Below are 55,124 nucleotides of genomic sequence, written 5' to 3'. Positions count from 1 at the left end.
GTATCCGGCGGTACGCGAGCACATCGACGGCGGCGACCGGATCGCGGACAAGGAGATCGCGGACCACGGCCAGGTCGAGAAGCTCCTCAAGCAGCTGGAGAAGACGGACACCGACGACCCGAAGATGAGCCCGCTGCTGCAGCAGCTCATGGACGAGGTCTCCGCCCACGTCCGGGACGAGGAGGACAACCTCTTCCCGATGCTGCGCCAGTCCTGCTCTCCTGAGGCGCTGAACGACCTCGGGGACAAGATCCGTCGGGCCAAGTCCCTCGCCCCGACCCGCCCGCACCCCTCCGCGCCGAACACCCCGCCCGCCAACAAGCTCCTCGCGCCCGGCGCCGGGCTGGTGGACCGGGCTCGCGACCTCATCTCCGGCCGCGGCAAGTCCTGACCCCGGTAGGGGCTGGTTCCGGCCCGGGCGCCCGGGTTCCTGGTCGGGAACCCGGGCGCCCAGCGTGTTGTGACGTGGCTCATTCCCTCTGCGGGTCCCGCTGCCTACGCTGATGTGTCACGAGCGGGGCAGCGCGGCTCCGCGACACAGCTCGCAGGACCGGTCTGCCGGACACAGGCGAGCACGTTCCCGAGGGACCGACCGCCGTGACCGATCTGACACCTGTCATAGCCGCCTCCACCCGCTGGCTTCTCGCCGCCTACCCGGCCCCCGGCGGCGCGCTCAGCCGCGCGCTGGCCGAGGCCCAAGCCCGGCAGGCCATCACGCTCGCCGCCACCCTGCGTTACCCCACCAGCCTCGACGTGCAGCTGCTGCACCTGCTCGCACCCAGCGGATCCCACCGGCTGGACCGGCTCACCGGCTGTGAGCCGCAGCCCGACGACAGCGCCTGGCGGAGCTGGATCGACGAAACCGTCGTCAGCTGGGCTGCCTGCCTCCTGGCCGACCCCACCCTGGCCACCCACGCCGCCCGCCAGGCCCTCGCCGTGAGCGAGCACCGCACCGCCGAGGGCCTGCGCCGGCTGACCGCCCCAGGGAAGCGGGACACCGAGGCCGCGCCTCTGCTGCGCCATCCCGACCTGCTTGAGAACATCGCCAGCCTCCACCGGCCCCAGCTCAGGGAAATGCTCAGCCTCGACAGCGCGGAACTGCCCTGATCTCAGCGCCGAGGAGCCTGTCGCTCGGCCCGGGCGCCGACAAGCTGCCGACGGGCCACGGAGAGCGGCCCGCGAAAGCATTCGTGAAACAGCCGAGTTGTACGTGGATGCCAATGGCGGTTACGACGTCAAGCAGGCTGTACGGGGTCGGCAACATCTCACCCGCCGCGGACCACCGCGGAAGACGGGTGCAGGAGCAGCGCGATGTCGACGGCGGAGATGGCCTGCGCGGCGATCCCCGGCAGACCGGCGTTGGACACGGGCAACCGCATCGGACTTGGTCGGGCCGGGAGCGCGTCGCCCGTTGGTCCGCTCGGCTCAGCGAGGCGCACGCGGACCACGAGGTCGTCAGGGTCGACGTCCTGGCGGCGAAGCCCGGCCAGCTCTTCCGGGCGCATGGGACCGTAGGCGCCGAGGTAGACCTGAGCCGCCAGCAAATCCCGATCGCGTTGGCGAGGGCGTCGACATGGACGACGCTGCGATGCGTCTCTCAGAGGCGGACTCCTTGCCCCCACGCCCAGGGTTCTACACCACTCTTACCGACCCGAACCTGCCAGAGAAAGCTCCGGCAAGGCTCACCGCCGCCGGACCACAGTTCGGTCGGGTGCTGAGGGTGGTCCGGGAATGCGGTGGTGAGGGGGAAGAGGACAACGCTGCCCACCGCAAAGTCCGCGCTCGCGTGGAGCACGCCTTCTCCCGGATGAAGAACTACAACATCCTGCGTGACCGCCGGCAGCACGGCGACGGCCTCCTCCACGCTGTCCAAGCCGTCGCCCGCATGCACAACCTCGCCCTCACCGCGTGATCGCCCCGGTCAACCACCCGCTTCGGCCTGCCTGATCACGGCCTTGTGCAACACGCTTTAGGACCACATCCCGATGACACACAGTCACTTGATCTCTAAGCTCGCTTCCGCCCAAGTCCATGGACGTAGTCGCTGGTTCACGCTGGGCCCGCCCCAATCAGGAGGTACAGCAATGCCGGCTGACGCAGTGCGGGCCATCTCCCCGACCGTCAGCTTGCCCTGGGGCAGGCCGTAGCGGTCGGCCGAAGGAGGCGATCATCCGATCGGTCACGGTGTCGCAGGGCAGCCCGATCCTGCCTCCCGGCCGCGGCGACGCGCTCCAAGCTGTGGCGCGCGATCCGCCTGTTGGTGGTCGTCTCGCGCAACGGGTGCGGTCCGTTGGCGTCTTCCCAGTCGGCGTAGCGGTCCACGGTGGTGGGTGTCAGTGGTTCGGCACGTGGTGCTCGGCCTCACCGCGCCGCTTGAACTCGTGGAGCACGTCGGAGGGGAAGCGTACTGATCCCCCTGCGCCTCAAGGCGTACTCAACTGTCCACCCCGGCCTCCCACTTGCGCTGGCGCAACACGTAGTCGCTGAAGAGGTGCCGGCTCCGGTCGAGCAGTTCGCCCACCTCCGCGTCGCAGCGCCGCACGTCCGCCGACGGATGCCAGCGCTGCACGGATTGCCCCGCCCAGGTGCGCAGCTTGGCATCTTGGTCCTCCAACAGACCGACCGCGGCCCGTAGCCCCACGATGCCGCCGCGCGCGTCGAGCAGCCGGAATGCGCCGATGCGGACGTGCCGTGGACGTTCGGAGCTGGTGCGCTCCAGTAGCCAGTCGGCGGGCAGTTCCTTTGCCGAGGGCAGCAGAGCGACGGCCGTCTCGCGGACGACACCGGCGGCAGGGTCGTCGAGGAGCGGCCGCAACTGCTTCGCATCTACGCAGTCCAGTGTCCGCAGACCTGCCACCGCCCGCGCCCGCACCCGGGCGGCCGGGTGCGCGAGCAGCGGCCACAGCAGCCCGGCATCCGCGCGGTTCCCGCACTCGGCCAGCCCGATGACCGCACCGGGCATCAACTCGGGGGCGTCCGGTGCCGTGCACCGCTCCCGATACCAGGCCACTGGATCACCTCCCTGCTGGCGTACGACATACCGGGCGCAAGCGCGCACGAGCGCGGAGCGGTCGCTGAGAAACGGCTCCGCCTGCTCTGACCGCCCCGCCCGCCGCAGCCCGGTGACGCCGGCCGAGCGGGTACGCGGGTTGCGCGCGGACAGCAGTGGAAGCAGCACATCCCCGTACGCCTCCTCATCCCCCAGAGTCGTGAGCGCCGCTGTGGCGCACAGGTCCTGGACCACGGTGTCCTCGTCCCGGGCGGCTGCGCGAGCCAGCTCAGCGGGACGGAGCAGCCGGCTCTCGACGGCCAGCCGATACGCGAATCGCCGGACGATGCGGTCGGGGTCAGCGAAGAGAGCAACGAGCTGGCCGTGGGATGCCCGGCGCAGGATCTGACCGAGCACATCGACGCCGAAGGCACCTCTGTCGCGGCGGCCGACGCGGAGGATGAGCGGCGCGAGGTCGGGGGCAGAGTCCGCATCCAGGGCCTCGCACAGCAGCTGCCGGGCGTGCTCGCGCACTGGGGCGGCCCAATCGGCGCAGCGGATCGCGACCAACGGCAGCAGAGCGGGGTATCGGGCCGCCTGGCGCACCGCCTCCTGACGGATCCGCCCGTTGCGGTGGCAGAGGGCGAGTGCGAGCCGAGACTCGCCGAGCTGAGTCAGGTCGGCGGGCAGCGGGGCGGATTGTTCCCACTCCGGCAGGAACTGCGGGCGATACCAGGCCACTTCACGCGCTCCTGCGTCCAGGGCGAGCCAGTCACTGGGGTCGGCGACATCAAGCGTGCTCCGAAGCGGCGCACCTCCCGCGAGCCGCATCGCTGCCGCTGTCCCGTCCTCGATGTCCTCAAGCATTCCCGCCCCCTCCAGCAGCCGTACCGGGTGATCGTAGGGTGCGGGGTTGGCGCAGGGCGCGCGAAATATGGCCCGTGACCGCCGACAAAGCGCTCAGTCAGCCGGAGACGAGGCGCTTGCCGGCCCCAGCACCGGCCCAACAAGCGTCCCCAGAGCCCCGGCCGACAAGCCACGCGCACCCTCGAACGGCTCATCAGACCACCGGCGGCCCTGCCTCGATGCGGTGCAGTACGGGAGCCAGGCGGTCCAGGTCGGGGCCGGTCTGGACCTGTCGTTCGTCCCACCAGGTGGCGCCGGCGTCGTGCAGCGGACCGATCACATCCTTGGCCTTGGCCGCGTCCGGGGGTGTGGCACCGCCGAGCACGAACTCGAAGGGGCGTTCGGACCCGGCCGTCCGGTGTTTGCGCACATAGCCGACCAGATCCCGTACCTCTGCCACATCCGGCACATGACCATGCCGGGCCGTCTCGAAGAGCGGCACCGCGCCGTCCCACCGCGCTGCCCGTCGCATGGGCATGCGACGCGGCCAGAACCCTCCGATCCACACCGAGGGGCCGGGCCGCTGCACGGTGGCGGGCAGCAGTGTCACGTCCCGGACCTCGTAGTGCCGGCCGTGGTGGTTCACCGGCTCGCCGGACCAGAAGCGCCTCAACAGCTCCAGTCCCTCGTCCAACCGCTCGGCGAGGAGACGTGGCTCGGCGGCGTCGCCGAAGCTACGGTATTCGTCCTCGATCGGACCGCCCAGACCTGCTGCAAAGATCACCCGGCCGCCGCTGAGGTGGTCCAAGGTGGCCACCTGGCGGGCGAGTTGCTGCGGACGGTAACGGGGAACCGGCGTCAGCAGGGTGCCCAGTCGGATCCGGGAGGTCGCCAGCGCGGCCGCGGTCAGCAGCATCCAGGGGTCTCCGAAGGGGCGCCCCTGGTGTTGTCGATGCAGTACGTGGTCCCAGACGAAGAGCCCGTCCCAGCCGGCCTGTTCGGCGGCAGCCGCCACGGTCGCCACGTTACGAGGGTCCGCGAAGCCACCGAAGTTGGGGATGTTGATGGAGAAGCGCATCCCAGCAGGATGCGCAGCTGACCGCGAAGAGGCAATCGGATTCCCAACGAGCTCGTGCATGGTTGGCGGCGAAGTGCGATGAGCTCTTGATCGCCGATCACGGTGGCGTAATGGGGAACGTGAACCGTGCGGCAATCATCAGCGACCGGCGGATCACGGATCTGTCGGCCGATGTGATCGCTGAACTCGTGTCCGGAGTAGGCCCGTTGCGGCAGGAACGGCACCAGGCCTGCTTGTGTCGGCCGCGGAAGCGAGCCGTGGGCGCCGGTGCGAAGCGGCTGGTGTTCGTCGACCGGCTCCTGGCCACGCTCGTCCATCCGGCAAGAGACCCGGCGCCTCCCAAACTCCTGCTCGATAAAGCCATCAGCGAGGACGGTCAGACGTTGGGGACCTGCAGCTCGTCCCAACTGGTCTTGCCGGGGATGCCGTTGGCATCGTCACCTTCGAAGCCGAGCTTCCGCTGCCAGGCAGCGAAGGACTTCACATCGCCCGGGCCCCATACGTCGGCGTCGGCGCTCGACTGGTACCGGTTGCAGCCTTCGGCGACGAGCCGAGCGTGCATTGCGGCGATGATCGGCGATTTCCGTCCGGTATGGAAGAACGACGCACCAGGGAACGGCTCGGTGTCCGGCCCGGGGACGGGGTGCGAATCCTTGAAGTGGTCGTACGCCTCCTGAGCCGCCGCGAGGACCTTGTCGTAGATCCCTTCCATGTACGGGCCGGCGCAGTCGGTCGAGGACCAGTGGTGGTGGTAGAAGAGATTGCTCTTGCTGGGGCGTTCGCCGATCACCTTGGCGAAGTGCCAGCCAGCGAGACGTGCAGCGTTCTTCCAGGTGGCCTCGGCGACCGTCCAGCCGGGCGCGAGCGTTTCGTTCGCCATTTCGATGCTGATCGAGCTCTGGTTGCCAGCCCTGTTGCCGACGGCCCAGGCGTACTCGTTCACCTTGACGTACTGGGCGACGGCACCGGCGGCGTCCACGTCGAAGTGGGCCGAAGCTGGACGCGTCTTCCAGACGTTGAGCAAACCCTGGTGCGAAAACCGGCCGGCGTTGTGGTGCAGCGTGACCGACGTCTTCCTGTAGGGCGTGTGGGTGACGTGGCGCGTCGCACTCAGCTCGTCGATGAGGTTCGAGACGGTACGGTCGTATGCGATGGTTGCAGTCACTTGGGTGCCTCCGCGTCGTTCTCGACGCCGTCCTCGGCGAAGGCGACGAAGTCGCTCTCCGGAAGGTCATCGAGGTTGTCGGTGCCGGGGCCATCGCCGGTGCCTGTCTTCTCGAGAGCCGCCTTTACGTCCTCGTCGTCGAAGTTCTTGGGGACCTGCAGCGCGTCCCAACTGGTCTTGCCGGGGACGCCATTGGCATCGTCACCTTCGAAGCCGAGCTTCCGCTGCCAGGCGGCGAAGGACTTCACATCGCCCGGGCCCCATACGTCGGCGCCGGCGCTCGACTGGTACCGGTTGCAGCCTTCGGCGACGAGCCGATGATGCATTGCGGCGATGACCGGCGATTTCCGTCCGGTATGGAAGAACGACGCACCAGGGAACGGCTCGAAGTTGGTGGGGCCGGCGGGCCCGCCATCCATGTACTGCTTGTAGGCCCCGCTCACGAACGTGGACCATTGTTTCCAGTTGTGTGCGAACTTGATGGCCTTTGCCGTCTTGGCGTTGTAGAGCGGGTCCTTGAGCTTTCCCTCAATCCTGAGCGTGTCCGGTGGGGAGAACTGCCCTGGATGCTTGAGGGAGCGTATCTGGAAGAGGCCGATGGACGGCCCCCACTTGTGGTCGACCAGACCCTGGTCTCCGACGGCGCCTGGGTCGCCTTTGGACTCTGCCATGGCGACGGCCGCCGCGATTTTGATGTCATTGCCGGTGAACCCTGCCTGTGTGGCGAGGGCGCGCAGCTCGGTCAGGCTCATTCTCATTTTCCGACACCCCTCTAACTTGCTGATCAGAAGCCATGCCCACATGGCGCATCAAGGTGCTGGATCGAGGAACGGGAATTGGCCGGAATTCTCGATCCGGGAGGAGATATTGCCGAAATGTGATAAGTGTGCCTGTGGGTAAGGGATGACCCTAATTGACACGCATGCACATCAGGAGATCACGGATCCTCTTAGCCGCGCCTTCGTCATGCGAGGCGGCTTGCGAAGCGTGAAAGATCACTTATTGCCAGCATATGACAACGTCAGGGATCGGGCAAACAGAGCGCTAACGAGCTCATGCACAATAGACGGTGAGACGCCGGGGACTTCGGTGGGGCTCGGTGTTCACATTTGCCGTGCCGATGCCAGGCCGACGGTCTGCTGATGAGACAGCAGGCCTAGCGCGTTCTTCTTGAACTCACGGTGCGGGGGTGCCGGCGAAGCCGCTGGTGGGCAGGATGGCGTCTTGGTACTCATCAGTGCTCGCGAGGTAGAGGGCGAAGCCCCAGGTACTGGCGGATCCGCCGTAGCGCAGACGCATCTGTTCGCCGTCATTCAATCGAGTCGTCTGACAGCGAACCCAGTCGTTCAGGCTTCCTTGTCAGCGAACCTGGTCGCTCTTCGGCCCGATGCCTTTGATCCTGGTCGGAGTTCCCTCCGGGGCGAACGAGTCGTGGAAGGTGAAGGCGTGCGGCGCGGAGCCGTGGTCGTGGAGGTGCTCCAGCCTGGAAACCCCGTCCCGCCAGGTGGGTATCACGCCGTCGGAGAGCCACCAGAACACGTAATTTGGGTGTCCTGTCCTTTCGAACCAGTCGTAACGCCTGTTCAGCGCCTCACGGTGCAGACCGGTGTAGACCGCGTCGAAGGCGGGGCGCAGGTCGGTCCAGAGTGAGAGGGTCGCGGCCAGGGCGGTGGTTTCCACCGTATGGCCCTTGCCGTACCAGGTCGGTACGGCGAACTCTCCCCATGCACCCCAGTCCGCCTCGAAGAGCGCGCCCCGGTCACCGTCTGCCGCTTCAGCATGCGCGAGGTACCCGGGGTGCTGGCTGATCTTCCGGTAGACGGCCTCACCAATGTCGTAGAACTCGCGCGTGAGAGGTGCGGGATCGGCGAGAAGTGACTTCAAGACGCCGAATGTGTACAGAGCAAGATGGGGCATGCGTCTCTCCCTGGTTGGGGGCGCCTGGTGTGGACCCGGTTCGGTGGCTTACGCATAGGGGCGAGGATTCGTGGGGCGTGACCAACTCATCCCGTCGCGGGTGGCTCAGCCTGAAGGAACTCCTGTGCGACCGTGGGCGATCGCCGAAGACCAGGTGAAGGTAGCTGCCTCTGCGGGCCATGTCGAAGTTGCGGTTTCCCTGTCCAAGTGGCCTCTTGCACCAAAGTCGAGACACTCGTCCGTGTCCAGGCAGAAGGTTCCATACGGGTTGGCATTCGGCCAGAACAGGACGGTCAGCCCGCACCGGTCCTCGTCGGTGAGGTTCTGACCTGGGATGCCTACGCCTGGGCGGACCGTGTAGGTGGTCGGTTTCTCACTCAGCCGTAGGCAGCCGTCTCTAGGATGTGCATCAGGGAAGTCCACCGATCGTCCCGGAGGCGTCATGCCCTTGCAGATGAAGTTGAGCGCGATAACCCTCGACTGCCCGGATCCGCTGGCTTTGGCGGCGTTCTATCAGCAGGCCACCGGTCTGGAACTCCATCCCAAGTCGAATGCTGACTTCGCCGGTCTCGACTGTGCGGACGCAGTCTTCATCGGCTTTCAACGGGTCGAGGGCTACAGGGCTCCCCGCTGGCCTGAACAGACCGTTCCTCAGCAGCTACACATGTGCTTCAAGGTCGAGCAGGACTTGGACGACGTCGCGGCCCGGCTGCTGGAGTTGGGTGCGGGCACACCAGATCATCAGCCTCACGGGGCCAGGGCGCGTGTTCTCACCGATCCGATCGGGCACCCCTTTTGCATCGTCGAGAAGGGTGATTGAGGAGTTCACAACGACAGTGGGCTCCAGCCATGCATGCCTACGAGCTCGTAACACGATCTTGTTGAACGGCCCTGTTCGTTCGTGTCCGGTGTGACGATTCGACCGTTCGGGATGGTGTGACTCCCCGGCCGTGGATGGTGGACGATGACCTGTGGCGCTGATCGAGCCGCTACTGCCGCCCTGGCCCGAGAAGGCTTCTGGCCCGCGGCCGGTGCCGGACCGGCTGTGCCTGCAGGACATCCCGTACGTACTGCACAACGACATCGCCTGACAACTACTGCCCCTGGAGCTAGGGTCCGGCTCGGGCCAGACCTGCTGGCGGCGGCTGGAGCGGTGGCCTCCGCGGCCGTGCGAGCCATCATCGGGGCCCCGGTCACGCAAACGCCGTGACCGGAGCCCCAGGATCAGCTACCGCGAAAGGCGCCAACCACCACTAGTTCCGGTACCGGAACACGATCCGGCCGCGCGTCAGGTCGTACGGCGGGAGCTCCACCAGCACCCGGTCTTCCAGCATGATCTTGATGTAGTTCTTGCGGATCTTCCCGCTGATGTGCGCGAGCACCTGGTGGCCGTTCTCGAGCTCCACGGTGAACATGGCGCTGCGCAGGCACTCGACGACCTTGCCCTCGACTTCGATGACGTTCTTGTTCTTCGTCATCGCACCAGCTCCAGGTTGCTGCTCATCGGCCGGGCACCGATGCCCTCGAACAGCGCCGAGGCTGCTTGGTTGGACTCGTGCACTTCGGTCCAGGCCGCGGCGAACCCGGAGCGGTGCAGCGTCCCGAGCGTGTGGGCCAGCAGCGCCCGCGCGATGCCGCGGCGCTGCTCGCCGGCCCGGACCGCGACCAGCCCGATGCGCGGCCGGTTCACCGTCACCACCCGGATCAGACCCAGGTAGCGGTCCGGCGCCGCGGCCACCGCGTACTTCGACGGGTCGACGATGGTGTCGCCTTCGGGGCGGGGAATTACCTCCGCGGGCATCGACTGCCACCCGACGGTCGCCTCGACTTCATCACGGATCGCGCGGTCCACCGCCCGCAGCAGACTCTCGTCCGCCTGACCGGCGGGCACGATCGTCACGCCCGAAGGCGGCAGGACTGCATCGAGCCCTGTGACCCGCGGGTCGGTCGGCACGACGTACTCCCACTCGCGGCGCCGGATCGTGAAACCGGCCCGCCGCCAGCCGGCCGTCAGCTCGACGTCGGCTTCGTCGACCACCGTGTACAGCGGCGCTGGCAGTTCCGTCAGCATCGCCTTGGCGAGCCGGTCGAAGATAGCGTCGTGCCAGGCGTCGATGCTGACGAACAAGCGTCCGTCGGGCCGGTGCTCCGCATGCCCGCGGCCGACCACCAAGTCGTCATCCAGTGCATGCCATTGCCTGTCCGCGACGCGCGTGATCAACACCGCGTTCTCGCTCAGGCCAGATGTGAAAGGCTTCGTGTTCATCGGAGTCTCCTTCCAGGAGTGCCTCGGTCTCAGGCGCTCCTGGCGACACCGAACGTCAGCCGCCGGACCGTGACGGGTTGAGGGAGCACCCATGGGTAACTGTGTTCACGGGTCTCACCTCCATACGACGACTTCACGGTCCACCACGACAGTAGCGGCGTGGCACCGCGTCGCTCAATTCCTTTTCCTATAGGTGGGCGGGTCAGGGTGTTCCGTTAGCGAACGCCGACGGCGACGCCCGGCGCGGGGAAACGGACCGAGGTCAGCGCTGTTCCGCAGGAGTGTTCCGGGCCAGGTTCCGATGACGGCTCCTTGCAGCTCGTCTTCGAACGGATCTTGACCAGCGCAGGAACGAGGCGAGCGCCGCCCCCTCGTTTCTTCAGTTCCTCGGTGGTGCCGGAAGCCGGTGGCGACCGGGTCGCCGCTCACCCATCCCCAACGGCTGTGGGAGAGGCCCGCGTAGCGGCCGGAGACAACCTCCCCGTACGCCCAGCACTGGCCCCCTGCTGTGACGCCCCAGCCGGTCACCCTGCCATGGTCGTCACGAGGCAAGAGCCAGGCGTGGAGGCTGGCCCGGCCTTCCGCCGAGCCCGCCCGGGACTTGCTTCGATGTCACCACCTGTCGTTTGTCTCCCACCAGCCGGGGGAACGCTCGGGTAGCTCCTGCGCGCCTTCGCCAAGATCGTCAAACCGGAGAAGATGGCCTGGATGTTCGACCACCACATCGACTGGGACGACGCCCGCGTCGCGTGACCGGCCGCGCTTGCGCCGTGCGCGCGGTGGTGTGCGGTGCGGCGCGCCGACGCCGTACGGTGTCGGCGCGAGCCGGCCGGTCAGGGCGTCGTACGGTCGATGTGACCGAGACCGCCGACGGAGTCCGCGCCCTGCGCAACGTCAATGCCCCCCGACGTCCGCGATTTGTTCGGTGCGTCCGCGAAGATCTGCACACCGCGTTCGGACAGCGGGCGCCAGGACGCCGACGCATCTACCGGAACGAACATCCCCATACGCGCGAGAAAGTCCGCCGTTTCCCGCCCTCGGTCGGCGCGGCCCGAAGCCGACCGGCAACCTGAGCGAGCGGTATTGCTCCCGGCGCAGCGGCGCTGGGTCTGAGGGGGTCAGGTGACGGTGGGCCAGGCCTGCAGCAGGGCGGCGATCTTCCCGGCGGTGCAGGCGGGGTCGAGGAGCAGGTCCTTGAGGGCGACGGCGTCCTCGCGGGCGGGCTTGACGGGAATTCCGGCGGCTTCCAGGTACATGACGCCGGTAGCGGCGGCAACGGCCAGGTTGGACCGCTCCAGCCAGCGGCACCGGCCCAGGGTGTGGATCAGGGCGGCGGCTTTGGCGTAGGGGCCGTCGTAGACGGGCTGCTCGAACAGCTCGGCCCGGTGGCGGGCGACCGCGGAGACGGGGACGCCGTAGTCGTCGGGGGCCGGATCGTTCACCCCGGCAGCCTCGGCGACCTGCAGGATCCAGGGAACGTCGATGTGCAGATCCATCAGGCCGCACGCGCTCCTCGAGGCGTCTGCTGGGCTTGTTCAGCCTCGTCGAAGACCGCCTGGTGTTCGGCCAGGAAGCGGGCGGCCGCGTCCACGGCTCGTGCGCGCAGGCCGCTGGCATCGTCCTGGACCAGCCTGGCGAGGTAGTCCCCAATGCTCAGTCCGAGGTCTGCGGCGCGCCTCTTCGCGAGTTCCGCGACGTCCTGATCCACGCGCGCACCCAGCTGTGTCTTCGCCATACCAGCATGGTAACAGCCGTTACCGCGATGTGGGAGGCGAAAGCAGGGAGCGGCGTCTGACACTGTCTGGCGCGTCGACGTTGTCGAAAATCAGCAGCCAGCGCACGTGGAGACAGCTCGTCGAAGACGAGCGCAGACCTCTCTCCGCTCCGGAAGTCCGGCGGACGATCCCCACGCGCGCGGGACGACACGGTGAACGCGCCACCACCCAAGCTCGGACGATCCCCGCGGGTACGAGGACGACGGCAACGGCGCTGCTCGACACTCTGGACTCGATCGAGCCCGCGGAACTGACCGTCGTCTCCACCGGAACCGCCAACCTGCCTGCGGTCGTGCTCTATCGTCGGCGGAAATTCATACCTGTCGGCGAGCGCCAGGTCGCGCCCAGCGTCACGATCATGCTGCTGGAACGCAAGAACGCATCAGCATCTAAGCCCATGCATAACTCTTGACGATTGCTCGTGAACTGCCAGTCCTCGATGATCTCTCTCCGTACTTTCTCGGGCGGTTCCTGCATGATCAAAGCTCCTTCTACGAGGCGCCGGCATGGACGTGGATCCTGCGGGGCTTGCTCAGGTGAGGAACGCGCAGTTTGAGCAGACGGGCGAGCCTGATGCGTTCTTCAGGGGTGGCCCAGGTCTGGCGACGGTCGAGGAGCCGTTCGGTGGTGGTGTTGAAAGCTGCCCCGATCTGCCGGGTGCGGGTGATGGCGCTGAGGTAGGAGTCCAGGTTCGCGTTTCCGGGGGTGCTGGTGGGATCCGTCGCCGTGCCTCCACTGGGAGTGGTGCCAAGGAAGGCTGCACCAAAGCTGGGCAGCGGGACACCACCGCCCTTCTCGTCCTGCACAAACTGCGCGCCGCAGTGCCCTCGAGCGCGCTGATCGTCGTGGAGCAGCAAGGGGCGTACCAGCTGCCGACGGCTGGTCAGACGCCCCCGGCCATTCAACCGATGCCGCCGCCGGAGCCTGACGCATAAAGCCGTTTCGATCGAGCAGCCACATCAGGACCTCAAGCAACGCGGTCAGAGGATGCTGCTGTGCAAGGCGCGGCGGTCGCCGGTCATCGCGTAGCGGCGGGCGGCAAGGTCGTGCTCGAGGTCCTCGCCGATCTGCTCGCACAGCGGCGCCAGGGCGTCGGCGACGGCGGTGTCGGACAAGTAGGCCGGGCGACTTCGACGTTAACGCCAGCCGGGATCATCGACGGGGCCGGGTGCCCGACGGACGCCACCCTGCACAGGTCACCGCGCACTGTGCCCTCCGCGGCCATCTGCTCGCGCCGCGGCCTGACCAGCAAACTGCATCTGGCCGTCGAGCAGAGCCAGAGACCGATGTCGATCGTCATCACGTCCGAACAGCACGGAGACTCCCCGCAGTTCGAGCCCATCCTCAAGGCGATCCGCGTGCCTCGCATCGGGCCGGCAGGCCGAACTTATCGGCCCGGACCGATGCGAGGCCAAGCTGCGGCGTTACGGCTCCCGTCACAGCGGCCAGGGACGGAAGACGGATTGCGGGTCGTAGCGCTCCTTGATCTCGTGCAGGCGCCGGGTGGTGTCCTCGGGGAATGCCAGTCGCGTGGTGGCCGGGGTTGGGCGTGTCTCGAAATTGGCGTACGCGCCGCTGAGCGAAGGGGCCAGTTGCGCCCAGGCGCGGTCGAGATGGCCAGTGTCAGTGCGGTGGAAGACTGTGCCGATGATGAGCTCGGGCTGCGTCCGGTTGGCGAACGCGGTCCTGTCGGCAGGGATATCGGCCATGGCGCCGCCAAGCGACCGGATCTGCATCATGATTCCCGACGCGGCCGCCGTCAGCACTGCGTTTTCGACATCCTCTGTGACGCGGTCGACCATGCCGTTGTGGGTGACCGCCTGTTGCTGGCCGACGTTCGGATGTTCCTGGGCACGAGGAAGTCCGGGCGGTAAGGGTGATCCTGGATGCCGATCAGGTCGAACCCCGCAGTCTCCGCTGCCCGGGCGGCGGCCACGATCTGTTCCGGCGGGCGACCCACCGGGTCCAGGTTCAGACCGAACCGGGGTGGCCCAATACGTGCAGACAATGCATACCTCCTAGCTGGGCTCCCAGTGTCGAAACGGGGGCGGCATGTTCGCACACCACAGGTAGGAGAGTTACTATTTGGAAGTGCCTCCTGAGCCCAAGAACGAAGACTTCGCCCGTATCGACGACGAGGCGTGCCGCAAGTTCATCGCCGGGATCGAACTGGCCGGCAAGCGATGGAGTGCCAGCATCCTCCTCGCGGCCGCCCGCGGAGCTGAGCGTTACAGCGAGTATCACCGGATGATTGAGGGGATCTCTCAGCGGCTGCTCGCGCAACGGCTCCGGGAGCTGACCGAGCATGAGCTGCTCCAGCGGGACGTCATACCGACCACCCCGGTGCAGGTGCGCTATACCCTCTCGGGCAGGGGCAGGGAGCTCCTTGCCAGCCTGGTGCCACTCATTCGATGGGGCCAGAAATGGGACCCGGAACCGCCTGCGAGGCGGAAGTCTGCGACGGCGGAGCCCGGCGCTGCCCGCTCAACGTCCGCTCAGGATCCCGGCTGAGGGGTTTTATGGCCTCCAGATTGCTTGTCCGGCACCCTGCTCGGCCCTGGCCATGAACGCCATCTGCGCGTACAGAGTGGCCCCATCCTCGTGAGCTCGAACTGGCCGCGCCGACCACCCAGTACGAGCATTGTTCCCGGATCGCGGCCTCGTGGAAGTGCAGCATCCCGGTGCGTGCAGAGACCATTTGATGCTGAGGGCTTCTCACCGTGAAGGAGTCCGCAGCACTTTTCGGTCCCCAAATTGGTGGCGTGGCCGGAGACGTCCTGACGCGGCCGATGCCCGACGCGTGCCATTCTGTTTCTGCAGAGACTCACCACCGCCCGCTCTCGGCACGCTCGACGCCGAAGGAGCGGCCGGGCTCAGCCTGTGTGCCGTCGCGGCACGGTGGTTGTCCACCGACGGGCCGGTGCACCGACCGAGCGACACCCACATCGGCGCGGTGACGGGCTGTGCAGGAGAGCGGGGCCAGTCGATCCCCCATCCCGGTCCGTCGCCATCTGTCAACAAGGAAAGGCGCGTACCCTTGTCCGAGATCCCCGATGAGCTGCGGTATACCTCCGAACATCTATGGGCCCGGGCCCAGGAGGGCGATCCCGTTATCGTCCGGGTCGGCATCACTGACTACGCCCAGGACCAACTCGGCGACGTCATCTCGGTGACTCTGCCGGCGGTCGGCACCGTTGTGGGGGCCGGTGAAACCTGCGCGGACGTCGAGTCGACCAAGAGTGTGTCCGACATCGACGCGCCAGTCCCGGGCACCATCTCCGCCACCAATACTGCCCTGGAGGAGGCTCCGGAGACCATCAACACCAGCCCCTATGGTGAGGGCTGGCTCTTCGAGATCAGCCTCGACCCGCGATCGGGCTCCGCCGCCCTCGAAAGGCTGCTGGACGCCGCCGGCTACTCCCGGCTGACCGGCGGCTGAGCACGATTGAGGTGTTGATCCGGCCATCCCGGAAAAGGAAGCCTTCTGCCCGAGGTTGCCGGATCCGCGGCTCCCCCGCTGTGTGGGTCAACGGTCCGGATGGGGCCGTCCCAGCTCGTAGGGGGCCAGGACATCAGCGATCGTCCGGTTCCGTGGTGTGGGGATCCCGAACTGGCGGCCAAGGCTGACGACACTGCCGCTGAGCCAGGGCAGTTCCAGGCGGTTTCCCTGCGTCAGATCGTTGTGCATCGAGGAGGTCATCGCGGCCGGCAGGGTGTCACAGAACGCCAGCCTCTCGTCGGCGAACTCCGGATCGAGCCTCACCCCGGCGGCACGGCCCACATGCACGGCCTCCGCCATCACGTCGCGCAGCAGTTCCCGTGAGTGAACGTCGGAGCGGATCACGCCGATGGGCTGACGTACGGCGGTGGTCATGGCCGAAAGCCCCACCAGGAAGACGAACTTCTCCCAGATGACCCGTTCGATGTCCGAGCTGAGTTCTGCCTCGATGCCGGAGGAGACGCACGCGTCGAGGAAGGCGTCGGCATGAGAGGTGTCCACGTCGCCGTAGGGGCCGAACACCATCTTCTGCAGTGTGCCGCGGTGGGAGACGATGCCCGGCTCCTCGATGGCGGCGGAGATGTAGCAGGCACCGCCCCACACCGCCTGCGCCGGCAGGTGCCGGCGCAGGACAGCGTCTTTGCGGACACCGTTCTGCAGGGAGATGACGCGCGTCCGTTCGTCCATGACATCGCGCAGCTGGGCCGCGACGTCCTCGGTGTCCCACAGTTTCACGGCGACGAGCACGATATCGGCGGGTTCGAGTTCCGCGATGGTCGCAACTACCGATGTCGCCGGGACCTTGAGGTCGCCGAGCGGACTGCGTACCAGCAGTCCGCGTTCCCGTATGGCCTCCAGATGGCGGCCCCGGGCGACGAAGGTGACCTCGTGGCCCGCTGCGGCAAGCCGGGCGCCGAAGTAGCCCCCGACGCCGCCTGCCCCCACGACGGCTATGCGCATGACGTGTTCCTTTCCCCTGCGGGTCATGGTGTGAATCGTGCCGGGGTCCTGGCAGGACCGTTCGTTACTCGCCTACTGGCGCAGCAGCGCTCCTTGCCGTCGACCTGCTGCAGGTTTCAGGAGCGCGTACCAGAGTTGTCGCAGGGATCAACGCGGCAACGACGCCCGCTGCGCAGACAAAGAGGACGGCGGCTGGCACCCAGCCCTTCACAGCGGTCACGAGGTAGGGGGCCCCGAATCCGAGGTACGTCAGGCAGTAGAACACTGCTGCAGCACCGGCGAGTTCGTGCGGCGCTGCAAGCGCCTCCACGCGGCTCAGCCCCGCCACCATCAGCATGCCGTAGCACGCGCCGAAAGCGATCGCCGCGGGGATGAGGACGACCGGGTCGTCCAGCCGGATGGCTGCGGCACCGAGCAGGAATCCCCCGACACCGGCCGCCAGCCCCGCATGGCGGCTCACATGGTGGCTGTGTATCGCCATCCGCCTCGCGAACGGCTGGACCGCGACACCGCTGGCCAGCGTCAGGCCGGCGATTCCGCCGCTGGCCGCGACGCTCGGACCGTGCGGCGGCACCAAACCCGGGAGAACGGCGAAACTCGTGGTCGCGGCTGCGAACACCAGCGGAGCCGTGGGCGCGACCTGGTAGCGGAATCCTTTGTGCCTGAAGATCATCCCCAGCCGCGGCGATCCGGCTTCATCGTCGCGGGATGCCCCTACGGCGCCGCCAGGCGCGTGCCACACCACCGCAGCCACGCCGGCCGTCAGGCCGATGTGGACCAGGTATGGCAGCACCTTGGGCGCCGCCAGCCACTGGGCCAGGGCCCCCGCCGCCAGGGGACCGCCCCCGAAGCCCGCCGACAGGGCGACTGCGGCCCGTCGGGCCCCGGCGCCGGGCCCGTCGTCCACCGACAGGTCCTTGACCCAGGCCGTTCCAGGTCCGAACCCGGCACCCGATGCAACGCCGGCCAGCAGCCGCCCGATCGCCAGGGCCCAGCCCCGGTCCCCTCCGGCCAGGAGGATCAGTGAAGCGGCGGCGGACACGACGAGGACCACCCGAATCGTTCTGAGCCGTCCGTATCGCCGGGCGACCGGCACGGCCAGCAGCAGCGTCGGGATGAGGCCGATCGCATAGGCCGCGAACGCCATGGTGACCACGGACTCCGAGACCGCTCCCCCGCGCCGGTAGACCAGCAGAAGCGGGGAGAACTGGTTGGCCCCCCAGCCCACGACGAACATCGCCAAGGCGACGCGCATCCACGGTTTCATCTCTGCGCCCCTTAGTAACCTTTTCCAGGGTTACTATAACCGCATGACCGAAAGAGTAAAGGACGGCCGCCGCACCCGGGTCACGGCACAACTCCGCGAACTGCGCTTCGACGCCGGATCCTTGTCGCTGAACCTCATCGCCACCACCGGGCGCCGTCCGAGTACGCCGATCGAGCGCATGGGCGACATCGACCGGCTCAGGGCCTGGTGCAAGGAGACGGGGCTCACCGTTCACCCGGATGAAGACTTGGTGGGGCTGCTCGACGCCCTCCACGAACTGCGGGCCTGCGCGTACGACGTCACGGCTGGATACCTCCATCGCCGCGCCCCCCAAGAGGATTCGGTGCGGCTCCTCAACCAACTGGCCCGGGTGAATCCGCCGGCCCCCCAGCTCGAGGCGGACGCCGATAGTCTTCCTGCCACAGCGGGCAGTCCAGGCCTATCGGCTCCCGCACTGCTCTCGCTGATCGCCCGGGACCTGATCACGCTGATCTCGGATCCGAAGCAACGACAGCAACTGCGCGAATGCGACTCCGAAATCTGCAGGATGATCTACCTCGACGCGGCCCAGGGAAGGCCCCGGAAATGGTGCTCGATGCAGCGCTGCGGAAACAGCACCAAGGCGGCCAGGCACCGCCGCCACCGCGAGAAGACCGGTGACCTCCCCATGGCCTGACCGGCAGTCAGCCCGTCACGGCGGAGCCGACGGTCGCGCCGGGACGAGGGTCTCCAAAGACACTCACCAGCACTCACCGCAGTTCATATCCGGCGCCATCACAACCGCGTGGCCCCTGTACACCTGGGTGTCCGTGCGGAACCCGCCGGTGCATCGACAACATCTTCAACACATCGCTCGGCGCCGAGGACGCCGCCGCCAACCACCAGCGGACGTACGACCTCCCGCACGACCTCGTCAGTTATCGCAACCCTCCGGCGTTGTCCTGGGCGAGTTACCCGCGCCGGCCTTGCCGGTTGCAACGGCGGCTCGGACCGGTCAGGCCTCCGGGGACTTTATGACGGCGGGATTGTGCGGCGAGAAGCTGAGCAGGTCACCGCGCAGAGGGATCTGCCCGCCGCGGATCCGGCGGGGCGTGAACCGGACGCGTCGGCCGGTGCCTCCCTCGTCCTGGCAGGTGGAGGTGTCGAGCCACTCGACCTTCGCCTCGCCCGAGAGCTGCAGGGTGCGGCCCGTGGTGAAGTCGATGAACAACAGTGCCGTGGCCGGGTCGACGGTAATGTTACCCAGGCTGTTGAAGAGGTTGTTCCCCGCGTAGTCGGGCCACCAGATCTCTCCGTCATCGACCCTGACGAATCCCGGCTGGCCGCCCTTGTGCGACGCATCAGCACCTCGCGTGGGATGGGTCGTGCCGAGGAAGAAGGTGTCGGCGTTGCTGATCAGCTCGATGTCTGCGTCCCCGAGCGCTCCTGTGTCAGGGTTGCTCTGCACCTGCCGGTGCCCGGGGTTGGCCGTGCACGCGGACATCCGCGCCGTCGTCAGGTGGCGCTGCTGGATGTACGAAGGACAGTTCCCGAAGGCCTGATCGGCATGGACGGTCAGCAAGTCGGCCGAGCGGCTGGTCAGTTTCCCGTTGACACGGATCCTACGGCGGATGCCGAAATCGATCGCGAGCAGTCCGATGTGCTGAGGGACAGGCACACTGTGCAACGGGTCGTCTGTGGCGGGCGCAGCGTGCACCGTCAGGGTGGTGCCGCCGGCGACCAGGAAACCGGGCTCTGCGGAAATGGGCGAGATCCACCGTGCACCGTGATGGTCCCGTGCGGTGAGAACCGCGAACGAGCGCCCCGCCAGCACGGTGCTCAACCCCCCGGTGAGATGCGGAGGCTGAAGCATGCCCTGAAGCCGGTCAGCCTCGTCGACGACGCCGGCCAGGCGCTGGATGATGCGCTCACCCTGGTGGAAACCTTCAGTATTCATGGGGCGTTCCTGTCAGTCGCCGCTGTCACAAGGAAGTAGGGGGTTGTGGCCGGCCATGGGAGCCCGCCTGTGGACGGCCGGCCTCGATGACGGTCGGATCTACGCCAACCCGTGGGCGGACAGCCATTTTTGGGCGACGCTGTCCGGGTCGGCGCCGCCGGCCACCTGCGCGTCGAGCTCGCTCAGTGCGGTGGTGGTGAGCCTGGCCGAGACGGCGTTGCAGGCATCGGCCATGGGCTGGGTCAGGACATCGCGCTTGAACAGCGGCACGATGTTCTGAGCGGCGAAAAGGTGGTGCGGGTCCTTGAGGGACAGGAAGCCGTAGCGGGGGATGGCCGGGTCGGTGGAGAAGATGTCCGCGGCGTCGACGGTGCCGTTGCGCAGTGCCGTCTGGGTGATCGTTCCGGTCGGTGCGAGCGCAACGAACTGCTTGAAGGTGACGCCGTACACCTTCTTCAGGCCCGGTACGCCGTAGGGGACGGTCAAAAGGGGCTGGGGGGCTCCGAGTCTGAGCCGGCCTGCGACGCGCTGCAGGTCCTCGATGCTGCTGAGGTGGTACTTGTCGGCGGTGGCCTTGGTGACGGTGATGGTGTCGGCGTCCTGAGCGGGTGCGTAGTCGGTGACCGCGAGTCCCTGCGGCTGAGCGCTGCGCCGCAGCTGGGCGTAGATGTCCTGCGGGCTGGTGGCCTTCTGCCGGGGGGAAAGGTAGTTGAGGATGGCTCCGGTGTATTCGGGGATCGCGCCGATGGAGCCCTCCTTGAGGGCGCTCATGTAGGCGGCCCGCTCGCCGATGTTGGCGTGGATCTGCACGGCGACTCCGCGGGCCTTCATCGCGTCGGCGTAGAGGTGGGCCAGCAGCTCGGACTCGGGGAAGGCGGCCGATCCCACGGTGACCTTCCCGGGGGCAGCCGGGAGGGAATGTTCCCCCGCCTGGGAGGCGCCGCTGGTGGCCTGAGGCGGGGCGCTGGTCCGGGAGGAGGAGCCGGGGGCGCCGCATGCGCCGGCGGCGAGGGCCGTGGCCGCGATGAGTACTGCGGGCAGGATGCGTCTCATGTGAGTTCCTTCGACGGGGTGGGGTTGCTGGTGTGCGGGGTGGGGATACGCCCTCGGGCGCGGTGCGGCCGGGTGCGCGGTGTCGGTTGAGCGCCGGTGGGGGCGAGTCCGGGTGAGGTGGCCTTGCGCTGTGCCAGTGCGAGGAGGGCGTCGGCGGCGATGGCGAGAACGGCGACGGTGATGCCGGCGGCGAGCATGGCCGGGTAGCCGTAGCGGGGGTCTGCGAGGTCTTGCTGACCGTCGACGATCAGCCGTCCCAGTCCGCCGACGAGCGGCGCGTAGGCGGCGACAGTGAGGGTGGCGATGACCTGGAGGGTGGCGCTGCGGACGCCGGAGATGATCAGCGGCGCCCCGGCGGGCAGCTCGACCTTGAGCACGACCTGCAGGGGGGTCATGCCGCAGCCGCGGGCGGCGTCGCGGACGACGGGGTCGAGTGCCTGGATGCCGGCGTAGGTGCTGGTGAGGATCTGCGGTATGGCCAGCAGGACCAGCACCATGGCCGCGGGGATGAAGTAGGGGACGCTGCCGGGTGCGAGGGTGCCGGGCACGCCGCCCTGGATGTGGATGTGCGGGGACACGACCACGACCAGGAGGATGAGCAGTCCCAGGGCCGGTATGGCCCGCAGTGCGTTGGCCAGCCCGGCCACCAGGAAGGTGCCGCGGCCTGTGTGGCCGATCATGAGGCCTGCGGGGATGGCGATCAGGGCAGCCACGGTGACCACGATGACGGTGTAGATGACGTGCTGGCGGGCATCGGCCGCCAGTCCGCCGGGGCCCCACCAGTTCAGGGGGTCGTTGAACCAGATCAGGACGCGGCTCGGGCTGGGCAGGCCGTTGTCGAGGGCGAGGTTCATCGGGTCACCGCCCGCCAGGGGGTCAGCAGCCGGAGGGCGGCCACGATGGCCAGATCGAACAGGAGGGCGATGGCGGTGAAGGATATGAGGCCCAGCACGATGGGCGGGAGCGATCCCGTGTTGTTGCCGGCGAGGAAGAGCTGTCCGAGCTGAGCGGTTCCGATCACGGAGGCAACCGAGATGAGGCTGACGTTGGAGACGGCTGCGACCCTGAGCCCGGCGCCGATGACGGGCAGCGCCAGCGGCAGTTGGACGGACAGCAGGCGCTGCCCGGTGGTGTGGCCCATGGCGGTGGCCGTCGACAGCATCGGCGCGGGTACGGAGTCCAGTCCGTCCAGGACGCTGCGCACCAGGAGAGTGAAGGTGTAGAGGGTCAGGGCGCTCACCACGTTGAGGGGGGAGAGGATCTTCGTTCCCAGGATCTCGGGGATCACGAGGAACATGACCAGGGAGGGGATCGTGTACAGAACGCCCAGTCCCGAGGTCACCAGGGTGCGCACGGCTGGGTGGCGGTAAGCGAGCCATCCGCAGGGCAGTGCGAGGGTCAGGCCGATCGCGACGGGAAGCGTGGCCAGCCACCCAGTGGTCTGGGCCCACCCGAGGATCTGGTCCTGATGGGCGGTGAAGTAGGTCCGGATCTGGTTCATGGTCGTGCCTTGGGTCCGTCCGTGCCGGCTGCGGCGGCCGGTGGGAGTTCGGCTGCGTGCAAGCGGGCAGCCCGGGTTTCGATGCGGGCCAGGACCTCGGTGGCGGTGATGGTTCCGGCCAGCTGCCCGTTGTCGTGGACGATCGCTCCGCGGCCGCTGGGTGAGGACAGGGCCGCGTCCAGGGCCTCGCGCAACGTGCCGTGGGCGGTGGCGAGCGTGCCGCCCAGGTTGAGGAGTTCCGCGGTGACGGTCCCGCTGGCCTGGCAGCCTTTCAGAGCTGCTGTTGCCAGCCATCCTTGGGGGGCATCGAGGTGGTCGAGGACCAGGACCCAGCCGTCCGTGGCCCGTTCGCGGGCCAGGGTGAGGCAATCGCCGATGTGGACGGTTTCCTCATGGGCCAGCGGGAGGGGGCCGGCGTCGGCGAAAGCCAGCGCACGGTAGCCGCGGTCGCGGCCGAGGAACGAGGCGACGAAGGGGTTCTTGGGCCTCGACAGCAGGTCGGCGGGGGCGCCGACCTGGGCGAGTGTTCCGCCGGCTGCCAGGACGGCGATCTTGTCTCCCAGTTTGATCGCCTCGTCGATGTCGTGGGTGACGAAGATGACCGTCTTGCCGAGATCGTGCTGCAGGCGCAGGAACTCGTTCTGCAGTTGGTCGCGGATCACCGGATCGAGGGCGCTGAAGGGTTCGTCCATGAGCATCACCGGCGGGTCGGCGGCCAGGGCCCGGGCCACGCCGACACGCTGCTGCTGACCGCCGGACAGCTGGCTGGGATAGCGGTCGGCGAGGTTGGCCTCAAGCCCGACCAGCTCGAGCAACTCGGCGGCACGGGCGCGGGCTTGGCGGCGAGTGTGGCCGGTGAGAACGGGCACGGTGGCGATGTTGTCCAGGACGGTCTTGTGGGGGAACAGGCCTGCCTGCTGGATGACGTAGCCGATGCCGCGGCGCAGTTCGTGCGGGGGGATGGCAGCGGTGTCGCGGCCCCCCAGCCATACCCGCCCGGAGGTGGGCTCCACCATGCGGTTGACCATGCGCAGCGAGGTGGTCTTGCCGCAGCCGGAAGGGCCGACCAGCGCGGTTATCTCACCCGAAGCCGCCTGCAGGGATAGTTCTTGGTCACCGAATCGAACCGGATCATCGTGCATCTCCTCGCGGCCGGGCCGCGTCGCGGGAACGGTATGAGGGTGGGGGCGTGGTGGTGCCGGACTGTGGCGTGTCAGCGGGGGCGGGGCAGGCCGGTGTGCTCGCCGCTCGTGGTCGGGTGATGGGTCGGACGAGGGGCTGTCCGCCGTCGGCGGTCAGGCAGACGGATACCGCGCGCGGTGTTGGCCGTGGACGGCCCGGCTCGGCCCCGCCCTGCTCCCCGAGTGCGTCCAACGTCGTCGGCGAGGTCGCCCCTGGCGAGGAAGGGGGCCGGTCTGCCGTAGCTCTGCGCAGGGCGGCCCGGTCACTAATAGACAGGGGCCTTGACGCTGCACGGCTTTGACATGCGACTTTTGCTGCGCGAGGCAAGGTTCCTCGCATGCCATGACGTCAGGCGCCGTGGCGCGAGGCGCTGTGGCTGCGAGCTCGGCGTATGAGTGGTGCTGGGGATCAGCGCGCCTTGACCTCGTCGACGTCGAGACCGCGGTCGATGCCGTGGGAGATGACCTTCTGCCCGGGCTCGAGTTCGAGGCGCTTGCCGTCGAGGTAGACCTCGACCTGGTCGGGCTCGAAGGACACCATGTCGTTGATCCGTCCGACCTCGGTGTAGGCGTTGCCGTAGGACCAGGCGGCGCGGTGGGCGTCGCCGATGTCGTAGTAGTCGCACAGGCCCTTGTAGGGGCAGAAGGTCTGTCCTTCGACGGGGCGCAACTGGGTCTCGTCGATGTCGGCGCGCGGGACGTACCAGCGCGGGGCGAAGCCGGATTCGTAGAGCACGGCGGGGTGTTCGGAGCGGGCGATCACGCTGTCGCCGAGGCGGACTTCCAAGGTGCGGGAGGTGTTGCGGATGTCGATGCGGTGATACGGGTCCGCGGCGTGTCCCAGGATGCGTTCGTCCTCCTCGTAGAAGGCGTCCATCGCCCGCCACGCGAAGGCGATACGGCCCTGGAGTTCGGTGGCGTGACCGGGCAGAGCGGTGAATTCCCAGGCGGCGCGTTCGGCGGTTCGCTCACCCGCGCGCACGCCGTACCAGGCGGTGTCTCCGAGATCCTTGTGCTGAGTGGTCTTTCCGCTCGCGACCAGAACATGCTCGTCGACGTCCTCACGTGGGAAGTAGGCGACCGGGTAGCGGCCCGGCTCGTGTATCAGGATGACGTTCTCGCTGTCGGCGATCCACGTGTCGTTGAACTTCACGCGCATGCGGCGGCGGAGCCGCTCGGCGAACAGCAGACGCTCGGGCAGGGGTTGGGGGGTGAGGAAGCGTCCGATCGCGCCGGCGGAGAGAGGGCCTTGCTGCCAGGACAGTCCCATGATGAGTTCCCTTCCGGGTGCGGGGTGCGGCGTGGAGCCTGCGCCTCGAGGGGTGTGGGTGGGTGGTGGTCGGCGCCGGTCAAGGCGTGCAGGAGCAGCGGGAGACGGCTGCTTCGGGCCGGCGGAAGCAGATCCAGACGACCTTGCCGTCGTGGTCGGCGTCGTCGGTCTGCACTCCCCAGTCGTCGCAGAGCTCCCGGACGATGTGTATGCCTCGCCCTTCTTCAGCGCTCATGGAGAGGGCCGGGGTGCGGACGACGGCGCGGCGGGCGCTGTCGTGGACCTCGAGGTGGAGGCAGTGGGGGTGGCTGATGAGCCGGACCAGGTAGTCACGGCCATCGAGGCTCCCGTGTTGGACGGCGTTGCCGGCCAGTTCCGACAGGCAGGCTCGGATGTCGTCTCGGCGTCCGCACCCTCCCCAGGAGTCAAGGGCCTGCATCGCGAAGGCGCGGGCGCTGCGCACGGTCTGAGGGCTGGAGCTGAAGGCCCGCTGGGCAACGTGTGGCATGACGGATCCTTTGCCGGCTGCGGCAGGAGGGGCTGGTGGGCCGTCGCCGCAGCCGCCTCGGCCCTAAGCGCGTCAGTCGAGGACGCGGCCGAGGAAATCGCGGATGTGCTCGGTGATGGTCTCGAGGTGACTCTCCAGGGCGAAGTGCCCGGACTCGAGCAGGTGGATCTCGGCATTGGGCAGGTCCTGGCCGAACGCCTCCGCGCCCGCGGGGCCGAAGATCTCGTCATTGGCGCCCCAGACCGCCAGCAGCGGGACCTGGGAGTCGCGGAAGTACTGGTGGACCGGCGGGTAGAGGTCCACGTTGGTGGGGTAGTCGCGGAAGAGCTTGAGCTGGATCTCGTCGTTGCCGGGCCGGTCCAGCAGCGCCTGGTCGTGGACCCAGTTGTCGGGGCTGACCAGGCTGGGGTCGGCGACACCGTTCACGTACTGCCATCGGGTGATCTCGGGGGTCAGGGCGCCGCGCATGGGCGCCTCGGTGTCCGTACCCGGGGCCTTGGCGTAGGCGAAGACGCCGTCCCAGAAAGGCTTGACGAAGCCCTCGTCGTAGGCGTTGCCGTTCTGGGTGATGATCGCGGTGATGCGGTCCGGGGCCTGGAGGGCGAGCCGCCAGCCGATGGGGGCGCCGTAGTCCTGCACGTACATCGCGAACCGGTCGATGCCCAGCTGCTGGAGCAGGCCGGAGGTGACCTCGGTGAGGGCGTCGAAGGTGTAGGGGAAGTCCTGCACGGCGGGCATCGCGGACTGACCGAAGCCGATGTGGTCGGGGGCGATGACGTGGTAACGGTCGGCGAGCGCCGGGATCAGGTTCCGGAACATGTGCGAGCTGGTCGGGAAGCCGTGCAGGAGGAGAACGACGGGCGCCTTCGGGTCTCCGGCCTCCCGGTAGAAGACCTCGAGTCCGTTGACGGTGGCGGTGCGGTGGTGAACTACGGGAGCCATCTCTCTAACCTCTCTACTGACGCTTACCGGTTACATACCCAGTCGAGCACACGCACTCTAACCTGTCAAGTTATTTTTATCGGTTAGATTGAGAAGGCGCACCCGGACAGGCGCTCATGGCCGGCCATGAAACTGAATCCACAGGTGGGGTCAGGGCATGACCTAGATCCAGCCTCCGCCCGTGGACGGCCAGGAGCCAGCGCAGCCCGCCGTGAGCACGCTCAGACGACCGACGTCGAACTGTCGATCTCGTGCAACACCGGGATCATGTCCGACGGCCTTCTTGGACAGGCGTGACCGACAGGCCTGACGTGTCCGGGCGTCGGCCTGGTGCCACCTGCTGCGGCTGTGCGTTCGAGGCCGTACGGGCGCAAGAGACGGTGCGGCCCTTGAGCCCGGTGACGATGCACCACCAGGCGCAGGACGCAGAACTGCTCCTTGGGCAGCGGCAGCAGGCGGGAGCGCTCGGATGCTGCACGCGCGGCATCAAGGGCCTGCATGAGTGCGTCGGCATCGTGGGCGCCGTGGTGGCGCTGGCCGTTGAAGAAAAACGTGGGCGTGCCGGAGACCCCGTTGCGGTCGGCGGAGATGATGTCACGCTCGACCCGGTCCGCGTGGGTGCGGCGGCGCAGGTCCCGGTGGAACCGGCGCACGTCCAGGCCGAGGTCGGCGGAGTAACCGAGCAGGTCGCTCATCTCCAGCCGGTCCTGACGCTGCAGCAGCAGGGTGTGCATGCGCCAGAAGGCCCCCTGGGCCGCTGCGGCCTCCGCAGCCTCGGCCGCAAGACGCGCGTGCGGGTGGACATCGCTCAGCGGCAGGTGGCGCCACACGTAGCGCACGTCGGGACGCGAGAGCAGCAGATCGCGCGTGATCGGATCCGCCTCACCGCAGTAGGGGCATTCGTAGTCGCCGTACTCCACGACGGTGACCACAGCGTCCTCGGGCCCTCGGACGTGGTCGTGAGCGGGGTCGATGCCGCCGACCAGATCAAGCAGCGGCGGCGTGGAGCCGAGCAGGGCACGGTTACGAGCGGCCTGCGGCAGCAGAGCGGTGGTGCGGTAGACGGCCCAGCTCAGCAGAGCGGAGGCGGCGGCCGCGACCAGGATGCCGATCTTGGCCTCCTCAAGGAGCCTGCCGGAGAAGGCAAGGTTCGCGATCAGCAGGGAGACGGTGAAGCCGATGCCCGCGATGGTGCCGCTGCCGGCGACGGCGGCCCAGCCGACGGGCGGCCGCAACTGGCCGCGGCTCAGACGCGCAACAGCCCACGAGGTGACGACGATGGAGATCGGCTTTCCGACGACGTAGGCGAGGAAGACGCCGAGGGTGACGGGAGAGCCGCCGGCCCCCTTCAGCAGGCCGGCGTTCATGGCGATGCCACCGTTGGCCAGGGCGAAGAGGGGGACGACCCCGTACGCCGTCCACGCGTGGTAGCGGTGCTGCAGCCGCGCGTTGTCCGACAGGGCGGAGACCAGGCCCACAGCGGCGGAGTGGGCGCGGTGCGGGCTGGGCTGCTCACGGAACAGCCGGACCAGACCGGTGGCGCGTTCCAGGTCGATGCGCAAGGGGGCGTAGGCGGAGGTGACCAGGCCGATCGCCAGGCCCGCGACTACCGGGTCGACGCCGCTGCCCATGAGACCAGCCCACATGGTGGTGCCCAGTGCAACGACGAGGCCGCCCCGGCGGCGCACGGGCAGGGTGCGGCCGGCGAGGATGGCCGCGAAGGAAGCACCGGCAATGGCGAGGGGGACCGGCCGGATGTCGTGACTGTAGAAGGTGGCGATCACAAGGAGCGCGACCAGGTCGTCGACGACGAACAGGGTGAGCAGGAAGGTGCGGATCCTGCCCGGCAGGCGCCGGGACATGACGCTGAAGACGCCGAGCGCCAGGGCGCTGTCGGTGGACATGGCGACCCCCCAGCCATGGGCACTGGGGCCGGTGTGGTTGACCGCAAGGTAGATCGCCACCGGAATGGCCATCGCCATCATCCCGGCACCGACGGGCAGGAGAAGGCGGCGACGTTCCCGCAGCTCCCCCAGATCGAGTTCGGTGCGGGCCTCCAGACCGACCAGCAGAAAGAAGAAGGTCATCAGTCCGCTGTTGATCCAGGTACGCAGATCCAGACCCAGCCGAATGCCGCCCAGGCCGACGCTCAGCTGCGCCTCCCATGCCGCCCGGTACAAGGCCGGGAACCCGTTGGACCAGGTCAGGGCGGCCAGCAGAGCGGCCAGCAGGACTACGGCGCCGCCCGACTCACCGGCCAGCAGGGCCTTGACACGGTCGGCGGCCCGCCTCGTGCGTGAGACTGGAGGGCTTGCCGCCGTGACGACCTCCTGGTCAAAGGCCGTCACCATACGCAGTCGCTCGCGCTGTTGCATTGCGGGGACGTCGGCGATGCCCTGGCACGCGGTCACGGTCCTGTCCTTCCTGTCGCGGCGGCTGGCCGCCCGGGGGGGGTACATTTCAACCGACGAAGACCAACCATCTAAATAAATTTCTCTGGTTAGAGTGACTCTCCTTCGTGTAACCTGTCAAGCGAAGTGAATCGGTTAGGAGGTGGCATGGTGAGCGATCGAGAACGGCAGGACGCACTGCTGGAACTCCTCAACAGCGCGCCGGTGGTCAACGGCGCCGTCCAGGACCAGCTGGCAGATCCGGAAGCGGCCGGTTCGTGGCAGCAGGCCCACGGCGGCAGCGGCACCGCACAGGAGCAGGAGCACCTCGTGCAGGCCCGTGATGCCCTGCAGGAGGTGGTCCGCGGGAGCCGGCCGGCCACCTCGCTGGTCCCGCTCCTGAAGGACGTCACTTCCCACCCCCGCCTCTCCCCCGCGGGCGTGTCCTGGGACCTGGACGCCCCCACGGATCGCCGATTGGCGGTGGAAGCGGTGCTGACCTGGGGTGCGCTGCAGGAGACGATGCCCGGCAGACTGCGCCCCTGCGCCAACCCCGAGTGCCGGCGGTTCCTCCTGGACCGCAGCAAGAGCAACAAGGGCCGCTGGTGCTCGATGGCCCTGTGCGGCAACCGCATGAAGGCCAGGCGTCACTACCAGCGCACCCGCGAAGGAGCCGCCGAGTAGCTCCTGAGCCCCCAGAGCAGGTGGCGGGGCTCAGCCTCGAGCAGCAGGACCTTCCCCCGACCGGTCCCTGGCTGCGGTATCGACCGTGGGCAGTCCCCGCCGCCGCAGGTCAGCGATAAATCTGCGCACCAGCGCATCAGAAGGAACCATGGTGATCGCGAGAATGTCGCGGTGCACCCGCGGTTCCAGACGCCGCACCACGGCCGAGGGCCGCCCCGCCAGTGCGGACACCGGCACAATGGTCACCCCCATGCCCGCCCCCGCCAACTGGGCAGCGGTACGGGGGCTGCGTGTGCGCAGCACGACGGTCAGGGAGGTCTGCCGAGCCGCGACGAACTGGTCGATCCACACCCCCATCCCGTTCTCCGGGTCGTAGTGCACGAACGGCACCCTCGCGAGATCCGGCACCGGTATGGATTCCCGGTCCGCGAAAGGGTGGCCGGGCGAGGTGACGACCACCATCTCCTCGCGGCCCAGCGCCTCCATGTGAGCGGAGGTGGCCGTCGGCTCGGGCCCCGCGACCAGGTCCGCGCCATCGGCCATCAGGTGCTCGACCATGCGGTCCGCGCTGGTGAACTCCAACAGGTCCAGCCGGACATCGGGCCAGCGCGTCCGCCACCGCCGTAGCACCGAAACGAGCAGCCAGGCCGTCATCGTCTCCGCACACGCGATCCGCAGGCGCCCCCCCGAGCCCTTCCCCGACACGCCGTCCCGCCTGGACCGCACGCGATGCGGCCGCCAGGGCCACACGCGCCTCTTCGGCGACGGCCCGGCCCGCCGCCGTGACCCGGACGCCCCGGGCGAGCCGCTCCACCACCGGAGTGCCCAGCTCCCTCTCCAGCGCCGTGATCTGGTGCGACAGCGCCGGCTGCGACATGTGCAGTACTGCCGCGGCCTTCGTCACCGATCCTTCGTCGACCAGCGCCACAGGCACTCCAGCGACCGCAATGTGGCCATGCGTCATCCTCATCATCACGCGAGCGCGCCCGGCCGCGTCGCCGGACCAGAATGCGTGGGCAGCGGCCCCGGAACATCGGAAAGCGAACAGAAAGCCCGGTACCGCGGGCGCCCACCTCAGGCGGAACGAAAACCGCGTTCCTGCAACGTCCACACGTTGCCGTCGGGGTCGGTGAACTCCGCAAAGCTGGCATAGTCCCGCCGCTCCGGGTCGATGCCGGGCTCGAAGCCTCCCTCCCACGTCTCGACCGGCGCCTTGTGGCGGATCTCCCCCACGTCGACGCCGCGTCCCGCCAGCTCTGCGCACGCAGCCTGGAGATCGGCAACCACCAGGTACAGGCCCTTCACCGAACCAGGCCGCGCATCGGTGATGCCCACCCCGATCTGCACTGAGCAGGCGGAGCCGGGAGGCGTCAGCTGCACGACCCGGAAATCAGGCCTGGGCCCGTAGTCCACGTCGAGGTGGAAACCTAGCCGCTCTTGATAGAAGGACAATGAACGGTCGACATCACTCACGGGCAGGATGACGACCTCGAGCTGGTACTCCATGTGATCATTCTGGTCAGCGCGGCGCCGCCCCGCCACCCGCGCAATCATGCGTGATCTGAATGATCAGACACGGAAAAACGAATGACCAGTCCAGATCCCCCCGCCCTCGAGCATTCGGAAAATCTCGGCCGATGCCTCAAAGGGCTCATGATCGATGAATAGCGGGCGGCGCAGACCGAGAACTAGGATCGGGCCAAGTGCACACTTCACAGGGCCATGAGGGGCTGCCCCGGCCGGCCACCCCGCAGGAGGTCCGCAATGGCGACGCTGCTGTCCGTCAACGTAGGGATGCCCAAGGACGTCACCTGGCAGGGAAGGACCGTCCGTACCGGAGTGTGGAAGTCCTCTGTGCACGGGCCCCGGATGGTGCGGCAGCTGAACATCGACGGCGACGGCCAAGGCGACCTGGCCGGGCACGGCGGTGAGATGCGCGCCGTCCTCGTCTACCAGCTGCAGTCCTACCAGTACTGGGAAGAGCAGCTCGGTCGCGACGACCTGACCTTCGGGATCTTCGGGGAGAACTTCACCGTCGACGGCCTGCCGGACAGCGAGGTGTGCATCGGCGACCGTTACCGCATCGGCGAGGCCGAATTCGAGGTCACCCAGCCCCGCGTCACCTGCTACCGCGTCGGCATGCGCCTGGGCGAACCCACCATGGCCTCCCTCCTGGTCTCGCACCACCGCCCCGGCTTCTACCTGCGCGTCATCACCGAGGGGCACGTCCAGGCCGGCGACGAGATCACTCTCACCCGCAAGGGCCCCGAACAACTCAGCGTCGCCGACACCGACGCGCTGCTCTACCTTCCCCACCGCGACCCCGAAAAGCTGCGCAAAGCACTCAACATCTCCGCCCTCAGCCCCGGATGGCAGCAGTCCTTCCGTGAACTCGCCGCCGCTCAGCAGCCCGCTCAGGAACCGGGATGGCCAGGCGAACGTGCCAGCGCCCAGCAGCCCAGGGAGGCATCGGGGTGGCCGGGCTTCAAGACCATGCGCGTCGCCCGCATCGTCCCCGAGACCCCTACCGTGTCCTCGATCTACCTCGATACGATCGACGGCACGCCCCTGCCGCAGGCCCGCCCGGGCCAGTACCTCTCCATCCGCCTGGATGTCGGCGCAGCCGCTCCCGCTGTGCGCAGCTATTCCCTGTCCTCCGCGCCCACATCCGACGCCTATCGCATCAGCGTCAAGCACGAGCCCCACGGCCAGGTGAGCCACTACCTCCACACCAGCCTCCACCCCGGGGACCTCGTGGGCGTCGCAAGCCCCCGCGGTGCCTTCGTACTCAAAGAGAGCGCCGACCCTGTCATCCTCGTCTCCGCGGGGATCGGTGCCACCCCTGTGCTGGCCATGCTCCACCAACTCGCCGCCGTCCAAGACCCACACCCTGTCTGGTGGATCCACACCGCCCACGACCGCGCCCACCATCCCTTCGCCGACGAGGCCCACACCCTTCTGGCGCAACTCCCCCACGCTCACGAGTACGTCTACTACACAGCCGAAGCCCCGCATCCTGACGAGCCCCACATCACACAGGGCCGCCCCACCGCCGCCTCTCTCGTTGCCATGGGCATCCCCACCCACGCCGACGCCTACCTCTGCGGGCCACCCGCCTTCATGAACGATTTCAGCGGCTACCTGCGCGACCACGGCCTCGAGTCCGGCCGCATCCACACCGAAGCGTTCAGCGCCCTTCCCGCCATCAACCCCGGCGTCACGGCCACGGCCGTGGTCCGGCCGCACCAACCACCCGGCCCCGTCGGCGCGGGCCCACTCATCACCTTTGCCCGCAGCGGCATCACTACTCCCTGGTCACCCGCCCAGGCCTCCTCCCTCCTCGATCTCGCCGAAGCGTGCGACATCCCCACCCGATGGTCCTGCCGCACAGGCGTATGCCACACCTGCATCACCCACCTCGTCGCAGGCGACATCACCTACACCACCCAACCCCTCGAACCCCCAGAGCCCGGCACCATCCTCATCTGCTGCAGCGAGCCCACCACCGAAGTCGTCCTCGACCTCTAGCCGTATTGACCTGAAGCGTTGTTCACACGGCTGATCGGTGGGTGGCCGCCGAATGCGGTGTGGCAGCGGTGGTGGTTATGGGTGTGCAGGAAGTCTGCCAGGGCAGCAGTGCGTTCGTCGTTACGGGTGTAGGGCCGCAAGTAGGCCCACTCGTCGAGCAGGGTGCGGTTGAAGCGCAGGTCGGCAAGCGCCTGCCGCATGAACGGCCAGCCGGGCATTACGGTGGGACACGAAGACCTCCGCGCGGTGCAGTCCTAGACAGCTCCACCACACCGGAGGTCTTCGCCATGATCAAGCCCCACGACTGTCAACAACGCTCATGATCAATACAGAGGTGACAGCAGGTCAGATGGGGCTCACATGAGGAGCCCTGACGATGCATTTCATCCATCTGCCGTACACCGAGGGCTCACCGAACGCCGCGGCCTCAGCCCGTAGAACGGCTGCAGGGCAGACACCAAGCCCATCAGTCGCCGATGCGGGCGACAACTTTGCCGAGCAACCGGCCAGCGGCCATGTCTTGCAGGCTTTGGCCGATCTCGTTGAAGCCGACGACCGTAGCGGGGATGTCGAAGCGGCCGGCTGACATCAGGTCAAGAACGTCAACGATGTCCTGTTTGGTGCCGCCCCACGATCCGACGAAGTGCACCCGCTGGGAGACGAACAGCATCGACGGGATCGTGAACTGTGCGGCGCCGAGCCCGACCAGTACGACGCGGCCGCCGAACTTGATGGACTGGACCGCGCCAAGGATGGTTTCCTGCATACCAGCGAAGTCGAATATCACATCCAACTCGAGGGCCTTGAGGTCGTTGACGTCGGTGAACACCTCCTTGACACCGAGGGACAGCGCCTGCGCGTGGACGTTGTCGTTGATCTCGGCCGCGTAGACCTCGCCGCCGGCCAGCACGGCCAGCCACGCGCCGGCCATGCCGATACCGCCGAGGCCAATGATGCCCACGCGGGTGCCGCGAGTGACTTTGCCGGAGGCGTGCACGGCGTGGTACGCCGTCATGCCGGCATCGCTGGCCACGGCTGCCTGCTCGAAGCTCACCCCGTCCGGGATCCTGATCAGGCCAGCAGCAGGGATGAGGGTCTTGTCGGCGTATCCGCCGTCGCGCTCCACGCCGGGATACGGGTGGGCTTGGATCGGGTAGGCGGTGACCCGGTCACCGATCGAAAAGCCGGTGACGCCGGCACCGACGGCTGATATGACGCCGGCATTTTCGTGGCCGAGCACGATCGGCAGATGGTCCAAGGTTTCGGTGATAGTACCGTTCCAGAACCCAACGTCCGAGTGACACATTCCTGCCGCACGCAAGTCCAATCGGACTTCGCCGCGATCCGGCTCGGGCACCGGAGACTCAACTCGTACCAGAGGCTTGTTGACCTCGATGAACCGCCAGGCTCGCATAGATATCGATCCCTCTCGTTGATACGGCAGCCAGCGTCCGCTGCGAGGCCGGGGCCCCTCTCCGCAAAATCTGCGATACCTATCTGCGGACGCCTTACTACCGAGGTGCTGTAATCCGAGGATTTATTTTTGATTGACTTCGAGTCAATTATTTAGTCGGGAAATCCGTCCGGAGCGACCGCAGCTCTCACTCATTGACGTTCTCTCCTGGAGACCTGCCCACCGCGGCGCCGGAGTGTGATCGAAGCGCCCAAATCCGCCAAATTAAAGACTCTCGAGGAAATAGGGGCCCCTACGCCGGCCGCTTCACGCTTGCCCCGCACCGGTCCAACGAGCTCGCAGCCTCGCACGGTCGATCGCGTGGCCCGCCAGATACACCGCGTGGATTTTGAGCGTGTTGGCGATATCGTCCAGCGGATTCGCGTCGAGCACGAGCAGGTCGGCTCGCTTCCCGGCTTCCAGCGTGCCGCGGTCGACCAGACCGAGCACTTCGGCGGGAGTCTGCGTGGCCGCCTGGATGGCCTGCTGCGCCGATAGTCCCGCCTGGACCATGGCATGGACCTCACGGTGCTCGGCGATGCCGAAGAATTGCGCGAGCAGCCCGGTGTCGGCAGAGAGCACGATGCGGATGCCGTTGGCGGCGTAGCGGCGCAGGCCTTCCTCCTGCAGGGGGTAGAACTCCTCAAACCAGGCATGCGTGCTGGCTGGGAAGGAGTCGATCTCGGCGCGTATTGCGGCGCGTGCGGACTTGGTCACTGTCTCGGCGAGCTCCGGGCTGTCCAGCCAGGCAAGCTCCTTGAGCATGATGGCCTTCTGACCGCCCATCGAGGTGAAGGCGAAGACGTTCTTCTCCTTCATCATCGCGATCAGCTCGTCGTCGGGCCCTGGGTCGCGGACCATGTGCGCAAGGCCGTCCACTCCCGCGCGCACGACACTCTTGGCGTCCTCGAGCCCGAAGATGTGCGCGATGGTGATATGCCCCAGCTGGTGCGCCTTCTCGATGATCGCGCCGTACACATCGGGGGCCAGCTTGCTTTTCGTTCCCGTTCGGTCGTCGACCCAGAACTTCACCGTGTCGGGCTTCTTCGCAGAGATTGCCCGAACGGCGGCGCGCGCCTGTTCGGGTGTACTTACCTCATGGACGACGTCGGTTGCGAAGTAGGGGCCGCCGTTCGTGGAGCCGGGCGTCGGCGCCACGAGCCCGCTGCCCGCGGTCAGAAGGAGGGCGAGAGCGTGTTCGGTCAGTACGCCTGCCCTCTGTTCGTTGCGGATGGTGATCTCGGTATCGTCGCGGTCGGTGCCGAGCGACTGGAAGACGGACACGCCGTAGTAGGCAAGCCGCCTTAGGTGGTCGAGGACGTTCTCCCGGGAGTAGTTCTCCTTGGATGTGACGCCGTCCCGGAGATAACCGATGTGCCCGTGCGGATTGATGAGCGTTGGCATGACTGTCTTGCCAGTCAGGTCCACGGCTTCGGCGGACGCGGGAACATCGATCGAGGCGGCCGGTCCGACCGCAGTGATGCGCCCGGCACTGACCAGGATCGCAGCGTTCTCGATCGTGGTACTGCCATCGCCGACCAGGACGCGAGCGCCTTGGAAGACGACAGTGCCGGAGTTGCGGGAGGAAGTAGGCATGGCAAACCCTTATTCATTGGTCGGGGCGGCGAGCGGGGCAGGTACGCGCTCGGGCCCCCTTCGCTGATGGTGTTGCAGGAGGTTCTTGGCCTGCGGGTTGTGGTGCGGGCGGACGGGGGCGCAGTAGCTACCGCAGTTGGGTATGCGCGACGTCTCGCGTCCACGATCGTCTTGAGGTCGGGGGCTACCTGGAAGTGCTCCTCCCCCTCTGAGCACCCCGCCCCGAAGAGCAGGTGCAAGCGAGCCGGCCCGGGATGTCCGACGGTGCGCCGGCCGTGACGACCGCACGCCAAGCCACGGCCCATGAGCCGCTCCTGACCGTCCAGTTGGCATCGGGGGTCGTCTGGCAGTCGAGCTGGAGACCCAGGCCTGCCCGGGCCACGGCGACGTCGGAGGATTCCGGTGTGACGCGTGGGCAAGCCGTAGCCCTTCGCCATGCTGCGAGCCGCGGCCGGCGTCAACGGTCTCGGGGATCGTGCCGAGAACGGCGTCGACGAGCCGGACCGAGCGGTCGGCCAACGGCGCTACAGCGCGGATCGCCCGCCCATGCCGCCGCCCTGGGGAGGCCTCACGAAGTTGAAGCCACTCCACCCGTGACCGACGGTCAGTCGAGCAGCCCGTAGGTCTTCGCGGCCTCGCGGGCAGGCTCGATGCCGAGAAATACATCGAAGTCCTGCCACTGCGGGAGCTGTTCTTCGAGACTCGTGGTCGACTCCTCGCGGGCGAGGACTTCCAGCGCGTGACGCATGCCCTGCGCGGCCGCAAGGTGGGAGAGCGCGTAGTACATGACCACGGCGGCACCCTGCGCCGCGTGGTCCGCAGCGCTGTGCCCGGGGAGATCGCCGCTGAAGACCGGTACACGGGCCTCCGCCTTGAGCCGGGCGTGGTTGTCGCTGTCGAGTTCACCGGCGACGAACAAGCCGTCGGCGCCTGCTTCCTGGTAGGCGAGAACGCGGTCCACTGCCGCAGCCGGGCCCTCGCCGGCGGCTGCGTCGGTACGGCCGATGATCATGAAGTCGTCGCTGGCTCGGGCGTCGACCGCTGCCTTGATCTTGTCGGCAGCCTGTTCCACAGGCAGTACGCGGGGGCTCGCGGTGATGTGCTTGCCGAAAACGTGGTCCTCGATGTGAGTGGCCGCCGCCCCGGCGCGCTCCAGTGTCTGGACGGCGCGGGCAACGTGCAGCGGGTTGCCCCAGCCGCCCTCGCCGTCCACGATGAGCGGCACCCCGACAGCGGGAGCGAGGCGACGTACCTGGTCCGCCATGTCCTCGAGCCCGATGTGTCCGATGTCGGGCACGCCGTACTTCGTCGCCCCCGTGGCATAGCTACCGATGTAGGCCGCCTTGAAACCCAGCTCCCGGACGAGGAGGGCGGAAATCCCGTCGTAGACGATGGGGGCGATGAGGGGATGATTTTCCTTGATCAGCTGCTTGAGTGTGCGTGTCACTGCGGTGTCCTTTCACTGTGTCTCTCCGGAGGGGCTCGCTGCAGGCGCAGTCCGGAGAGTTGGGGGTGACACCCCCAAATGGAACGATCTTCGTCGTGGGTTCCTGTGCTGGCCGCCGGACCCAGTGCCGGCACCCGGTGGCGTCCGGCCTCACGGACACCGTCCGATAAAATCGACAGGTGACCTCTCATCCGGCGCCCCGGGCCCCTCGCGCTCCCTCCAAGCGGGAACTGATCCTCGCCGCGGCGACGCACGCCTTCGCTACCCAGCCGTACGACGAGGTCAACGTCAACGAGATCGCCCGGAGTGCGGATGTCGCCCACGGGCTGGTCTTCTACTACTTCGGCGACAAGCGCGGCCTCTACATCGAGGTGATCAGCAACCTGCTGGTGGAACTCGACCGCTTCGTTGCCGCGCAACCGCACGAGCGCAGCGGAGAACAGATCATCAGAGGCGCGCTGGCCCGGTACCTGGAGTTCATCGCCAAGTACCCGGTGACCATGCTGGCCCTGCTGCGAACGGGGCTGCACGAGCCTGATCTGCGGGCCGTGTATTCCGACGCCCGCGAGGTAGGCCTCGCCCTGATCCTCTCCGGGCTCAACCTCGACTGCGATACGGCCGCCCCCCGGCTGCGGATGGCGCTGCGCGGTTGGATGGGCTACACCGACGCGATGGCAGCCGACTGGCTGGCCAACGACCAGGACCTCCCGATAGACGAGTGTGTCGACCTGTCTTTCGACGCACTCGTCTCCGCTTTGCACAGTGCAGAGGGACACAGTCCCGAACCGAGGGGGACGGCCCTCCATTTCGCTGCTGCACCGTAGATACTGCGGTGCTTCCAGCGCGGTTGCGGGAGCGGTGGCCATCCGCCGGGGCGTCGGGTGCCCCGGCGGGCGGGCGGTCACCCACTGAAGGTGCCGCGGCTTGGTGCCGGGCGGTCGATGCGCAGCAGGGCTACGCCTTGTGCTCGGGACGTCAGCTGCGGGGAGTTCAGTCCTCGCTCTTGGCAGCGAGCGTCGCGAAGCGGGACTCCTCGGCGGCCGCCTGCCCTTCCGCGGACACCTCCATCAACTTGAAGGGGGCCGTGAAGCGGTACTGGAGCGTGCGGTCGTCCTCGTTGAAGGCCCGGGCGTAGGTGCAGTACTCCAGCGGAAGGCCGTTGACCGGGTCGAAGAAGTAGATCGACTTGCACCAGTCGTGGTCGACGACCTGGGTGACCTTGACGCCCTTGGCGACTAGGTCCTCGCGGATCTTCTCGAGGTTCTCGAGTGTCTCGGCGTCGAACGCGAGGTGGTAGAAGGCGTTGGGGACGCCGAGTCCCTCGTTGATACCGGTGTCCCAGTCGGGGATCTGGGGGACCTCGGTGGGCTCCAGGAAGGAGAGCAGCTCACCCTTTCCGGTCTCGAGGAAGAGGTGCCGCATCTGGCCGCCCTCGGTGAAGCCGAACGCGTCGTTTCGGACGGTGGTGAACCCCAGGACGTCCTCATAGAAGGCCTTGGTGCCCTCCATGTCCTTCGTGGCGAGGCCAACGTGGTGGAAAGCCATGACGCTGTTCCTTTCTCCTTGCCTGACGCGTCTGCCTGTTCGACGCGTCTCTTGTGGTTGTGCATGTTCGCGTTGCGACGCCACGTGGCACGCGCCGTCGCAACGTGGTCATTTGGTCGGGTAGCGCTCGTTCAGCCAGGCCAGAACCGCCTCGACGGCCCGAGTGCTGCCCGACTGCCCCTCCCCGCGCCGGTCGCCGCCAAGCTGCAGCAGGGCCTTGTCCGTTGCACCGCACTGGCGGTGGATCTCCTGGACGTCGGCGGGGAAAGCTGTGTGGTCCTCGGTGTTGTGGAGGACGAAGGTCGGCACGGTGACGTGCGCGATGGCCTCGGCCAACGAAGCCCGTGATGACAACCCCGACCAGGTGGACAGCCATGCCTCCGCCGTGACGCGGTGAGCGAGGTGGCCGCGCTGGTAGTTCTGCAGGTCAGGCCGGGGACCCAACGGCGATCCGACGGGTCCGGGGACCGGCTGGAGGGACGGGTCGCAGCTCACGGGGTCGGCGTCGGTGCGCGCGACCGCCATGTGGGTGCCGATCGCTGCACGGCGTTCCAGGCCGATCTGTTCGACGCGCGGTAGCTTCCTGAACCAGCCCGCGTGCACTGCCTCGGCAAGCCGGCGGCTCTCGTTGATCTGCCGGCGTGCCAGACCGTCCAGCCGGGCGACGCGCTCGCGTTGGGCCGCCCGGTATTCGTTGAGGAAGGCCGGACTGTAGTGGCTGGGCTCCGGCGGCTGCCTGAACCCGTTGGCGGGGTTGTACATGTCGAGGGCCGGGTCAGATGACAGCGGCTTCGTCTCGTCCTTGACGGAAGGGTCGATCAGGTTCATCAGCCGCCTGCCGTCGCCGAGATGAGGGGCCGTAAGGAGCAGGCCGCCGGCAGGTGGCAGGTCGAGGGCGTTGAGGTCGTAAGGAGTGCCACCGGGGGTGTGGGTCGGCCTGTCGGGTGGCGGAGTCTGCGCCATCGCCTGGTAGTAGCCGGCGTGGCTTCCCCCACTGCCGTTGCCGAGCAGTACGACATGTTCGTACCCGGCTCTCCGCAGTACGCGGATCCCCTCGGCGGTGTCCGCGAGCGCAGCCTCGAGTACGCAGTCCTCCCAGTTGTCCGCGTAGCGGCTTGCCCCGACGAGCACGGCGTAGCCCGATGCCAGTAGAAACGGCACCAGCCGGGACGGGTCGCCTCTGCGCGGGTGCACGCTGAAGAGCGCGCTCCGCTCGCCTCCCAGACTGTAAAGGGCCGCGCGAGAGACTGCGCCGTCCTCAGCGACCATGCGGATCACACGCCGGAGCGGAACCGTCGGGAGTCGTGCGGTCTCACCGCGGCAGGCCGCCGAGGAAGAGACGACCCGACTCTCGGGATGTTCGTCGAATTCGTCAGGGAAGGCCAAATCGGCGTACGACACGAATTGGGTCGCCAATAGGGAGACCATGATTCTCGTGCACTCCTCTCGGCTTCTCACAGGAGGGATAGCGATCCGGAAATTGAACGGTAGGACCGAGTGGTCGGGTGCACCGGCGGCGCCCGGCTTCCGGGCGGGCCGGCCGGCCCCGGCAGTGGCCCGGGCTCGCCCTGCCCCCGCGGCGGGGCCCACGGCCGATGTGGCCTCCCAGGGCCACGTGACCAGCATGTAGCGCATGACCTGCGGAATCGTCGGCCGACAGAGACGCTGGGGCGATCGTCGACATGGCCTTCAACTGGCGGCCCACGGTCACGTGCACGCGACATTCTCGCCTCCCTCACGAGCTCCGCTTCGTTGCGAGCGCCGCTACGGAAGGGATGGTAAGCACAGCCTTGACTCCAAATCAATAATTATTTTTGTTGACTAGGAGTCAAACAATACCCACGGATCCGTCCATCGCGATCACAGCACGCACCGTCGACGACGCATCGACAGACCACCGACCGCGATCAAGTGGCGCCGGCAGCGCAGGGGGGAGCCCCCGAGCTCCTCCCCCGGCCACCGGGCCTGCTGGCGCTGCACGATGCAGAGCCGAACCCCGTCGGGGTGGCCGTGCTTCGACAAGGGTCTGCCTGCACCCGTCCCGCGCGCCGCGGCACCAGCCACCGACGCCGTAGCGGCCATCCACTCCAGTTCCGTCGGCACTACCGACACCACCGAGCACGGGCACGCCTTTTCCCGACCAACGCGGCAACGCAGGCCGCTGGTGGGTGACTTAGCGATCAATCAGCCGGGCAGGGCGGGCCCTCCGAAGTCCGCCCGTTCCAGCCCCTGCGCGATGCCCGAGAGCAGCGCGACCACGTCGCCCCAGGCCCGCGCCGCTTTGATCCGAACCGGCGGCACGAACAACGTCATCCGGCACTGACATCGGCTTCCGCCAACCAGCCACCACGGATTCGTTCTGACGTCAGGCCAGCCACACCCATGTCGACGAGGAAGCAGCCCGCACGCCCTACCGGCCAGCCAGCCCGGGCCGGCACATGGCGCCCTCTCTGCAACTCGACGCACCCACCAGGCTTTCGCAGGCATGCGGGCATCGGCACCTTCTCGACACTGCCCTCAACTCAGCTTACGAAAAGTAAGTAACGCACCCCCTGTTTGTGCATCGCCCATGAAGATCGGAAGCTCACAGGGTGCTCGGCTACGAGGATCCCCCAGCTTTGGGTAGCTGAGTACGAATTGTCAGCCGGTGCGCTCATAGCGCTGTCCGGGCATCCCCATCTGCTTATCTGGAGCCCCTCATGGCCACCCTTCTCCACATCGACTCGTCCGTGTTCCCCGGCGACGCCTCCGCCTCCCGCGCCGTCACCGACGCTTTCCGCAAGGCCTGGCAGGAGCAGCACCCCCAGGGGACGGTCGTCTACCGCGACCTCGCCGCGCACCCCGTCCCGCATATCACCGCCGTGGCCCACACCGCCGGTTTCGTCGATCCGGGTGCGCATACCCAGGAGCAGGCGGCCGCCTTCGCCGAGCGCGTGAAGCTCATCGAGGAGCTGGAGTCGGCGGACGCCGTGCTGATCGGCGCACCGATGTACAACCTCTCAATCCCTTCGACCCTCAAGGCATGGCTGGACAATGTGATCCTGGCCGACCGCACTATCGCGACCGAGGACTCGAAGATCACGGGCACCCCGGTCACCGTCGTCGCCAGCCGCGGCGGCTCCTACGCGCCGGGTACCCCGCGCGAGGGCTACGAGTACGTACAGAACTACCTGCAGGCGGTCCTCGCCGACACCCTCGGCCTGGACCTCGACTTCATCGTCCCGGAGCTGACCATGGCCCCCCACAACCCGGCCATGGCCGAACTGGTCCCGCTCTTCGAGGCATCCCGCGAGCGCGCCCTGCTGGACGCGACCGTCAAGGGCAAGAAGACAGCGGAGCGCTCCGTGGCCTGACCCGTCCCTCACGGCCTACACCGCTGGCGCGCCGCGACCCTGCCCAGGACTTCCGTGGCGCGCCGGCGGGTCGAGGAGCATCCGCGCCGCCAAGCGGGTGGGCAGGCAAGAACTTCACCTCTTGCACGTTGGCATGTCGGCATCTCACGTAGGCGAGCAGGGTGCCTTCCGGAGCAGACGCGGTGTGTCGCCGTCGCCGCTAACGTGGCCGCCGACGCTCGTAGCGATGAATTGCATGCCGCGACCGTGGCCCGTTGCTGCGCGCCGACCGGGCGATGCACCCCAGGGGCGACCAGGAAGACCGCAGGTCAGCCGAAGCCGTGAACGGCGGAATTCCTCGAGGAGGTTAACACCCTCAAGCGGCAGGCGTCTCCACCAGGCTGTTCCACTCGACGCTCATTCACTCCAAAACCTGTGTCGCATATCAAATGGCAACACCGTGCTGACAGTGCCGGGGAGTTCACCTCGAGGTGCGCGCCTCTGCACGTCCCGGCCGCCCATTTCCCCTGTGGGCGCGTCATTGCCGACAGGCTCACCTCTCGCGCGAGAAGGGGCACAGGAGCACAATGAGATCAGCGCCTGAGACATGTTTTTGTGCAGGAGCCCTTGGATGGACAAGGTTGGCAGCAATTGTCACGGGCAGCGGTCACCTCTTCTCGACGTCGCGGCAGCGGTCGTAGACCGGGAGGGGAGAGTGATCCGCTGGTCGTCGACCGCGGCTGACCTGCTCGGCCGCGCGGCGCAGCAGGTCTGCGGCCGGCCGATCCGGGACCTTGTGGCCGAAGCCCCACCCACGTGCGCAGATGGCGGCGCAGGGCATCTACCCTCCGAGGGTGTCGTGCCGCTTCGCCTCGGATCAGGCGGCACCGTCGATGTGGACTTCCGGGTGCTGCCCCTGAACGGCACCGCCGACGAATACCTGGTCATGGCCGCCCCGGTCGGCACCACAGGCGACTGGGACATCGGTGGCTCATTTTTGCGGGCCCTGCTAGCCCAAGATCAAATGGGCATTGCAATTCACGACGCAGACATGAACGTGGTGCGGACGAACATCAGGTCGGAAATGTTTGAAGGGCCACCTCTTTTTCCAGGAACCCGCCTGAAGGATGTGATTATTGCAGAGGACGCCGAGATGATCGAGCTCCTGTTTCGGGAGGTGATGGAAACCGGGGTTCCATTCATCCGCAAGAGATTGGAAATCCACTCCTCGACGGTTACGGGACATCAGTGGGATCTCTCGGTGTCTGCATTCAGACTGCAGGACATCCACGGCACCCCCTCCGGCATAGCCGTGACCGTCAACGACACCACAGCGCAGCAAAGGATCCGACGACAGATGGATCTGCGGCACGAAGCCGCCCTGCGGATCGGCTCCCGTCTGGACGTTGTCAGCACCGCACAGGAACTGGCCGACGTGCTCGTTCCTGAACTGGGGGATCTCACCGCGGTGGACGTCTCCGACTCAGTACTCGTGGGTGACGAGCCTCGGAACATCATCGAGGGGATGCCCCCGCATCTGGTCCGGATCGCAACTTCATCAGGCTCAGAGGACTGGCCTCAAGGCCTGCCCGGAGCGGGGAAGACGCTGACCGAACCGTTCAGGGGCGCGCATATACACCAGCTCCAGCTGGGCCAGGCCCTGACGCTGGATGGTGAGGCCCTGGCCGATGCCCTCAGGGATCCGCGTGCAACCGAACGGCTCTTGCCCGTACTCGGGCATTCCGTCGCGGTCGCCCCGCTGCTCGCACGCGGTCGGCTGCTCGGCACCGTGTCGGTCTGGCGGACGAAGCGGCCGGATCCTTTGGACGACAGCGAACGGTCTTTGCTGACGGAGATCGCCTCACGGGCCGCTCTGGGTATCGACAACGCGCGGCGCTACACCCGCGAGCACCGCGCGGCGGCTGCATTGCAGGAACGGCTGCTGCCACGCGCCGAGACCGACACCGCCGGCCTGGAAACCGCAGGCATCTACCACCCGGCAGCCAGCGGTGTCGGAATCAGCGGCGACTGGTTCGACGCCATCGCCCTGCCCTCATTGCGGGTCGCCCTCGTCATCGGTGACGTCATCGGTCACGGGCTGTCCGCCACCGCCACCATGGGGCGCCTGCGCACCGCCGTCCAGACCTTCGCCGACCTGGAACTCGACCCAGCAGAGGTCCTCACGCGTGTCGAAGACCTGGTCCAGCGCTTGGCCGCCGAGACTCCCGACGAGCAGCGTGACGCTGTCGGCGCCACCTGCCTGTACGCCGTCTACGACCCGATAGCGGGTACCTGCACGCTGGCCAGTGCCGGACAGCCTCCCCCCGTCGTCGTCGGCCCGGACGGCACCGCGCGACACATCGATATCTCCCCCGGTCCCCCCTTGGGCGTCGGCGGTGTGCCGTTCGAGTCCAGCACAGTGACCCTGCAGGCCGGCAGCGTCCTCGCCCTGTACACCGACGGACTCTTCGGACTGGAGGGATACAACATCGTCCATGGGATGGAGCGACTCACGAACCGTCTTGCAGTCCTGACCGGATCCGACCAGAGCCTGGCCGCCATCGGCCGTGATCTCATTGGCGATCCCACCGACCGACCCTCACGCGACGACGTAGCACTTCTGCTGGCCCGCACCCGGATCATCCCCGAAGAAAACACGGCGAGCTGGCAGTTCCCCGCGGAGCCGGCTTCAGTCGCGGACGCCAGAGAATCTGTCACAAGGCAGCTGGAGCTCTGGGAACTGGATGACTTGGTCCTCAGTACTGAACTGGTCGTCAGCGAACTGGTGACGAACGCCATCCGGTACGCCGGCGGTCCGGTAGGACTGCGGCTCATCCGCGAGAATGTGCTGATCTGCGAAGTCGCCGACCCGAGTAATACCCAGCCACGCCTCCTCAGGGCCGCACCCACTGACGAGGGAGGAAGGGGACTGTTCATCGTGGCCAAATGCACCAGCCGCTGGGGCAGCCGCTACAGCCAGCACGGCAAGACCATCTGGACAGAACAACCCCTCGAAGGACTGCCCGACCAGATGATCCCCCTCTTCGACGTCGCATGACTGTGTCGGACTGAACGGCTGCCCTCGGTCCTTGTCGCCGAGCCAGTCGCGTGCGGCGAACGCGGCAGCCAGCTCGGCCGCTGCCCCGGCCCGGCCCTGGCCGAAGCGATCTCCTCCAGGGTCTAGGTCATGAGGCGGTCAAGTTCGTCGCCTGACGGGCGGCAACTCGGTTGAACGGCACCCTGCCCAGGTCCCGTTCTGCCCAGCCTCGACCAGCTCTCTCGTCCGGAATACCGTTCAGCGCACGGTTACGCCCCGCATTGCGAAGCGCAGCTCCTCGAACAGCTCACGCAGCTCGCTCGGCATGCGGGCAGCCACGTCCGCGCCCACCTCCAGCAGGAGCCGGACGCTGCCCCGGAACTCCTTGTCGCCAGTAGGCTCGCCCAGCATCCTCGCCACCTCGATCAACAGAACGGCGATGGAGGCCTCGACGTCCTCCGGGAGGCTGTCGAGGTAGACGTCGTCCTCGGTGAGCACGAGATCCACGATGCGGCGGGCGACTTCCCTGACGGACTGCGAACCGGTCTCGGACGGCACGGCCACCCCATGTCAGTCGGTGAGTGAGTCTTCCCCAACTTATCGAGAGTGCTTGCTAGTTGGGCTGACAGCGCGGTGTAGATCCTGGTAGGGGGGTGTCGACCAAGAAGAACCGTCTTCACCAGAGGCTTCGTGAGCTTACGCCGAACGCGCCCGCGTCCATCTCACCAACCAGGAAACCGCCGACGTGGTTTTCTCAACGAAATGATCTCGTGAGGTGACTCGGCCCAGGGGATCCCGCGAGTCGCGATGAGTCCTGCGGCGTCCGGCGGTCGTACTGTCGAACCCGTTGCCGAGGAGGATTTGTGATGCGCAGCGTGACCTATTCGATGGGCGTCTCACTTGACGGCTACATCGTCGGGCCGGACGGCGACTTCGGCTGGACGCCGCCCGACGAGGAGGTCTTTCGCCTCGCCACCGACGAGGTGCGAGAAGTCGGCGTCCACCTGTTGGGACGACGGCTGTACGAGACGATGCTGTACTGGTAGACCGCCGACCAGAATCCATCGCTCGACTTCTCGACGCTCGAGTTTGCCGCGATCTGGAAGTCGCTTCCCAAGGTGGTGTTTTCCACCACGTTGTCGGCGCTGCAGGGCAATGCCCGCCTGGCCTCCGGCGGCCTGGCGGAGGAGATCGAGCGGTTGCGAGCCGAGGCGGGAGAGGGTGACATCGCGATCGGCGGCGCGACCCTCGCCGCCGAGGCGGCCGCGTTGGGTCTGATCGACGAGTACCGGGCCAGGGTCTACCCGGTGCTGGTTGGCGGGGGCACTCCGTTCTTCCCCCGGCACGAGCGCCGGGTGGATCTCGAACTCGTCGAGACCCGCACCTTCAGCTCAAGAGTTGTCTACCTCCGCTACCGCGTGGCGCGCTAGCCCGAACGCGCCGACCTGACGGCCGACCGGGCCCGCCGCGGATCGGCCGGCGGTCGACCTCCAGCCTTCGACGCCGAACGCTACAAGGCCCGCAACGTGGTCGAACGCTGCCTCAGCAGGCTCAAACAGTTCCGGGCCATCGCCACACGCTTCGACGAACTGGCCGCCCGCTACCTCGACGGCCCCCGACTTGCCGCACTCATCCTCTGGCTCCGCGAGCCTGCCGGAAGATCCCGTCACCGCCCCCGAGGCTTTCCCGGCCGGGGGCGCCCTCGATCTGCCGGGCCGGCCCATCCCGGTGCACACCCCGGCCACACGGCCGAGCACGCCGTCTACCAGCTGCCCGACGCGGGCGTCGCCATCTCCGGTGACGCCCTGGTGAGCGGCCACGCCACGTCCCGCGTCGAGGGACCGCAACTGCTGCCCCGCATGTTCCACGACAGCCCCGTGCCCGCGCGACCGCCTCAATGGAACTGATCGCCGGCCTCGACGGCGACCTGCTCCTGCCGGGCCACGGGCCGCTGCACCGCGGCTCCGTACGGCAGGCAACCGAGCAGGCACCGGAGCGCGCGGCCTGACGTCCTCGCCCGTCCCGCTCCCCCGGTCCCCGGCGTCGATCGCCTCATACGGGCGGGAACCGCCCGGGGCCGGCCTTCACCGGGCGGCGCACACTCCGGCACACCCGGGCAAAGTCACCCAATCGCACATACGATGGGCGGGAACCGGTGCGGCGACAGGCGACGACACCGTCCCCTGGCTCCTCAGGCTCGGGGTGGAAGAGGTATGGCACAGGCCGCCGACGCAGCGCGAACCGTCATCATGACCGTGGACGACGATCCGGGAGTCTCCCGCGCCGTCGCCCGGGACCTGCGGCGCCGCTACGGCGAGGCGTACCGGATCGTGCGCGCGGAGTCCGGCCCGTCGGCACTGGAGGCACTGGGCGAGCTGACCCTGCGCGGCGACCTGGTGGCCGTGATCCTGGCGGACTACCGGATGCCGCAGATGAACGGCATCGATTTCCTGGAGCAGGCCCTGGACCTGTGCCCGGACGCCCGGCGGGTGCTGCTGACCGCATACGCGGACACGAACGCGGCGATCGACGCGATCAACGTCGTGGACCTCGATCACTACCTGCTCAAGCCCTGGGACCCTCCGGAGGAGAAGCTCTATCCGGTGGTGGACGACCTCCTCCAGGCGTGGCGCACCCGTGACCGCCGGCCCGTGCCCAGCACCAAGGTCGTCGGGCACCGCTGGTCGGCGCGCTCCTCGGAGGTGCGCGAGTTCCTCGCCCGCAACCAGGTGCCGTACCGCTGGTACTCGGTCGACGAGCCGGAAGGACAGCGGCTGCTGGCCGCGGCCGGGCGGGACGGGCAGCGGCTGCCACTGGTGATCACCCCGGACTGCACGGTCCTGGTCGAGCCGGATGCTCCCCAGCTGGCCGCGCACGTAGGCCTGGCGACGACGCCGACGGCGGACTTCTACGACCTCGTCGTCATCGGCGGCGGCCCGGCCGGACTGGGCGCGGCCGTGTACGGGGCGTCGGAGGGGCTTCGGACGGTGCTGGTGGAGCGGTCGGCGACAGGCGGCCAGGCCGGGCAGAGCTCCCGGATCGAGAACTATCTCGGCTTCCCCGACGGCGTCTCCGGCGCCCAGCTCACCGAGCGGGCCCGGCGGCAGGCCGCCAGGTTCGGCGCCGAGATCCTCACCGCGCGCGAGGTGACAGCACTGGAGGTCAACGGGGCGGCACGCGTCGTACGGTTCGCGGACGGCTCGGCCATCGGGGCGCACAGCGTGATCCTGGCGACCGGTGTGCAGTACCGGCAGCTGGCGGCGCCGGGCACCGACGACCTGACCGGCTGCGGGGTGTTCTACGGTTCGGCGCTGACCGAGGCCGCCGCCTGCCAGGGCCACGACGTGTACATCGTCGGCGGCGCCAACTCGGCGGGCCAGGCGGCGATGTACCTGTCCCGGCACGCCAAGTCGGTCACGCTGCTGGTGCGCGGCCCCGACCTGTCCGCGTCGATGTCGTACTACCTGATCCAGCAGATCGAGGAGGCCCCCAACATCTCGGTGCGCCGCCACACGGTCGTCGAGGAGGCGCACGGCTCGGACCATTTGGAGCAGCTGACGCTGCGGCACCGGCTGACCGGGGAGCGGGAACGGGTCGACGCCGAGTGGATGTTCGTGTTCATCGGAGCGGCCCCGCTGACCGACTGGCTGGACGACACGGTGCTGCGCGACGAGCGCGGGTTCATCCTGGCCGGCCCCGACCTGACCGCGGACGGCCGGCCGCCGCCGGGCTGGGAGCTGGACCGGCCGCCGTACCACCTGGAGACCAGCGTTCCCGGCGTGTTCGTGGCGGGCGACGCCCGCGCCGAGTCAGCCAAGCGCGTCGCGTCCGCCGTCGGAGAGGGGGCCATGGCCGTGATGCTCGTCCACCGTTATCTGGAGCAGTCATGAACAGGCCACAGATGCCGTGCAACCCGGAGGAGATCGGCTCGCTGTTCCTGTTCGAGCAGCTCGCGCCGCAACAGCTGGGGCGGTTGTGCTCCGAAGGGCGGGTGGAGCTGTTCGAGCCCGGGCCCGTGTACGCCGAGAGTGACCCCGCCGACTGCTTCTACGTGATGATCGAGGGCACCGTCGTGCTCTCGCGCCGGGTCGGCGACGACGACGTGGAAGTCTCCCGAACCTCGCAGCGCGGGGTGTACGGCGGTGCCGTTCAGGCGTACCTCGGGGACCGGGTACGTCAGGTCTACAACAACTCGATGCGGGTGACGGAGCCGACGCGCTTCTTCGTGCTGCCCGCCGACACGTTCGCCGCCGTCATGCAGGAGTGGTTCCCCATGCCGGTGCATCTGCTGGAGGGGCTGTTCTTCGGTTCCAAGAGCGTGCAGGCGGCCATCGGCCAGCACGAACGGCTCCTGGCGCTCGGCTCGTTGTCGGCCGGTCTCACGCACGAGCTCAACAACCCAGCGGCGGCGGCCGTCCGGGCCACCGCGACGCTGCGGGAAAGGGTGGCCAAGATGCGGCACAAACTGGCCGCCCTCGCCGAAGGCCCCTTCTCCCGCGAGATGCTGGAAGATCTTGTGGAGATCCAGGACCGAACCGCCGAGCGCGTCGCCAAGACGACCGCCCTCGGCCCGCTGGAGACGGCCGACCGGGAGGACGCGCTCGCCGACTGGCTGGAGGACCACGGCATCGACCACGGCTGGCAGCTCGCGCCCGCCTTCGTGCAGGCCGGGCTCGACACCGACTGGCTGGAGCAGGTCGCGACGGCGGTAGACGAGGAGATGCTGTCCGGCGCGGTGGGCTGGCTCAACTGCACCGTCGAGACGGAATTGTTGATGAACGAGATCGAGGACTCCACCACCCGCGTCTCGGCCCTCGTCGACGCGGCCAAGCAGTACACGCAGCTGGACCGGGCGCCCTACCAGGTCGTGGACGTGCACCAACTCCTCGACAGTACGCTGCTGATGCTGTCGGGCAAGATCGGACCGCGGATCGAGGTCGTCAAGGAGTACGACCGAACGCTCCCGCGGATCCCCGCATACCCGGCGCAGCTCAATCAGGTGTGGACCAACCTGCTCGACAACGCGGTCTCCGCCATCAACAGCGCAGGCGGGCAAGGCACGTTGACGGTCAGAACGGCGCTGGTGGACCACGAGCGGGTGCTGGTCGAGTTCCGTGACACCGGTCCGGGCGTCCCCCCTGAGATCCGCAGCCGCGTCTTCGATCCCTTCTTCACCACCAAGCCGCTGGGCCAGGGCACCGGGCTCGGGCTGGACATCTCCCGGCGGATCATCGTCGACAAGCACCGCGGAAGCCTCCAGTTCGAGTCGGAGCCGGGCGACACCCGCTTCCAGGCCCTGCTCCCCCTGACCGCCGAGACACCCGGGGAGCCCTCATGAGCACCGATGCCGCGATCGGTCCGAGCGTCCCCCCGAGCGGTACCGGCTGCGTGGAGTGCGAGGCGGCCGGCGGGTGATGGTTCCATCTGCGGCGCCGTGCGCGGTGCGGGCACAGCGGCTGCTGCGACGACTCCCCCGCCCAGCACGCCACCGCGCACCAGAAGGCCACCGGGCACCCGGTGTGTTGGCGCTCCTGTCAGAACTTGCCCATGTGCTCCACTGTGCGGTGCCCTAGCTGCTGGCTGAACGTCGCACAGAAGCCGGCGGAGAGTGGTGGCCCCAAGCTGGTCAACAGCCTCAAGGGGGTCTCCGCCCGCCGGATACGGCAGGAGTTCACCGGCCGGATCAACCGCGCCGTCATGCACGGGCACCTGTGGTCGCCCTCGTATTTCTCCGCATCGTGCGGCGGAGCACCATTGGCGATCGTCCGTCAGTACATCGAGCAGCAACAACACCCGCTCTGAAGCGCAGGTCAGAACAGTCTTGAGATGCATTCATCCCCGGCGTGAACGCCGGGGCTTTCTACAAGAGTCCCGGTAAAACCCGTCACGGGACAGCTCGCGGGTGATCAGACCCTCGGTGACCATCCAGGCAACCATCCGCTCCGCAAGCGGACCGGCTTCCTCACCGGTCACCTCGACATCGACGATCCGCTCATAGCAGTCCCCCATTGCCTCCCGCTCCTCTCAGTCAGTCAGTCAGTCACAGATCACTGTGACACCCCTCTCCCGGCATCGCGCGCAGCAGATCGGCGCTTGCCTCGGTGGGATTCTCTTCGGCGGTGCGGTCTCGGCAGTGTGCAGGACGGGGGCGCGAGCTGGTGCTGGTGGCGGTGGGGCCGGACGGCAGGAAGGGTGCGGAGGGTCGGACGCCCTTGCCGTTGCGCTCCTGACTGATGAGAAAGTCAGGAGCGCAATGCCTTACGGAACAGGCTGATTGTGGATACCTGTGTTGAGTTTTTCTCAACACGTGGTTAGGGTCGTGGCTCGTGGAAACCGAGGACGTCTCCGGCGCCGCGCAGGCCGCCGACACCGCAGCCCGGGTCCGTGAGGTCATCGCGGCCGCGGGCGTCAGCCAGCGTGAGTTCGCGCGCCGCATCGTCATGGATCCCTCCAAGCTGTCGCGTTCGCTGAGCGGTACCCGCCGCTTCACGGCCGCGGAGCTGGCGCGGATCGCCGACGAGGGAGGCCTGGATGCGGGCCTGCTGCTCGGTACGCGCGCCGCAGGTCGGCCGGCGGCCACCCCCGCCGCGCCGGTCGAGGGCGGGCGGCCGCTGCAGATCGTCCGTGAGACGGTCCGGCTCATCGCCGAGCACGGTTTCCACGCGGTGCGGGTCGCGGACATCGCGCGCGCCTGCGCCACCAGCACCGCCGCGATCCACTACCACTTCCCCGGCCGCGCCGATCTCCTGGAGGCGGCGGTGCGCTGGTGTATGGACGAGGACACCGCGCGCCGCGCCGCCCGGCTCGCCGAGGCGGACGACGCGGCGGCGGAGCTGCGTCAGCTCATCGCCCTGCAGACGCCGCGCACCGATCAGCAGCGCCGCCAGTGGGCGGTCTGGCTCGACCTGTGGGCCGAGGCCGCACGCTCCACCGCGGTGGGCCGGCTGCACACCGAGTACTACCAGCAGTGGCGCGAGACCGTCGCCGACGTCGTCAGGAGAGGCGTCGCACAGGGGGTGTTCCGCGCGACGGTCGCTCCCGAGGCGGCGGCGCTGACACTGACCGCCCTGATCGACGGCCTCGCGACACAGGTACTGGCGTCCGGCACCACCGGTGCTGATGGTGCAGAGGGTGCGGATGCCATGCATGCGGCGCTGGAGGCACACATCAGGTCCGCGCTCCTGGTGGCCCCGTAGGGGCCTGCCAGGGGGCGCTGGGCGGTGTCCGCGCGCGGCTCCGCCCTGTGATCGCGACCGGCTACGACGAACCCGAACCCGAACCCACGAACAAGCGACTCGCCCCCGACGGTGCGAGGGACACGGGGCTCCGCCCCGGACCCCGCTCCCCGAACGCCGCCAGGGGCTGGATTTTGGGAGGCCCCCACATGCCCGTCACCGAGAACGTCATCGTCACCTGCGCCCTGACCGGCGCGGGCGACACCGTCCGCAAGAGCCCCCACGTACCGGTCACCCCCGAGCAGATAGCCCGCAACGCGGTAGAGGCGGCCGAGGCGGGCGCGGCCGCCGTCCACATCCACGTGCGCGATCCCGAGACCGGTGCCCCCTCCCGTGACCCGAAGCTGTACCGGGAGGTCGTGGAACGCATCAAGGAGACCGGCACCGACGTCGTCATCAATCTGACCGCCGGCATGGGCGGCGACCTGGTCATCGACCCGGACGACCCACTCGCGGGCTTCCCCCTGCCCGGCACCGACCTCGTCGGCGGCCTCGACCGCCTCCCCCACGTCGAGGACCTACTCCCCGACATCTGCACGCTGGACTGCGGTTCGCTGAACTTCGGCGACGGCTCGAACCTGTACGTCTCCACACCCGACATGCTGCGCGCGGGCGCCAAGCGCGTCCAAGACCTCGGCGTGCGGCCCGAGTTGGAGATCTTCGACACCGGCCAACTGTGGTTCGCCAAGCAACTGCTCGCAGAAGGGCTGCTCGACGACCCGACGGTGTTCCAGCTGTGCATGGGCATCCCGTGGGGCGCGCCGGCCGACCCCGGCGTGCTGCAGTCGATGGTCAACATGCTTCCGGAAGGCGCCCGTTGGGCGAGCTTCGCGCTGGGCCGGATGCAGATGCCGTGGGTGGCGCAGTCCATCCTGCTGGGCGGGCATGTGCGGGTCGGCCTGGAGGACAACCTGTATCTGGGCAAGGGCAACAAGGCGACCAACGCCCAGCTCGTGGAGCGCGCGGTGACGATCACCGAGTCGATGGGGGCACGCGTCGCGACGCCGGACGAGGCACGCTCGATGCTCGGCCTGAAGAAGGGGGACCGCCGATGACCTCCCCCACCACACCCACCAACCCGACCTCCCCGGCCGCCGCTCCCGTCGCTCCCGAGGACGTACGTCGTGTCGCCTGTGTCGGCTCCGGCGTGATCGGCGGCGGCTGGGTCGCCCACTTCCTGGCCCGCGGCTACGACGTGACCGCCTGGGACCCGGCGCCCGACGCCGAGGACAAGCTGCGCAGGCTCGTCGCGGCGGCGTGGCCCGCCCTGACGCAGCTCGGTCTCGCCGACGGCGCATCCCCGGACCGCCTCACGGTCGCCGACACGCTCGAACAGGCCGTAGCCGACGCGGAGTTCGTGCAGGAGAGCGCGCCCGAGGACCTGGACCTCAAGCGTGATCTGCTGGCCCGCCTGGACGCGGCGACCCCGGCGGGCGTCGTGATCGCCTCATCCACGTCGGGCTACCCGATGACGGACATGCAGACCACGGCGGCCGATCCGGCGCGCCTGGTCGTGGGGCATCCGTTCAATCCGCCGTACCTCATCCCGCTGGTCGAGGTCGTCGGCGGCGAGCGCACTGACGCGCCGGCCGTCGCATGGGCCGCGCGCTTCTACGAGGCCGCGGGCAAGACGGTGATCACGATGGACCGGGAGGTCCCGGGGTTCATCGCGAACCGGCTCCAGGAGGCCTTGTGGCGGGAGGCGTTGCACATGGTCGCGAACGGTGAGGCGACGGTTCAGGAGATCGACACCTCGATCACCGAGGGCCCGGGGCTGCGGTGGGCGTTCATGGGCCCGATGCTGACGTTCGCGCTGGCGGGCGGCGAGGGCGGCATGGCGCACATGCTGGACCATTTCGGCCCGTCGCTGAAGTCACCGTGGACCAGACTCCAAGCACCGGAGCTGGACAAGGAGTTGTACGACGCAGTGGTCGCCGGCTGCGACGTGGCGGCCGACGGACGCAGCATCGCCGAGCTGGTGGCGCTGCGCGACCAGGGTGTCATCGACGTACTGCGCGCCACCGGCCGCCTGGAGCGCAAGGCGGACCCGCGATGACCGAAGCACCGAGCCGGCTCCCGCTGCTGCACCGCAGGGTCCGCCCCGAGTGGATCGACTACAACGGCCATATGAGTGAGGCCTTCTACGTGCTCGCGTTCGGCCACGCCACCGATGCCCTGATGATCGAGACGGGGCTGCACTCCGCCTACCGCGAGTCGACGGGCTGCTCCCTCTACACCGTCGAGTCGCACATCCGCTATCTGCGCGACGTCCCCGAGGGCGCCCATCTCGCCATCCGTACACGGGTGTTGGGAGCCGCGGCGAAGAAGGCGCGCTTCACGCACGAGATGTACGTCGTGCCGGACGAGACGACGGACCCCTCCCCCGAAGCCACCCCGGTGGCGACGACCGAGCTCCTGGCCGTCCACGTCGACCAACAGGCTGGCCAGGCAACACAGTTCCCCGGTGATGTCCGCGACCGCTTCACCGCACTGGTGGAACCGGCACCCCAGTGGGCGGGACGCTCGATCGCGCCGGTGGCCTGAGCAGCGGGCGGGACGCGCAGGCTCGGCGGAGTGCGGGGGCCTCCCCCGCGCCGGCGCCGCGGGGCGCCCCCCCCCCGGGGGGCGGGGAGGGGGGGGGGGGTAACGCGGGGGGGGGGACCCCCCGGCCGGGGCCCGCCCCCCCCGGCCCGGCCCGCGCGGCGGGGGGGGGGTTTGGACGCG

The 55,124-nt window shown here is 68.1% G+C and carries 52 protein-coding genes and 8 pseudogenes (1 of these 60 running past the window's edge); 23 read left to right on the top strand and 37 right to left on the bottom strand.

Annotated elements, in window-relative coordinates:
- Window positions 1-391, top strand: the 3' portion of a protein-coding gene (locus ABZ910_RS29560; RefSeq protein ID WP_361370739.1) for a hemerythrin domain-containing protein. Its footprint begins 170 nt before the window's first position; only the last 391 of its 561 coding nucleotides appear in the window; its start codon lies beyond the left edge, outside the window; it ends in the stop codon at window positions 389-391.
- A 206-nt stretch (window positions 392-597) separates the two neighbouring features.
- Window positions 598-1,107, top strand: coding sequence for a hypothetical protein (locus ABZ910_RS29555; protein ID WP_361370737.1), 510 nt, complete (start codon window positions 598-600; stop codon window positions 1,105-1,107).
- Window positions 1,108-1,374: 267 nt separating this feature from the next.
- Here ABZ910_RS29555 and ABZ910_RS29550 read toward each other — a convergent pair.
- Window positions 1,375-1,617: pseudogene (locus ABZ910_RS29550) on the bottom strand (site-specific integrase); the annotation flags it as partial.
- 130 nt (window positions 1,618-1,747) lie between these two features.
- Between ABZ910_RS29550 and ABZ910_RS29545 the strand changes: the two are divergent.
- A pseudogene (locus ABZ910_RS29545) lies at window positions 1,748-1,912 on the top strand (transposase); the annotation flags it as partial.
- Between the two features lie 522 nt (window positions 1,913-2,434).
- Here the strand turns inward: ABZ910_RS29545 and ABZ910_RS29540 are convergent.
- The 6 genes from ABZ910_RS29540 to ABZ910_RS29515 form a co-directional block, all read right to left on the bottom strand.
- The gene (locus ABZ910_RS29540; RefSeq protein ID WP_361370734.1) at window positions 2,435-3,856 is read right to left on the bottom strand and encodes a hypothetical protein; all 1,422 of its coding nucleotides are present in this window, start codon (window positions 3,854-3,856) and stop codon (window positions 2,435-2,437) included.
- A 193-nt stretch (window positions 3,857-4,049) separates the two neighbouring features.
- Window positions 4,050-4,913: an LLM class flavin-dependent oxidoreductase gene (locus ABZ910_RS29535; RefSeq protein WP_361370731.1), complete on the bottom strand. Its 864-nt coding sequence runs from the start codon at window positions 4,911-4,913 to the stop codon at window positions 4,050-4,052.
- 376 nt (window positions 4,914-5,289) lie between these two features.
- On the bottom strand, window positions 5,290-6,078 hold the full coding sequence (locus tag ABZ910_RS29530) for a peptidoglycan-binding protein (protein ID WP_361370728.1): 789 nt from the start codon (window positions 6,076-6,078) through the stop codon (window positions 5,290-5,292).
- Window positions 6,075-6,830: a peptidoglycan-binding protein gene (locus ABZ910_RS29525; protein ID WP_361370725.1), complete on the bottom strand. Its 756-nt coding sequence runs from the start codon at window positions 6,828-6,830 to the stop codon at window positions 6,075-6,077. The genes ABZ910_RS29530 and ABZ910_RS29525 overlap by 4 nt, the downstream gene beginning before the upstream one ends.
- A 424-nt stretch (window positions 6,831-7,254) precedes the next feature.
- Window positions 7,255-7,377 carry a hypothetical protein gene (locus ABZ910_RS29520; RefSeq protein ID WP_361370722.1) on the bottom strand — a complete coding sequence of 41 codons (123 nt, stop codon included), beginning with the start codon at window positions 7,375-7,377 and terminating at the stop codon, window positions 7,255-7,257.
- Window positions 7,378-7,437: 60 nt separating this feature from the next.
- A complete protein-coding gene (locus ABZ910_RS29515; protein WP_361370719.1) occupies window positions 7,438-7,995 on the bottom strand; it encodes a DUF3291 domain-containing protein in 558 nt (185 codons plus the stop codon).
- 442 nt (window positions 7,996-8,437) lie between these two features.
- On the opposite strand from ABZ910_RS29515, the gene ABZ910_RS29510 reads away from it, so the two are divergent.
- Window positions 8,438-8,815 (top strand): VOC family protein, encoded by a 378-nt coding sequence (locus ABZ910_RS29510; RefSeq protein ID WP_361370717.1) that lies wholly within the window; start codon window positions 8,438-8,440, stop codon window positions 8,813-8,815.
- Window positions 8,816-9,248: 433 nt separating this feature from the next.
- Here the strand turns inward: ABZ910_RS29510 and infA are convergent, their stop codons facing one another.
- The 8 genes from infA to ABZ910_RS29470 all read right to left on the bottom strand — a co-directional run bounded on the left by infA (window position 9,249) and on the right by ABZ910_RS29470 (window position 13,838).
- Window positions 9,249-9,473 (bottom strand): translation initiation factor IF-1, encoded by a 225-nt coding sequence (infA, locus tag ABZ910_RS29505; RefSeq protein WP_010981942.1) that lies wholly within the window; start codon window positions 9,471-9,473, stop codon window positions 9,249-9,251.
- Entirely contained in the window at window positions 9,470-10,261 is a 792-nt protein-coding gene (locus ABZ910_RS29500; protein WP_361370714.1) for a GNAT family N-acetyltransferase, read from the bottom strand. The genes infA and ABZ910_RS29500 overlap by 4 nt, the downstream gene beginning before the upstream one ends.
- Window positions 10,262-11,379: 1,118 nt before the next feature.
- Window positions 11,380-11,757: a fic family toxin-antitoxin system, toxin component gene (locus ABZ910_RS29495; RefSeq protein WP_361370711.1), complete on the bottom strand. Its 378-nt coding sequence runs from the start codon at window positions 11,755-11,757 to the stop codon at window positions 11,380-11,382.
- The gene (locus tag ABZ910_RS29490; protein ID WP_361370708.1) at window positions 11,757-11,996 is read right to left on the bottom strand and encodes a hypothetical protein; all 240 of its coding nucleotides are present in this window, start codon (window positions 11,994-11,996) and stop codon (window positions 11,757-11,759) included. Before ABZ910_RS29490 ends, ABZ910_RS29495 begins: the two co-directional genes overlap by 1 nt.
- Window positions 11,997-12,333: 337 nt before the next feature.
- On the bottom strand, window positions 12,334-12,513 hold the full coding sequence (locus ABZ910_RS29485) for a hypothetical protein (RefSeq protein ID WP_361370705.1): 180 nt from the start codon (window positions 12,511-12,513) through the stop codon (window positions 12,334-12,336).
- Window positions 12,514-12,527: 14 nt separating this feature from the next.
- Window positions 12,528-12,893 carry a hypothetical protein gene (locus tag ABZ910_RS29480; protein ID WP_361370702.1) on the bottom strand — a complete coding sequence of 122 codons (366 nt, stop codon included), beginning with the start codon at window positions 12,891-12,893 and terminating at the stop codon, window positions 12,528-12,530.
- Window positions 12,894-13,016: 123 nt separating this feature from the next.
- A complete protein-coding gene (locus ABZ910_RS29475) occupies window positions 13,017-13,151 on the bottom strand; it encodes a hypothetical protein (RefSeq protein WP_361370699.1) in 135 nt (44 codons plus the stop codon).
- A 321-nt stretch (window positions 13,152-13,472) separates the two neighbouring features.
- Window positions 13,473-13,838: a BBE domain-containing protein gene (locus ABZ910_RS29470; protein ID WP_361370696.1), complete on the bottom strand. Its 366-nt coding sequence runs from the start codon at window positions 13,836-13,838 to the stop codon at window positions 13,473-13,475.
- A 289-nt stretch (window positions 13,839-14,127) separates the two neighbouring features.
- Between ABZ910_RS29470 and ABZ910_RS29465 the strand changes: the two genes are divergently transcribed.
- Together ABZ910_RS29465 and gcvH are read left to right on the top strand one after the other, a co-directional pair.
- Window positions 14,128-14,547: a helix-turn-helix domain-containing protein gene (locus ABZ910_RS29465; protein ID WP_361370693.1), complete on the top strand. Its 420-nt coding sequence runs from the start codon at window positions 14,128-14,130 to the stop codon at window positions 14,545-14,547.
- A gap of 526 nt (window positions 14,548-15,073) precedes the next feature.
- Window positions 15,074-15,475, top strand: coding sequence for a glycine cleavage system protein GcvH (gene gcvH / locus ABZ910_RS29460; protein ID WP_361370690.1), 402 nt, complete (start codon window positions 15,074-15,076; stop codon window positions 15,473-15,475).
- 87 nt (window positions 15,476-15,562) lie between these two features.
- Here the strand turns inward: gcvH and ABZ910_RS29455 are convergent, their stop codons facing one another.
- Together ABZ910_RS29455 and ABZ910_RS29450 are read right to left on the bottom strand one after the other, a co-directional pair.
- On the bottom strand, window positions 15,563-16,495 hold the full coding sequence (locus ABZ910_RS29455) for a 2-dehydropantoate 2-reductase (protein WP_361370845.1): 933 nt from the start codon (window positions 16,493-16,495) through the stop codon (window positions 15,563-15,565).
- Window positions 16,496-16,559: 64 nt separating this feature from the next.
- On the bottom strand, window positions 16,560-17,762 hold the full coding sequence (locus tag ABZ910_RS29450; RefSeq protein WP_361370687.1) for an MFS transporter: 1,203 nt from the start codon (window positions 17,760-17,762) through the stop codon (window positions 16,560-16,562).
- A 43-nt stretch (window positions 17,763-17,805) separates the two neighbouring features.
- Here ABZ910_RS29450 and ABZ910_RS29445 point away from each other — a divergent pair, with 43 nt between their 5' ends.
- Window positions 17,806-18,438 (top strand): CGNR zinc finger domain-containing protein, encoded by a 633-nt coding sequence (locus tag ABZ910_RS29445; RefSeq protein ID WP_361370684.1) that lies wholly within the window; start codon window positions 17,806-17,808, stop codon window positions 18,436-18,438.
- A 318-nt stretch (window positions 18,439-18,756) separates the two neighbouring features.
- On the opposite strand, the gene ABZ910_RS29440 is transcribed toward ABZ910_RS29445, so the two are convergent.
- The 9 genes from ABZ910_RS29440 to ABZ910_RS29400 all read right to left on the bottom strand — a co-directional run bounded on the left by ABZ910_RS29440 (window position 18,757) and on the right by ABZ910_RS29400 (window position 28,564).
- On the bottom strand, window positions 18,757-19,698 hold the full coding sequence (locus ABZ910_RS29440; protein ID WP_361370681.1) for a pyridoxamine 5'-phosphate oxidase family protein: 942 nt from the start codon (window positions 19,696-19,698) through the stop codon (window positions 18,757-18,759).
- A 99-nt stretch (window positions 19,699-19,797) separates the two neighbouring features.
- On the bottom strand, window positions 19,798-20,751 hold the full coding sequence (locus ABZ910_RS29435) for an ABC transporter substrate-binding protein (protein WP_361370678.1): 954 nt from the start codon (window positions 20,749-20,751) through the stop codon (window positions 19,798-19,800).
- The gene (locus tag ABZ910_RS29430) at window positions 20,748-21,605 is read right to left on the bottom strand and encodes an ABC transporter permease subunit (RefSeq protein ID WP_361370675.1); all 858 of its coding nucleotides are present in this window, start codon (window positions 21,603-21,605) and stop codon (window positions 20,748-20,750) included. The genes ABZ910_RS29435 and ABZ910_RS29430 overlap by 4 nt, the downstream gene beginning before the upstream one ends.
- Entirely contained in the window at window positions 21,602-22,252 is a 651-nt protein-coding gene (locus ABZ910_RS29425) for an ABC transporter permease subunit (protein WP_361370672.1), read from the bottom strand. Before ABZ910_RS29425 ends, ABZ910_RS29430 begins: the two co-directional genes overlap by 4 nt.
- Window positions 22,249-23,394: an ATP-binding cassette domain-containing protein gene (locus ABZ910_RS29420; RefSeq protein ID WP_361370669.1), complete on the bottom strand. Its 1,146-nt coding sequence runs from the start codon at window positions 23,392-23,394 to the stop codon at window positions 22,249-22,251. The genes ABZ910_RS29425 and ABZ910_RS29420 overlap by 4 nt, the downstream gene beginning before the upstream one ends.
- A 448-nt stretch (window positions 23,395-23,842) precedes the next feature.
- The gene (locus ABZ910_RS29415; protein WP_361370666.1) at window positions 23,843-24,703 is read right to left on the bottom strand and encodes a DUF427 domain-containing protein; all 861 of its coding nucleotides are present in this window, start codon (window positions 24,701-24,703) and stop codon (window positions 23,843-23,845) included.
- Window positions 24,704-24,782: 79 nt separating this feature from the next.
- Complete coding sequence (locus tag ABZ910_RS29410) at window positions 24,783-25,211, bottom strand: ATP-binding protein (protein ID WP_361370663.1); 429 nt, start codon at window positions 25,209-25,211, stop codon at window positions 24,783-24,785.
- A 72-nt stretch (window positions 25,212-25,283) separates the two neighbouring features.
- Window positions 25,284-26,153, bottom strand: a complete 870-nt coding sequence (locus ABZ910_RS29405; protein ID WP_361370661.1) for an alpha/beta hydrolase — start codon at window positions 26,151-26,153, stop codon at window positions 25,284-25,286.
- Between the two features lie 221 nt (window positions 26,154-26,374).
- On the bottom strand, window positions 26,375-28,564 hold the full coding sequence (locus ABZ910_RS29400; protein WP_361370658.1) for a Na+/H+ antiporter NhaA: 2,190 nt from the start codon (window positions 28,562-28,564) through the stop codon (window positions 26,375-26,377).
- Window positions 28,565-28,711: 147 nt separating this feature from the next.
- Between ABZ910_RS29400 and ABZ910_RS29395 the strand changes: the two genes are divergently transcribed.
- Entirely contained in the window at window positions 28,712-29,227 is a 516-nt protein-coding gene (locus ABZ910_RS29395; protein WP_361370655.1) for a CGNR zinc finger domain-containing protein, read from the top strand.
- Window positions 29,228-29,257: 30 nt separating this feature from the next.
- On the opposite strand, the gene ABZ910_RS29390 is transcribed toward ABZ910_RS29395, so the two are convergent.
- The 3 genes and pseudogenes from ABZ910_RS29390 to ABZ910_RS29380 all read right to left on the bottom strand — a co-directional run bounded on the left by ABZ910_RS29390 (window position 29,258) and on the right by ABZ910_RS29380 (window position 30,733).
- On the bottom strand, window positions 29,258-29,932 hold the full coding sequence (locus ABZ910_RS29390) for a LysR family transcriptional regulator substrate-binding protein (RefSeq protein ID WP_361370652.1): 675 nt from the start codon (window positions 29,930-29,932) through the stop codon (window positions 29,258-29,260).
- Between the two features lie 124 nt (window positions 29,933-30,056).
- Window positions 30,057-30,104: pseudogene (locus tag ABZ910_RS29385) on the bottom strand (hypothetical protein); the annotation flags it as partial.
- A 197-nt stretch (window positions 30,105-30,301) separates the two neighbouring features.
- On the bottom strand, window positions 30,302-30,733 hold the full coding sequence (locus ABZ910_RS29380) for a VOC family protein (protein WP_361370650.1): 432 nt from the start codon (window positions 30,731-30,733) through the stop codon (window positions 30,302-30,304).
- 258 nt (window positions 30,734-30,991) lie between these two features.
- Here ABZ910_RS29380 and ABZ910_RS29375 point away from each other — a divergent pair, with 258 nt between their 5' ends.
- Window positions 30,992-32,755, top strand: coding sequence for an MOSC and FAD-binding oxidoreductase domain-containing protein (locus ABZ910_RS29375; RefSeq protein ID WP_361370648.1), 1,764 nt, complete (start codon window positions 30,992-30,994; stop codon window positions 32,753-32,755).
- Here ABZ910_RS29375 and ABZ910_RS29370 read toward each other — a convergent pair.
- The 4 genes and pseudogenes from ABZ910_RS29370 to ABZ910_RS29355 all read right to left on the bottom strand — a co-directional run.
- Window positions 32,752-32,934 (bottom strand): annotated as a pseudogene (locus tag ABZ910_RS29370) (integrase core domain-containing protein); the annotation flags it as partial. The gene ABZ910_RS29375 and the pseudogene ABZ910_RS29370 overlap by 4 nt on opposite strands.
- Before the next feature lie 287 nt (window positions 32,935-33,221).
- The gene (locus ABZ910_RS29365) at window positions 33,222-34,169 is read right to left on the bottom strand and encodes a zinc-binding dehydrogenase (protein WP_361370645.1); all 948 of its coding nucleotides are present in this window, start codon (window positions 34,167-34,169) and stop codon (window positions 33,222-33,224) included.
- Window positions 34,170-34,475: 306 nt separating this feature from the next.
- Entirely contained in the window at window positions 34,476-35,804 is a 1,329-nt protein-coding gene (locus ABZ910_RS29360) for an amidohydrolase family protein (protein ID WP_361370642.1), read from the bottom strand.
- Window positions 35,805-36,408: 604 nt separating this feature from the next.
- On the bottom strand, window positions 36,409-37,251 hold the full coding sequence (locus ABZ910_RS29355; protein WP_361370639.1) for an isocitrate lyase/PEP mutase family protein: 843 nt from the start codon (window positions 37,249-37,251) through the stop codon (window positions 36,409-36,411).
- A 179-nt stretch (window positions 37,252-37,430) separates the two neighbouring features.
- Between ABZ910_RS29355 and ABZ910_RS29350 the strand changes: the two genes are divergently transcribed.
- On the top strand, window positions 37,431-38,075 hold the full coding sequence (locus ABZ910_RS29350; RefSeq protein ID WP_361370636.1) for a TetR/AcrR family transcriptional regulator: 645 nt from the start codon (window positions 37,431-37,433) through the stop codon (window positions 38,073-38,075).
- Window positions 38,076-38,241: 166 nt separating this feature from the next.
- Here ABZ910_RS29350 and ABZ910_RS29345 read toward each other — a convergent pair whose 3' ends face one another.
- The 3 genes from ABZ910_RS29345 to ABZ910_RS29335 all read right to left on the bottom strand — a co-directional run bounded on the left by ABZ910_RS29345 (window position 38,242) and on the right by ABZ910_RS29335 (window position 41,109).
- On the bottom strand, window positions 38,242-38,796 hold the full coding sequence (locus tag ABZ910_RS29345) for a VOC family protein (protein ID WP_361370633.1): 555 nt from the start codon (window positions 38,794-38,796) through the stop codon (window positions 38,242-38,244).
- 108 nt (window positions 38,797-38,904) lie between these two features.
- The gene (locus ABZ910_RS29340; protein WP_361370630.1) at window positions 38,905-39,990 is read right to left on the bottom strand and encodes a hypothetical protein; all 1,086 of its coding nucleotides are present in this window, start codon (window positions 39,988-39,990) and stop codon (window positions 38,905-38,907) included.
- 990 nt (window positions 39,991-40,980) lie between these two features.
- Window positions 40,981-41,109, bottom strand: a complete 129-nt coding sequence (locus ABZ910_RS29335; RefSeq protein WP_361370628.1) for a hypothetical protein — start codon at window positions 41,107-41,109, stop codon at window positions 40,981-40,983.
- Between the two features lie 386 nt (window positions 41,110-41,495).
- Between ABZ910_RS29335 and ABZ910_RS29330 the strand changes: the two genes are divergently transcribed.
- Window positions 41,496-42,149, top strand: a complete 654-nt coding sequence (locus tag ABZ910_RS29330) for an NAD(P)H-dependent oxidoreductase (protein WP_361370625.1) — start codon at window positions 41,496-41,498, stop codon at window positions 42,147-42,149.
- Window positions 42,150-42,759: 610 nt separating this feature from the next.
- On the top strand, window positions 42,760-45,186 hold the full coding sequence (locus ABZ910_RS29325) for a SpoIIE family protein phosphatase (RefSeq protein WP_361370622.1): 2,427 nt from the start codon (window positions 42,760-42,762) through the stop codon (window positions 45,184-45,186).
- Window positions 45,187-45,423: 237 nt separating this feature from the next.
- On the opposite strand, the gene ABZ910_RS29320 is transcribed toward ABZ910_RS29325, so the two are convergent.
- On the bottom strand, window positions 45,424-45,723 hold the full coding sequence (locus ABZ910_RS29320) for a hypothetical protein (protein ID WP_361370619.1): 300 nt from the start codon (window positions 45,721-45,723) through the stop codon (window positions 45,424-45,426).
- Between the two features lie 308 nt (window positions 45,724-46,031).
- Here ABZ910_RS29320 and ABZ910_RS29315 point away from each other — a divergent pair, with 308 nt between their 5' ends.
- The 11 genes and pseudogenes from ABZ910_RS29315 (at window position 46,032) to ABZ910_RS29265 (ending at window position 54,944) form a co-directional block, all read left to right on the top strand.
- Complete coding sequence (locus ABZ910_RS29315; protein ID WP_361370616.1) at window positions 46,032-46,211, top strand: hypothetical protein; 180 nt, start codon at window positions 46,032-46,034, stop codon at window positions 46,209-46,211.
- A gap of 51 nt (window positions 46,212-46,262) precedes the next feature.
- Window positions 46,263-46,820 (top strand): annotated as a pseudogene (locus ABZ910_RS29310) (dihydrofolate reductase family protein); the annotation flags it as partial.
- A gap of 1 nt (window position 46,821) precedes the next feature.
- Window positions 46,822-47,173 (top strand): annotated as a pseudogene (locus ABZ910_RS29305) (MBL fold metallo-hydrolase); the annotation flags it as partial.
- Between the two features lie 205 nt (window positions 47,174-47,378).
- The gene (locus tag ABZ910_RS29300; protein WP_361370613.1) at window positions 47,379-49,055 is read left to right on the top strand and encodes an FAD-dependent oxidoreductase; all 1,677 of its coding nucleotides are present in this window, start codon (window positions 47,379-47,381) and stop codon (window positions 49,053-49,055) included.
- Window positions 49,052-50,503 (top strand): ATP-binding protein, encoded by a 1,452-nt coding sequence (locus tag ABZ910_RS29295; protein ID WP_361370610.1) that lies wholly within the window; start codon window positions 49,052-49,054, stop codon window positions 50,501-50,503. The genes ABZ910_RS29300 and ABZ910_RS29295 overlap by 4 nt, the downstream gene beginning before the upstream one ends.
- Window positions 50,500-50,685: pseudogene (locus ABZ910_RS29290) on the top strand (UBP-type zinc finger domain-containing protein); the annotation flags it as partial. The gene ABZ910_RS29295 and the pseudogene ABZ910_RS29290, both read left to right, overlap by 4 nt.
- Window positions 50,686-50,787: 102 nt before the next feature.
- Window positions 50,788-50,967 (top strand): annotated as a pseudogene (locus tag ABZ910_RS29285) (transposase); the annotation flags it as partial.
- A 524-nt stretch (window positions 50,968-51,491) separates the two neighbouring features.
- Window positions 51,492-52,361, top strand: coding sequence for a TetR/AcrR family transcriptional regulator (locus ABZ910_RS29280; protein WP_361370607.1), 870 nt, complete (start codon window positions 51,492-51,494; stop codon window positions 52,359-52,361).
- A gap of 188 nt (window positions 52,362-52,549) precedes the next feature.
- Window positions 52,550-53,455, top strand: a complete 906-nt coding sequence (locus ABZ910_RS29275; RefSeq protein ID WP_361370604.1) for a 3-keto-5-aminohexanoate cleavage protein — start codon at window positions 52,550-52,552, stop codon at window positions 53,453-53,455.
- Window positions 53,452-54,456, top strand: coding sequence for a 3-hydroxyacyl-CoA dehydrogenase NAD-binding domain-containing protein (locus ABZ910_RS29270; protein WP_361370601.1), 1,005 nt, complete (start codon window positions 53,452-53,454; stop codon window positions 54,454-54,456). Before ABZ910_RS29275 ends, ABZ910_RS29270 begins: the two co-directional genes overlap by 4 nt.
- Complete coding sequence (locus ABZ910_RS29265) at window positions 54,453-54,944, top strand: thioesterase family protein (RefSeq protein ID WP_361370598.1); 492 nt, start codon at window positions 54,453-54,455, stop codon at window positions 54,942-54,944. The genes ABZ910_RS29270 and ABZ910_RS29265 overlap by 4 nt, the downstream gene beginning before the upstream one ends.
- The last annotated feature ends 180 nt before the right edge of the window (window positions 54,945-55,124 follow it).

This window comes from Streptomyces sp. NPDC046805, from assembly GCF_040645355.1.
Lineage (GTDB): Bacteria > Actinomycetota > Actinomycetes > Streptomycetales > Streptomycetaceae > Streptomyces.
Note: the sequence above shows the minus strand (reverse complement) of the source record. Positions and strands in the feature narration are given on the sequence as shown.

What these genes read in the sequence shown, in the direction of transcription:
- ABZ910_RS29365 (WP_361370645.1), bottom strand. Translation starts at nt 34,169, where the DNA reads ATGCGAGCCTGGCGGTTCATCGAGGTCAACAAGCCTCTGGTACGAGTT.
- ABZ910_RS29495 (WP_361370711.1), bottom strand. Translation starts at nt 11,757, where the DNA reads ATGGATCTGCACATCGACGTTCCCTGGATCCTGCAGGTCGCCGAGGCT.
- ABZ910_RS29380 (WP_361370650.1), bottom strand. Translation starts at nt 30,733, where the DNA reads ATGGAGTACCAGCTCGAGGTCGTCATCCTGCCCGTGAGTGATGTCGAC.
- ABZ910_RS29435 (WP_361370678.1), bottom strand. Translation starts at nt 20,751, where the DNA reads ATGAGACGCATCCTGCCCGCAGTACTCATCGCGGCCACGGCCCTCGCC.
- ABZ910_RS29515 (WP_361370719.1), bottom strand. Translation starts at nt 7,995, where the DNA reads ATGCCCCATCTTGCTCTGTACACATTCGGCGTCTTGAAGTCACTTCTC.
- ABZ910_RS29300 (WP_361370613.1), top strand. Translation starts at nt 47,379, where the DNA reads ATGGCACAGGCCGCCGACGCAGCGCGAACCGTCATCATGACCGTGGAC.
- ABZ910_RS29345 (WP_361370633.1), bottom strand. Translation starts at nt 38,796, where the DNA reads ATGGCTTTCCACCACGTTGGCCTCGCCACGAAGGACATGGAGGGCACC.
- ABZ910_RS29265 (WP_361370598.1), top strand. Translation starts at nt 54,453, where the DNA reads ATGACCGAAGCACCGAGCCGGCTCCCGCTGCTGCACCGCAGGGTCCGC.
- ABZ910_RS29415 (WP_361370666.1), bottom strand. Translation starts at nt 24,703, where the DNA reads ATGGGACTGTCCTGGCAGCAAGGCCCTCTCTCCGCCGGCGCGATCGGA.
- ABZ910_RS29440 (WP_361370681.1), bottom strand. Translation starts at nt 19,698, where the DNA reads ATGAATACTGAAGGTTTCCACCAGGGTGAGCGCATCATCCAGCGCCTG.
- ABZ910_RS29540 (WP_361370734.1), bottom strand. Translation starts at nt 3,856, where the DNA reads ATGCTTGAGGACATCGAGGACGGGACAGCGGCAGCGATGCGGCTCGCG.
- ABZ910_RS29405 (WP_361370661.1), bottom strand. Translation starts at nt 26,153, where the DNA reads ATGGCTCCCGTAGTTCACCACCGCACCGCCACCGTCAACGGACTCGAG.
- ABZ910_RS29295 (WP_361370610.1), top strand. Translation starts at nt 49,052, where the DNA reads ATGAACAGGCCACAGATGCCGTGCAACCCGGAGGAGATCGGCTCGCTG.
- ABZ910_RS29410 (WP_361370663.1), bottom strand. Translation starts at nt 25,211, where the DNA reads ATGCCACACGTTGCCCAGCGGGCCTTCAGCTCCAGCCCTCAGACCGTG.
- ABZ910_RS29330 (WP_361370625.1), top strand. Translation starts at nt 41,496, where the DNA reads ATGGCCACCCTTCTCCACATCGACTCGTCCGTGTTCCCCGGCGACGCC.
- ABZ910_RS29455 (WP_361370845.1), bottom strand. Translation starts at nt 16,495, where the DNA reads ATGCGCATAGCCGTCGTGGGGGCAGGCGGCGTCGGGGGCTACTTCGGC.
- ABZ910_RS29490 (WP_361370708.1), bottom strand. Translation starts at nt 11,996, where the DNA reads ATGGCGAAGACACAGCTGGGTGCGCGCGTGGATCAGGACGTCGCGGAA.
- ABZ910_RS29500 (WP_361370714.1), bottom strand. Translation starts at nt 10,261, where the DNA reads ATGAACACGAAGCCTTTCACATCTGGCCTGAGCGAGAACGCGGTGTTG.
- ABZ910_RS29520 (WP_361370722.1), bottom strand. Translation starts at nt 7,377, where the DNA reads ATGCGTCTGCGCTACGGCGGATCCGCCAGTACCTGGGGCTTCGCCCTC.
- ABZ910_RS29315 (WP_361370616.1), top strand. Translation starts at nt 46,032, where the DNA reads ATGCGCAGCGTGACCTATTCGATGGGCGTCTCACTTGACGGCTACATC.
- infA (WP_010981942.1), bottom strand. Translation starts at nt 9,473, where the DNA reads ATGACGAAGAACAAGAACGTCATCGAAGTCGAGGGCAAGGTCGTCGAG.
- ABZ910_RS29335 (WP_361370628.1), bottom strand. Translation starts at nt 41,109, where the DNA reads ATGACGTTGTTCGTGCCGCCGGTTCGGATCAAAGCGGCGCGGGCCTGG.
- ABZ910_RS29510 (WP_361370717.1), top strand. Translation starts at nt 8,438, where the DNA reads ATGCCCTTGCAGATGAAGTTGAGCGCGATAACCCTCGACTGCCCGGAT.
- ABZ910_RS29485 (WP_361370705.1), bottom strand. Translation starts at nt 12,513, where the DNA reads ATGCAGGAACCGCCCGAGAAAGTACGGAGAGAGATCATCGAGGACTGG.
- ABZ910_RS29425 (WP_361370672.1), bottom strand. Translation starts at nt 22,252, where the DNA reads ATGAACCAGATCCGGACCTACTTCACCGCCCATCAGGACCAGATCCTC.
- ABZ910_RS29450 (WP_361370687.1), bottom strand. Translation starts at nt 17,762, where the DNA reads ATGAAACCGTGGATGCGCGTCGCCTTGGCGATGTTCGTCGTGGGCTGG.
- ABZ910_RS29395 (WP_361370655.1), top strand. Translation starts at nt 28,712, where the DNA reads ATGGTGAGCGATCGAGAACGGCAGGACGCACTGCTGGAACTCCTCAAC.
- ABZ910_RS29420 (WP_361370669.1), bottom strand. Translation starts at nt 23,394, where the DNA reads ATGCACGATGATCCGGTTCGATTCGGTGACCAAGAACTATCCCTGCAG.
- ABZ910_RS29360 (WP_361370642.1), bottom strand. Translation starts at nt 35,804, where the DNA reads ATGCCTACTTCCTCCCGCAACTCCGGCACTGTCGTCTTCCAAGGCGCT.
- ABZ910_RS29470 (WP_361370696.1), bottom strand. Translation starts at nt 13,838, where the DNA reads ATGGTCGACCGCGTCACAGAGGATGTCGAAAACGCAGTGCTGACGGCG.
- ABZ910_RS29275 (WP_361370604.1), top strand. Translation starts at nt 52,550, where the DNA reads ATGCCCGTCACCGAGAACGTCATCGTCACCTGCGCCCTGACCGGCGCG.
- ABZ910_RS29430 (WP_361370675.1), bottom strand. Translation starts at nt 21,605, where the DNA reads ATGAACCTCGCCCTCGACAACGGCCTGCCCAGCCCGAGCCGCGTCCTG.
- ABZ910_RS29525 (WP_361370725.1), bottom strand. Translation starts at nt 6,830, where the DNA reads ATGAGCCTGACCGAGCTGCGCGCCCTCGCCACACAGGCAGGGTTCACC.
- ABZ910_RS29270 (WP_361370601.1), top strand. Translation starts at nt 53,452, where the DNA reads ATGACCTCCCCCACCACACCCACCAACCCGACCTCCCCGGCCGCCGCT.
- ABZ910_RS29445 (WP_361370684.1), top strand. Translation starts at nt 17,806, where the DNA reads ATGACCGAAAGAGTAAAGGACGGCCGCCGCACCCGGGTCACGGCACAA.
- ABZ910_RS29375 (WP_361370648.1), top strand. Translation starts at nt 30,992, where the DNA reads ATGGCGACGCTGCTGTCCGTCAACGTAGGGATGCCCAAGGACGTCACC.
- ABZ910_RS29535 (WP_361370731.1), bottom strand. Translation starts at nt 4,913, where the DNA reads ATGCGCTTCTCCATCAACATCCCCAACTTCGGTGGCTTCGCGGACCCT.
- ABZ910_RS29325 (WP_361370622.1), top strand. Translation starts at nt 42,760, where the DNA reads ATGGACAAGGTTGGCAGCAATTGTCACGGGCAGCGGTCACCTCTTCTC.